General features: G+C 67.9%; 53 protein-coding genes and 4 tRNA genes (1 of these 57 only partly in view). 10 read left to right on the forward strand and 47 right to left on the reverse strand.

All coding sequences use genetic code 11. The annotated features are described in order from the left end of the window. Positions 1-135 precede the first annotated feature (135 nt). The 7 genes from AAG565_RS12710 to surE all read right to left on the reverse strand — a co-directional run bounded on the left by AAG565_RS12710 (position 136) and on the right by surE (position 3,799). Positions 136-212 (reverse strand) — tRNA-Asp (locus AAG565_RS12710). A gap of 59 nt (positions 213-271) precedes the next feature. Then, a tRNA-Val gene (locus AAG565_RS12715) sits at positions 272-347 on the reverse strand. Positions 348-405: 58 nt separating this feature from the next. After that, the gene (locus AAG565_RS12720; RefSeq protein ID WP_348819983.1) at positions 406-678 is read right to left on the reverse strand and encodes an HU family DNA-binding protein; all 273 of its coding nucleotides are present in this window, start codon (positions 676-678) and stop codon (positions 406-408) included. A gap of 349 nt (positions 679-1,027) precedes the next feature. Beyond that, positions 1,028-1,807, reverse strand: a complete 780-nt coding sequence (locus tag AAG565_RS12725; RefSeq protein ID WP_348819984.1) for a peptidoglycan DD-metalloendopeptidase family protein — start codon at positions 1,805-1,807, stop codon at positions 1,028-1,030. Then, positions 1,807-2,385 carry a YqaA family protein gene (locus tag AAG565_RS12730; protein ID WP_348819985.1) on the reverse strand — a complete coding sequence of 193 codons (579 nt, stop codon included), beginning with the start codon at positions 2,383-2,385 and terminating at the stop codon, positions 1,807-1,809. The genes AAG565_RS12725 and AAG565_RS12730 overlap by 1 nt, the downstream gene beginning before the upstream one ends. Continuing rightward, complete coding sequence (locus AAG565_RS12735) at positions 2,385-3,050, reverse strand: protein-L-isoaspartate(D-aspartate) O-methyltransferase (RefSeq protein ID WP_348819986.1); 666 nt, start codon at positions 3,048-3,050, stop codon at positions 2,385-2,387. The genes AAG565_RS12730 and AAG565_RS12735 overlap by 1 nt, the downstream gene beginning before the upstream one ends. Before the next feature lie 2 nt (positions 3,051-3,052). Continuing rightward, positions 3,053-3,799 (reverse strand): 5'/3'-nucleotidase SurE, encoded by a 747-nt coding sequence (gene surE, locus AAG565_RS12740; protein ID WP_348819987.1) that lies wholly within the window; start codon positions 3,797-3,799, stop codon positions 3,053-3,055. A gap of 200 nt (positions 3,800-3,999) precedes the next feature. On the opposite strand from surE, the gene AAG565_RS12745 reads away from it, so the two are divergent. Further along, positions 4,000-4,488, forward strand: coding sequence for a Smr/MutS family protein (locus AAG565_RS12745; RefSeq protein ID WP_348820038.1), 489 nt, complete (start codon positions 4,000-4,002; stop codon positions 4,486-4,488). Positions 4,489-4,491: 3 nt separating this feature from the next. On the opposite strand, the gene AAG565_RS12750 is transcribed toward AAG565_RS12745, so the two are convergent. The 25 genes from AAG565_RS12750 to rpsB all read right to left on the reverse strand — a co-directional run bounded on the left by AAG565_RS12750 (position 4,492) and on the right by rpsB (position 31,252). Beyond that, positions 4,492-5,145, reverse strand: coding sequence for a TetR/AcrR family transcriptional regulator (locus AAG565_RS12750; RefSeq protein WP_348819988.1), 654 nt, complete (start codon positions 5,143-5,145; stop codon positions 4,492-4,494). 32 nt (positions 5,146-5,177) lie between these two features. Further along, positions 5,178-5,663, reverse strand: coding sequence for a 2-C-methyl-D-erythritol 2,4-cyclodiphosphate synthase (gene ispF, locus AAG565_RS12755; protein WP_348819989.1), 486 nt, complete (start codon positions 5,661-5,663; stop codon positions 5,178-5,180). Continuing rightward, on the reverse strand, positions 5,660-6,343 hold the full coding sequence (ispD, locus tag AAG565_RS12760) for a 2-C-methyl-D-erythritol 4-phosphate cytidylyltransferase (protein WP_348819990.1): 684 nt from the start codon (positions 6,341-6,343) through the stop codon (positions 5,660-5,662). Before ispD ends, ispF begins: the two co-directional genes overlap by 4 nt. Positions 6,344-6,577: 234 nt before the next feature. Next, a complete protein-coding gene (locus tag AAG565_RS12765; protein ID WP_348819991.1) occupies positions 6,578-6,856 on the reverse strand; it encodes a septum formation initiator family protein in 279 nt (92 codons plus the stop codon). 4 nt (positions 6,857-6,860) lie between these two features. Beyond that, positions 6,861-8,156, reverse strand: a complete 1,296-nt coding sequence (gene eno / locus AAG565_RS12770; RefSeq protein ID WP_348819992.1) for a phosphopyruvate hydratase — start codon at positions 8,154-8,156, stop codon at positions 6,861-6,863. Between the two features lie 19 nt (positions 8,157-8,175). Continuing rightward, positions 8,176-9,009, reverse strand: coding sequence for a 3-deoxy-8-phosphooctulonate synthase (gene kdsA, locus AAG565_RS12775; RefSeq protein ID WP_348819993.1), 834 nt, complete (start codon positions 9,007-9,009; stop codon positions 8,176-8,178). Positions 9,010-9,109: 100 nt separating this feature from the next. Then, a complete protein-coding gene (locus AAG565_RS12780; protein ID WP_348819994.1) occupies positions 9,110-10,798 on the reverse strand; it encodes a CTP synthase in 1,689 nt (562 codons plus the stop codon). 43 nt (positions 10,799-10,841) lie between these two features. Continuing rightward, the gene (tilS, locus tag AAG565_RS12785; RefSeq protein WP_348819995.1) at positions 10,842-12,155 is read right to left on the reverse strand and encodes a tRNA lysidine(34) synthetase TilS; all 1,314 of its coding nucleotides are present in this window, start codon (positions 12,153-12,155) and stop codon (positions 10,842-10,844) included. A 4-nt stretch (positions 12,156-12,159) separates the two neighbouring features. Further along, the gene (locus tag AAG565_RS12790) at positions 12,160-13,122 is read right to left on the reverse strand and encodes an acetyl-CoA carboxylase carboxyltransferase subunit alpha (RefSeq protein ID WP_348819996.1); all 963 of its coding nucleotides are present in this window, start codon (positions 13,120-13,122) and stop codon (positions 12,160-12,162) included. Between the two features lies 1 nt (position 13,123). Beyond that, positions 13,124-16,744 carry a DNA polymerase III subunit alpha gene (dnaE, locus tag AAG565_RS12795; RefSeq protein WP_348819997.1) on the reverse strand — a complete coding sequence of 1,207 codons (3,621 nt, stop codon included), beginning with the start codon at positions 16,742-16,744 and terminating at the stop codon, positions 13,124-13,126. A 5-nt stretch (positions 16,745-16,749) separates the two neighbouring features. Beyond that, a complete protein-coding gene (locus tag AAG565_RS12800; RefSeq protein WP_348819999.1) occupies positions 16,750-17,406 on the reverse strand; it encodes a ribonuclease HII in 657 nt (218 codons plus the stop codon). Beyond that, positions 17,403-18,599 carry a lipid-A-disaccharide synthase gene (lpxB, locus tag AAG565_RS12805; RefSeq protein WP_348820000.1) on the reverse strand — a complete coding sequence of 399 codons (1,197 nt, stop codon included), beginning with the start codon at positions 18,597-18,599 and terminating at the stop codon, positions 17,403-17,405. Before lpxB ends, AAG565_RS12800 begins: the two co-directional genes overlap by 4 nt. A gap of 95 nt (positions 18,600-18,694) precedes the next feature. Next, complete coding sequence (gene lpxA / locus AAG565_RS12810; protein WP_348820001.1) at positions 18,695-19,471, reverse strand: acyl-ACP--UDP-N-acetylglucosamine O-acyltransferase; 777 nt, start codon at positions 19,469-19,471, stop codon at positions 18,695-18,697. 4 nt (positions 19,472-19,475) lie between these two features. Continuing rightward, the gene (fabZ, locus tag AAG565_RS12815) at positions 19,476-19,937 is read right to left on the reverse strand and encodes a 3-hydroxyacyl-ACP dehydratase FabZ (RefSeq protein WP_348820002.1); all 462 of its coding nucleotides are present in this window, start codon (positions 19,935-19,937) and stop codon (positions 19,476-19,478) included. Beyond that, positions 19,930-20,991 carry a UDP-3-O-(3-hydroxymyristoyl)glucosamine N-acyltransferase gene (lpxD, locus tag AAG565_RS12820; RefSeq protein WP_348820003.1) on the reverse strand — a complete coding sequence of 354 codons (1,062 nt, stop codon included), beginning with the start codon at positions 20,989-20,991 and terminating at the stop codon, positions 19,930-19,932. The genes fabZ and lpxD overlap by 8 nt, the downstream gene beginning before the upstream one ends. A 98-nt stretch (positions 20,992-21,089) precedes the next feature. Next, positions 21,090-21,593: an OmpH family outer membrane protein gene (locus AAG565_RS12825; RefSeq protein ID WP_348820005.1), complete on the reverse strand. Its 504-nt coding sequence runs from the start codon at positions 21,591-21,593 to the stop codon at positions 21,090-21,092. Positions 21,594-21,639: 46 nt separating this feature from the next. Further along, positions 21,640-23,943, reverse strand: a complete 2,304-nt coding sequence (gene bamA, locus AAG565_RS12830; RefSeq protein WP_348820006.1) for an outer membrane protein assembly factor BamA — start codon at positions 23,941-23,943, stop codon at positions 21,640-21,642. Between the two features lie 16 nt (positions 23,944-23,959). After that, entirely contained in the window at positions 23,960-25,315 is a 1,356-nt protein-coding gene (gene rseP / locus AAG565_RS12835) for an RIP metalloprotease RseP (RefSeq protein ID WP_348820007.1), read from the reverse strand. Then, positions 25,308-26,492 carry a 1-deoxy-D-xylulose-5-phosphate reductoisomerase gene (gene dxr, locus AAG565_RS12840; RefSeq protein WP_348820008.1) on the reverse strand — a complete coding sequence of 395 codons (1,185 nt, stop codon included), beginning with the start codon at positions 26,490-26,492 and terminating at the stop codon, positions 25,308-25,310. Before dxr ends, rseP begins: the two co-directional genes overlap by 8 nt. Positions 26,493-26,494: 2 nt before the next feature. Then, a complete protein-coding gene (locus AAG565_RS12845) occupies positions 26,495-27,316 on the reverse strand; it encodes a phosphatidate cytidylyltransferase (RefSeq protein ID WP_348820009.1) in 822 nt (273 codons plus the stop codon). A gap of 43 nt (positions 27,317-27,359) precedes the next feature. Next, entirely contained in the window at positions 27,360-28,079 is a 720-nt protein-coding gene (uppS, locus tag AAG565_RS12850; protein ID WP_348820010.1) for a polyprenyl diphosphate synthase, read from the reverse strand. A gap of 13 nt (positions 28,080-28,092) precedes the next feature. Continuing rightward, positions 28,093-28,656 (reverse strand): ribosome recycling factor, encoded by a 564-nt coding sequence (gene frr / locus AAG565_RS12855; protein ID WP_348820011.1) that lies wholly within the window; start codon positions 28,654-28,656, stop codon positions 28,093-28,095. Between the two features lie 61 nt (positions 28,657-28,717). Beyond that, complete coding sequence (gene pyrH / locus AAG565_RS12860; RefSeq protein ID WP_348820012.1) at positions 28,718-29,440, reverse strand: UMP kinase; 723 nt, start codon at positions 29,438-29,440, stop codon at positions 28,718-28,720. Positions 29,441-29,533: 93 nt separating this feature from the next. After that, on the reverse strand, positions 29,534-30,427 hold the full coding sequence (tsf, locus tag AAG565_RS12865; RefSeq protein WP_348820013.1) for a translation elongation factor Ts: 894 nt from the start codon (positions 30,425-30,427) through the stop codon (positions 29,534-29,536). Positions 30,428-30,430: 3 nt separating this feature from the next. Further along, complete coding sequence (gene rpsB, locus AAG565_RS12870) at positions 30,431-31,252, reverse strand: 30S ribosomal protein S2 (RefSeq protein WP_348820014.1); 822 nt, start codon at positions 31,250-31,252, stop codon at positions 30,431-30,433. Between the two features lie 197 nt (positions 31,253-31,449). Between rpsB and map the strand changes: the two genes are divergently transcribed. From map to AAG565_RS12895, 5 genes are all read left to right on the forward strand, one after another. After that, positions 31,450-32,232, forward strand: coding sequence for a type I methionyl aminopeptidase (map, locus tag AAG565_RS12875; protein ID WP_348820015.1), 783 nt, complete (start codon positions 31,450-31,452; stop codon positions 32,230-32,232). A 112-nt stretch (positions 32,233-32,344) separates the two neighbouring features. Next, on the forward strand, positions 32,345-35,023 hold the full coding sequence (glnD, locus tag AAG565_RS12880; protein WP_348820016.1) for a [protein-PII] uridylyltransferase: 2,679 nt from the start codon (positions 32,345-32,347) through the stop codon (positions 35,021-35,023). Between the two features lie 26 nt (positions 35,024-35,049). Then, positions 35,050-35,871, forward strand: coding sequence for a 2,3,4,5-tetrahydropyridine-2,6-dicarboxylate N-succinyltransferase (dapD, locus tag AAG565_RS12885; RefSeq protein ID WP_348820017.1), 822 nt, complete (start codon positions 35,050-35,052; stop codon positions 35,869-35,871). Continuing rightward, positions 35,868-37,031, forward strand: coding sequence for a succinyl-diaminopimelate desuccinylase (gene dapE / locus AAG565_RS12890; protein WP_348820018.1), 1,164 nt, complete (start codon positions 35,868-35,870; stop codon positions 37,029-37,031). The genes dapD and dapE overlap by 4 nt, the downstream gene beginning before the upstream one ends. Further along, the gene (locus AAG565_RS12895) at positions 37,028-38,020 is read left to right on the forward strand and encodes an alpha/beta fold hydrolase (protein WP_348820020.1); all 993 of its coding nucleotides are present in this window, start codon (positions 37,028-37,030) and stop codon (positions 38,018-38,020) included. The genes dapE and AAG565_RS12895 overlap by 4 nt, the downstream gene beginning before the upstream one ends. Here AAG565_RS12895 and AAG565_RS12900 read toward each other — a convergent pair. Together AAG565_RS12900 and AAG565_RS12905 are read right to left on the reverse strand one after the other, a co-directional pair. Further along, positions 38,017-38,961 (reverse strand): NAD(P)-dependent alcohol dehydrogenase, encoded by a 945-nt coding sequence (locus AAG565_RS12900; RefSeq protein ID WP_348820021.1) that lies wholly within the window; start codon positions 38,959-38,961, stop codon positions 38,017-38,019. The genes AAG565_RS12895 and AAG565_RS12900 overlap by 4 nt on opposite strands. Positions 38,962-39,064: 103 nt before the next feature. Beyond that, positions 39,065-40,078: a class I fructose-bisphosphate aldolase gene (locus AAG565_RS12905; RefSeq protein ID WP_348820022.1), complete on the reverse strand. Its 1,014-nt coding sequence runs from the start codon at positions 40,076-40,078 to the stop codon at positions 39,065-39,067. 126 nt (positions 40,079-40,204) lie between these two features. Here AAG565_RS12905 and AAG565_RS12910 point away from each other — a divergent pair. Together AAG565_RS12910 and AAG565_RS12915 are read left to right on the forward strand one after the other, a co-directional pair. Continuing rightward, positions 40,205-40,292: transfer RNA gene (locus tag AAG565_RS12910), tRNA-Ser, on the forward strand. 45 nt (positions 40,293-40,337) lie between these two features. After that, positions 40,338-40,413: transfer RNA gene (locus tag AAG565_RS12915), tRNA-Thr, on the forward strand. A 161-nt stretch (positions 40,414-40,574) separates the two neighbouring features. Here AAG565_RS12915 and AAG565_RS12920 read toward each other — a convergent pair. The 13 genes from AAG565_RS12920 to murJ form a co-directional block, all read right to left on the reverse strand. Next, entirely contained in the window at positions 40,575-44,402 is a 3,828-nt protein-coding gene (locus AAG565_RS12920; protein ID WP_348820023.1) for a PilC/PilY family type IV pilus protein, read from the reverse strand. Positions 44,403-44,430: 28 nt separating this feature from the next. Further along, positions 44,431-45,039, reverse strand: a complete 609-nt coding sequence (locus AAG565_RS12925; RefSeq protein WP_348820024.1) for a hypothetical protein — start codon at positions 45,037-45,039, stop codon at positions 44,431-44,433. Continuing rightward, positions 45,036-46,178: a PilW family protein gene (locus tag AAG565_RS12930; RefSeq protein ID WP_348820025.1), complete on the reverse strand. Its 1,143-nt coding sequence runs from the start codon at positions 46,176-46,178 to the stop codon at positions 45,036-45,038. Before AAG565_RS12930 ends, AAG565_RS12925 begins: the two co-directional genes overlap by 4 nt. Then, complete coding sequence (locus AAG565_RS12935) at positions 46,160-46,783, reverse strand: prepilin-type N-terminal cleavage/methylation domain-containing protein (RefSeq protein WP_348820026.1); 624 nt, start codon at positions 46,781-46,783, stop codon at positions 46,160-46,162. The genes AAG565_RS12930 and AAG565_RS12935 overlap by 19 nt, the downstream gene beginning before the upstream one ends. 17 nt (positions 46,784-46,800) lie before the next feature. Beyond that, a complete protein-coding gene (locus AAG565_RS12940; protein WP_348820027.1) occupies positions 46,801-47,277 on the reverse strand; it encodes a GspH/FimT family protein in 477 nt (158 codons plus the stop codon). A gap of 11 nt (positions 47,278-47,288) precedes the next feature. Next, complete coding sequence (locus AAG565_RS12945; protein ID WP_348820028.1) at positions 47,289-47,681, reverse strand: type IV pilin protein; 393 nt, start codon at positions 47,679-47,681, stop codon at positions 47,289-47,291. Positions 47,682-47,915: 234 nt separating this feature from the next. Then, positions 47,916-48,449 (reverse strand): GspH/FimT family pseudopilin, encoded by a 534-nt coding sequence (locus tag AAG565_RS12950; RefSeq protein WP_348820029.1) that lies wholly within the window; start codon positions 48,447-48,449, stop codon positions 47,916-47,918. Between the two features lie 84 nt (positions 48,450-48,533). Beyond that, positions 48,534-49,526 (reverse strand): 4-hydroxy-3-methylbut-2-enyl diphosphate reductase, encoded by a 993-nt coding sequence (gene ispH / locus AAG565_RS12955; protein ID WP_348820030.1) that lies wholly within the window; start codon positions 49,524-49,526, stop codon positions 48,534-48,536. Next, the gene (gene lspA, locus AAG565_RS12960; RefSeq protein ID WP_348820031.1) at positions 49,526-50,032 is read right to left on the reverse strand and encodes a signal peptidase II; all 507 of its coding nucleotides are present in this window, start codon (positions 50,030-50,032) and stop codon (positions 49,526-49,528) included. Before lspA ends, ispH begins: the two co-directional genes overlap by 1 nt. Next, positions 50,032-50,427: a hypothetical protein gene (locus AAG565_RS12965; protein WP_348820032.1), complete on the reverse strand. Its 396-nt coding sequence runs from the start codon at positions 50,425-50,427 to the stop codon at positions 50,032-50,034. The genes lspA and AAG565_RS12965 overlap by 1 nt, the downstream gene beginning before the upstream one ends. Further along, positions 50,427-53,240, reverse strand: a complete 2,814-nt coding sequence (gene ileS, locus AAG565_RS12970) for an isoleucine--tRNA ligase (RefSeq protein ID WP_348820033.1) — start codon at positions 53,238-53,240, stop codon at positions 50,427-50,429. Before ileS ends, AAG565_RS12965 begins: the two co-directional genes overlap by 1 nt. A 72-nt stretch (positions 53,241-53,312) precedes the next feature. Further along, on the reverse strand, positions 53,313-54,257 hold the full coding sequence (gene ribF, locus AAG565_RS12975) for a bifunctional riboflavin kinase/FAD synthetase (RefSeq protein WP_348820034.1): 945 nt from the start codon (positions 54,255-54,257) through the stop codon (positions 53,313-53,315). A gap of 5 nt (positions 54,258-54,262) precedes the next feature. Then, on the reverse strand, positions 54,263-55,810 hold the full coding sequence (murJ, locus tag AAG565_RS12980; protein ID WP_348820035.1) for a murein biosynthesis integral membrane protein MurJ: 1,548 nt from the start codon (positions 55,808-55,810) through the stop codon (positions 54,263-54,265). Between the two features lie 201 nt (positions 55,811-56,011). On the opposite strand from murJ, the gene rpsT reads away from it, so the two are divergent. Beyond that, on the forward strand, positions 56,012-56,272 hold the full coding sequence (gene rpsT, locus AAG565_RS12985; RefSeq protein ID WP_348820036.1) for a 30S ribosomal protein S20: 261 nt from the start codon (positions 56,012-56,014) through the stop codon (positions 56,270-56,272). A 273-nt stretch (positions 56,273-56,545) separates the two neighbouring features. Next, positions 56,546-57,132 carry the 5' end (the start) of a TonB-dependent receptor gene (locus AAG565_RS12990; protein ID WP_348820037.1) on the forward strand. Its footprint extends 2,161 nt past the window's final position, so only the first 587 of its 2,748 coding nucleotides appear in the window; the start codon lies at positions 56,546-56,548; its stop codon lies beyond the right edge, outside the window.

The following is a 57,132-nucleotide window of genomic DNA, read 5'->3' on the forward strand; positions in this document are numbered from 1 at the left end:
GTCAGTCACCCTCCCGCAGTTGCGCTTCGCTTGGCTTACTGTGGCCAGCTCACCGGAGGACTTACACCTCCAAGACTGCGCACGTGCCGGGCGCACAAAGCGAAAGGCGCCTTTCGGCGCCTCTCGGTGAAACATTGGCGGAGCGGACGGGACTCGAACCCGCGACCCCATGCGTGACAGGCATGTATTCTAACCGACTGAACTACCGCTCCGACGTTTACATCCGTTGAACAAACGCGGCATCGATGCCGCGGGATTCAAAACGACCAATTGGTGGGTGCTGACGGGCTCGAACCGCCGACATTCGCCTTGTAAGGGCGACGCTCTACCAGCTGAGCTAAGCACCCCGATTCCGGGCTATCGACGGCTTGCCGAGCGACCAGCAACCCCACGCAGCAAAGACCGTTACTTTATCATGTCCTTGAGCGCCTTGCCAGCCTTGAAGGCCGGCGTCTTGCTCGCCTTGATCTTGATGGTGGCACCGGTTTTCGGATTGCGGCCCTGGCGCGCAGCACGCTCGCGCACCATGAAGGTGCCAAATCCCACCAGCGAAACCTTGTCCCGCTTCTTGAGCGCCTTGCCGACGACCTCGAACAGGGCGTCGACCGCACGACCGGCATCGGCCTTGGACAGATCGGCCTTGTCGGCGATCGCATTGATCAGCTCAGTCTTGTTCATCTATTGCATCCCCTCAAAGTAGGTGGCGTGTAGCCGGATGATTCGAACCCTTGGCGCGTATCCCGAGGATGCGTCCGTCTCGGCCAGGCACTGACGGCGCATCGCACTCTGCTCACAACCGCGTGAACGATGGACCCGCATCCGGACAGCGCCACCGATGCACCGTGCTCCTGCGCGAGCGCACGGCCGCATTCGTTCGGAATGTGGGTTGCGGCGCTTTATAACAAGCGGGTTTTGGAGCGTCAACAAAATGCGCGCGCAGGGAAAAAACGAGTGAAACTTTCCACGCCGACTGGGTGTTGATCCTGATTGACGTGCCCGGCGATGCACGACCGGAAGCGTCGAGAACTCAGCGGCTCGATGCCGTTTTCGTCGGCAGCTTGTCGGCCGGATTGATCGGCCGGCCCTTGCGGCGAATCTCGAAATGCAGCAGCGGCCTGTTCTCGGGGCCGCGTCCCATCTCCGCGATCGGCTGTCCGGCGGTGACGACATCGCCTTCCTTCACATGCCGTGTGCGGTTGTAGCCGTAGGCGGAAAGGTAGATGTCGTCGTGCTTGATGATGATGAGCTCGCCGTAGCCCTTGAGTGCGTTGCCGCTGTACACGACGCGCCCCGGCGCCGCGGCCACGACCGGCTGCCCCTCGACGCCGCCGAAGTCCAGGCCGCGTGCCCCGCCGTTGCCATAGGCGCGCACGACACCGCCCGCCGTCGGCCACACCCAGGCGTAGCTCGACGCCGGCTCGACGCCATCGTCGGGCGGCGGCATGTCCGACGGCGGACTGTCCGGGACCACGGCGCGCGGCCTGCCGATATCCACGTCGTCCATGCCGACGGACTCGATTTCGCCGTTGATCCGTTTCGGCTTGGGCGAAGCGGGCGGCGGCTTGAGCCGCAACACCTGCCCGACGCGGATCAGATAATCGGAGCCGATGCCGTTCCAGCGCGCCAGCTCGCGGTAGTCGAGATTGTTGCGAAAGGCAATCGAATACACCGTGTCGCCGCGCACGACCTGATACTCGTCCGCGGCGAGCCGCGGCGGCGGCGGTGCGGCCTGATCTTCCCAGCTCGACCAGCCGGCGCAGCCTGCGGCGAGCACGGCGCTCGCCACCAGCAGACACCGCAGTCCCATCACCCACGCACGAACCATAGACCGACACCCACCAGAACCAGGACACACCATCCGATCACATCGACATACGGCCGCAGCCGGGGTTCCACGCGCGGTCCCAGCGCACGCACCAGCGCGGCGACCAGGAAGAAGCGCGCGCCGCGGCCGATCACCGAGGCAACCACGAACGGCAGCAGCGCCATCTGCGCCGCCCCCGCCGAGATCGTGAAGATCTTGTACGGGATCGGCGTGAAGCCGGCAATGAACACCACCCAGACGCCGTACTGCTCGAACCATTGCGCCGCCGTCCGATACGCCGCCAGATAGCCCCATCGTTCGATCAATGGAAGAACCACGTCGAGCACGAAATATCCGATCGCATAGCCGATCAGTCCGCCGGCGACCGAGGCCAGCGTCGTCAGCAGGGCCAGGAACGCCCAGTCGCGCGGGCGCGCCAGGGTCATCGGCACCAGCATCACGTCCGGCGGCAGCGGGAAAAACGAGGACTCGGCGACGCTCACCGCGCCCAGATACCAGCGCGCATGCGGATGACGCGCAGCGGCGAGCATCCAGTCGTACACGGGTGCAAAGACGCGCATCAGCCCTTGCCCGGCAGCAGCGGGACGAAACTCACGCGGCCCAGGTCCGCCTCGCGGATGCCGGCACCGCGCCGCTCGATCAGGCGCAGCGACTGCGCGCCCTGCAATCCGACGGGGATGACCATGCGGCCGCCGGGCGCGAGCTGCTGGACCAGCGCTGCCGGGACGGCCTCCGTGCCGGCCGTGACGAGGATGCCGTCGTAGGGTGCGTAGGGCAGCCAGCCGTTCATGCCATCGGCGTAGCCGAAATGGATGTTGCGATAATGCAGTGCCGACAGGCGACGGCGCGCCTGCTCGGATAGCGACTTGAGACGCTCGACCGTGAACACGGTCGGCACCAGTTCGGCCAGCACCGCGGTCTGATAGCCGGAGCCGGTGCCGATCTCGAGGACGCGCTGCGGCTTGCGCCCCTTGAGCAGCACCTGGGTCATCAGCGCAACGACGTAGGGCTGCGAAATCGTCTGCGCGTGGCCGATCGGCAGGGCGCTGTTCTCGTAGGCGCGGTTCTTGAGCGCGTCATCGACGAAGTCGTGGCGCGGCACCTTGGCGATCGCGGCGAGCACGCGCTCGTCGTCGATACCGAGCCTGCGCAGCTCATCGACCAGCCGCTGCTGACCGCTGCTGGGCGCGCTCGTCGCGGCCAGCGTGCGTGGATGCCGCGGCATCGTCATAGCGCCTTGGCCCATCCGCTCAACTGTTCGAGCGCGGCGTGGCGCGTCAGATCGACCAGCAGCGGCGTGATCGCCACGCGGTTGTGCGCGATCGCGTGGAAATCCGTGCCCGGCCCGCAATCCGATTCCGGCCCCGCGGCTCCGATCCAGTAGATCGTGCGGCCGCGCGGATCGCGCGCTTCGAAAACCTGCTCCGCGCGATGCCGGTTGCCCAGGCGCGTCACTTCGAAGCCCTTGAGTTCGTCCCAAGGCACGTCGGGCACGTTGACGTTGAGGATCGTGTCGCCCGGCAGCGGCGCCGCCTCGAGGCGCTCGACCAGGCGCATGGCCACGCGCGCCGCCGTTTCGAAGTACCGCGGCGTGATCGAGACGCAGGAAATCGCGATCGCCGAGTAACCCAGGTGGCGCCCCTCCATCGCCGCGGCCACGGTCCCGGAATACAGCGTATCGTCCCCGAGGTTGGCTCCGGCATTGATGCCGGAAACCACCATGTCGGGCTGGTCGCCGAGCAAGCCGGTCAGCGCCAGATGCACGCAGTCGGTGGGCGTTCCATCCACGCACAGCGTGCCGTCGGCGTGCTGCTGCACCCGCAGCGGATTGAGCAGTGTCAGCGAATTGCTGGCGCCGCTGCGGTTGCGGTCGGGCGCCACGACGGTGACCTGGTGTCTCGCGCGCAGATGGTCGCGCAGGCACAGCAGCCCCGGGGCCGTGCAGCCATCGTCGTTGGAAAGCAGGATCTTCATGCGGGAAGCCGATTTGCGTCAGTTTACCGGCTTTTGCGGCTTATCATGGACGCATGAACAGCAGGAAGCGTCCGCCCTTGCGGGACGTCGGCGCCACGGATGGCGCCGGCCCCCGCAGGGCGCACGGCCCTTCCGTGGATGACGTCGGCTCACACGGTACGCACGCCACCGACGAGGATCTTCACCTGTTCCGGCTGGCCATGCACGACGTGCGCCGGCACGTTCCGGCGGCGCGTGCGGACACCAGCGGACCCCGTCCCGACGCACGCCCGCGCAGCCGCGAGGCGGACGACGCCGAAGTGATGCGCGAACTGCTGCTCGATCCCGACCCGGAGCTGCTGGAACACGGCGAAACCTTGCAGTACCGCGCACCCGGCGTGCAGGACGGCGTGTTGCGGCGCCTGCGCCGCGGACACTACCGCATCGAGCGCGACCTCGACCTGCACGGCCACAACCGCGACCAGGCACAGCGCGCGATCCTCCGCTTTCTCGCCGATTGTCGGGATCGCGACCTGCGCTGCGTGCGCATCGTCCATGGCAAGGGCAACCGCTCGCCCAACAGCGGACCGGTGCTCAAGCGCCTGCTCGATGGCTGGCTGCGCAAGCGCAAGGACGTACTGGCCTTCTGCAGCGCGCGCGCAGTGGATGGCGGCAGCGGTGCGATCTACGTGCTTCTGCGCAAGGGCTGAGACTCACGGCAGCGGACCGCGCTCGCGCGCGAACCGCGCCGGATTCAGTTCCAGCGCGAACTGGTCGAGCAGGCGGTGGAAACGGCGCACCCCCAGCAGTCGTGCCAGTTGCAGTCCGCCTTGCAGTGCGGCGCTGAGTTCGACCGCCTTGTCGAGGGCATCGCCGTTGAACTGCACTACGCCGTCGCGGCGGCCCTGATCGAGCGTGTCCGCGAGCCAGCGGTGGATGTCCTGCATCAGCAGGCGCACCTGCAGCCGCATGGCCTCCGGCAATGCGCAGAATTCCGCGGCCAGCGCACCGCCCGGACACAGGCGGCTCTCGCCGTCGTCCGGCGACTGGAGATAGTCGAGGTGCAGCGCGAAGTAGGCCTGCAGCCGCAGCCAGGCATCGCCGGTCGCCGGGAGCGTCTGCGCCCACGCGTGGAAGCGGCTGCGGAACCGCTGAACCAGCGCGGTGCCGAGGTCTTCCTTGCTCGGAAAGTGGTAGTGGATCGCGGCGTTGCGGATCCCGAGCTGGACCGCGATGTGCTGGTAGGCGAACCCGCCGAAGCCCCGTCGCTGCAGCAGCTCCTCGGCGCAGGCCAGAATCGCGTCGCGCGTATCGCGGCGTCCGCCGCCAGCCTTCTGCCGGGACTCTCGTCGATCACTGTGCAGCATGTGCGGAGTCTATACCCCGCACCCCGGCAGGGTCAGCGCGCCTGCAGCAGCACGACCGCGTGGGCGGACAGCCCCTCCTTGCGGCCGACCGCGTCCATGCCTTCGTTGGTGGTCGCCTTGATGTTCACGCAGCACGGCTCGACGCGCAGATCCGCGGCGAGCGCCTCGCGCATCGCCGCGACATGAGAAGCGACTCTGGGCACCTGCGCGATCAGGCTCAGGTCGGCGTTGACCACGGCATAGCCGGCCGCATCGACGCGGCCCATGACCTCGGCGAGCAGGCGCCGGCTGTCGATGCCGCGGTACTGCGGATCGGTGTCCGGGAACAGCCGGCCGATGTCGCCGCCGCCGATCGCACCGAGCAAGGCGTCGCAGAGTGCATGGATCAGCACGTCGCCATCGGAATGGGCGACGATGCGGTACGGACAGGCGATGCGCACACCGCCCAGCGTGACACCGTCACCGGCCTCCAGGCGGTGCGTGTCGAAGCCGTGGCCGATGCGCAGGGGCGCGCTCATGGCTGCAGCTCCTGCTGCGCCAGCCAGAACTCGGCCAGACGCAGGTCTTCGGGGAATGTCACCTTGATGTTCGATTCCAGCCCGCGCACGAGCCGCGGCTTGTAGCCGGCGCGTTCCATCGCGCCCGACTCGTCGGTGATCTCCAGGCCGTGGCTGGAACACTCCCGCAGCGCGTCCATCAGCAGATCGAGACGGAACAGCTGCGGCGTCTGCGCGCGCCAGTAGAACGCGCGGTCCACGGTTTCGGCCACGCGCCCCTGCTTGCCGCGCTTGAGTGTGTCCGTCACCGGCAGGGCCAGCAGACCGCCATGGCGGTCGTCCGCTTCTTCCTGCAGGCGCTCGATCTCCGCGTAGGTCACGCAGGGCCGCGCGGCATCGTGGACCAGCACGTGGACCTCGCGGAATGCCCGGCTGCGCTCGGCGACCCGCTGCAGCCCGGACAGCACCGATTCGGCGCGCGCCGCACCGCCGACCGCGGTGAGGATGCGCGGATGGCGCGCGATCGGCAGCTTGGCGAACTCCGTGTCGTTGCGGGCCAGCACCAGCACGACACCGTCGATCCACGGCAGATCGAGAAACGGCGCGACGCTCCACTCGAGCAGGGCCCGCCCGCGCAACGGCAGGTACTGCTTGGGCTTGTTGAGACCCATGCGCGTGCCGCCACCGGCGGCAGGAATCACGGCCCAGTATCGGGATGTTTGCGCCACGCCGGATTATCCAAGCGGCAGCGCGGCGTTCGTCCCCGGCACCTTGCCGGGGGCCCTGACAGCGGCGGATCGAGCGTTCACGGTGGCCGCTGCAGTAAGCCCAGGCATGGTCCACTGCAGTGTTCCGGCCAGACTGCGCACCGCATCGCAGCGGTCATCCGGCGGGCGGCAGCGCGTCACGGGTCGATGCTTCATGAGGCCGGATCACTACGGATTGACGACCAGATAGAAGGTCTCGTCCTTGCGGATCATGCCCAGCGTCGTGCGTGCGCGTGCTTCGATGGCCGCGACACCCGACCCCAGGTCGCGGACCTCGGCGTCCAGCGCGGCATTGCGCGCACGCAACCGGTCGTTCTCGGCATGGATCGCCGCCGCCGCCTGCTTGAGACGGTGCGTGTGCGACACGCCGCCGTCGGCAATCCACAGGCGCCACTGCAAGCCCAGCAGCAGCACCCCGAGGATGGCGACGGCGGCGCGGGTGGTCACGCCCTCACACGTCCACCGGAAACGCGGATTTGCCCGGATAGCGCGCACGCGCACCCAGCTCGCGTTCGATGCGCAGCAGCTGGTTGTACTTGGCCATGCGGTCGGACCTGCACAGCGAACCGGTCTTGATCTGCGTCGCCGTGGTGCCGACGGCGATGTCGGCGATCGTCGCGTCCTCGGTTTCACCGGAACGGTGCGAGACGACGCTGGTGTAGCCGGCGTCGGTCGCCATCTGGATCGCGTCGAGCGTCTCGGTCAGCGTGCCGATCTGGTTGGGCTTGATCAGGATCGAATTGGCGATGCCCTTGGCGATGCCCTCGGCGAGGATCTTCGTGTTGGTGACGAACAGATCGTCGCCGACCAGCTGCACCTTCTTGCCGAGCTTGTCCGACAACACCTTCCAGCCCTTCCAGTCGTTCTCGGCGCAGCCATCCTCGATCGAGATGATCGGGTACTTCGCGCACAGGCCGGCCAGGAAATCGGCGAATTCCTCCGACGTGAACGAGCGGCCTTCACCATGCAGGTGATACTTGCCCTTCTCGTAGAACTCGCTGGATGCGACGTCCAGGCCCAGGTAAATGTCTCTTCCCGGCTTGTAGCCGGCCTTCTCGATCGCTTCCAGCAGACAATCGAGGGCGGCGGCATTGGATGGCAGGTTCGGCGCAAAGCCGCCCTCGTCGCCGACGGCGGTGTTGAGCTTGCGATCCTTCAATACCTTCTTGAGCGTGTGGAACACCTCGGCACCGTAACGCATCGCATCCGAGAAGCTGTTCGCGCCGACCGGCAGGATCATGAACTCCTGGATATCGACGTTGTTGTCGGCATGCGCGCCACCGTTGATGACATTCATCATCGGCACCGGCAGGGTCACGCTGGAAATGCCGCCGAGGTGGCGGAACAGCGGCAGGAAGTTCTCGTCGGCCGCGGCCTTGGCCGTGGCCAGCGAGACCGCGAGGATCGCGTTCGCGCCGAGCTTCGACTTGTTGTCGGTGCCGTCGAGCTGGATCATCGTGCGATCGACCCGCCCCTGGTCCTGCGCGTCGAGGCCGATCACCGCCTTGGCGATCGCGGTCTCGACGTTCTTCACCGCCTTCTGGACCCCCTTGCCCAGATAGCGGGCGCGCCCCTTGACCGGCGCGCCGTCGCGCAGTTCCACCGCCTCGCGCGTGCCGGTCGAGGCGCCGGATGGTGCCGCGGCGCGGCCGCTGGCGCCGGACTCCAGTTCGACGAGGGCCTCGACGGTCGGGTTGCCGCGCGAGTCGATGATTTCCAGGGCGGTGACTTTGACGATCTTGGACATGCGGGAGGTTTTCGGATTCTTACTTGAGTTGATCTTCGAGCAGGCCGTTGCGCTTGACCAGGCGGTCGAGCTCGACCAGCGTCGTCAGCAGCGACTCGGCGTGTTGCAGCGGCAGGGAATTGGGACCGTCGCAGAGCGCGGAATCCGGGTTCGGATGCGTTTCCATGAACACGCCGGCGACACCGGCGCCGACCGCCGCGCGCGCCAGCACCGGGATCATCTCGCGCATGCCGCCCGAGGCCGTGCCCTGCCCGCCCGGCAGCTGCACCGTATGCGTCGCGTCGAACACCACCGGGGCGTACTTGCGCATGATCGCCAGGCCGCGCATGTCGGCGACGAGATTGTTGTAGCCAAAGGAGAAGCCACGCTCGCACAGCAGGAACTGGTGCGGCGCGACCGCCGTCATCTTGTCGATGACGTTGCCCATCTCCCAGGGCGACATGAACTGGCCCTTCTTGACGTTGATCGGCCGGCCGGTGCGGGCGACGTTCTGCATGAAATTGGTCTGGCGGCACAGGAAGGCCGGCGTCTGGATCACGTCGATCACCGCCGCGACCTCGGCCAGCGGCGTGTCCTCGTGCACGTCGGTCAGCACCGGCACGCCGATCTGCTTCTTGACCTTCTCCATGATCTTCAGGCCGCCTTCCAGGCCCGGACCGCGATAGCTCTTGTGCGAGCTGCGGTTGGCCTTGTCGAACGAACCCTTGAAGATGTAGAGGATGCCGAGCTTCTCGGCGATCGGCTTGATGTGGCCGGCGACGTCCAGTGCCAGCTGCTCGGACTCGAGCGTGTCCGGCCCGGCGATGACGAAGATCGGGTTCAACCCGCCGATGTCTCTTCCAAGGAGTTTCACTGGCACACCTCTTTTGTCCTGCGTCTGTCAGCCCTTCGCCGTGAAACGATGCACGCCTCCCGCACCCATGGTCCTGCGGACCAGCGCCGTGTCGGCGTGCTCATGCCACTTTCGCCGGTGCAGCCTGCGCCTCGATGCCCGGCTGATGCGCCAGGTGGTGTTCGCGCGCCGCTTTGACGAAGCCCTCGAACAGCGGGTGGCCATCACGGGGCGTCGATGTGAACTCCGGATGGAACTGGCAGCCGATGTAGAACGGGTGATTCGGCAATTCGACCATCTCGACCAGCTCGTTGTCGACCGACTCGGCGACCACGTCCAGGCCCGCGGCGATCAGGCGATCCTTGTAGTTGTTGTTGAACTCGAAGCGGTGCCGGTGACGTTCGCTGATCACTTCGGCGTTGTACAGCGCCCGCGACTTCGAACCGGCCTTGAGTCGGCACGCCTGCGAACCCAGGCGCATCGTGCCGCCCTTGTTGGATTCGAGCGTGCGCGTGTGCATGCGTCCGTCGGCATCGCGCCACTCGGTGACCAGCGCGATCACCGGATGCGGCGTCTTCGGATCGAACTCGGTGCTGTGCGCGCGCTCCAGTCCGCAGACATTGCGCGCGTACTCGATCACCGCGACCTGCATGCCCAGGCAGATGCCGAGATAGGGGATGCGGTTCTCACGGGCGAAGCGCGCCGCGAGGATCTTGCCTTCGATGCCACGTTCGCCAAAGCCGCCGGGCACGAGGATCGCGTCCGCGCCCTGCAGCGCGCGCAGGCCCTGGGTCTCCAGCGTCTCCGACTCGACGTAGCGGATCTTCACCCGCGTGCCGGTGTGCAGGCCGGCGTGGTGCAGGGCCTCGTTCAGCGACTTGTAGGCATCGGCCAGATCGACGTACTTGCCGACCATCGCGATCTGCACTTCGGTATCGGCCGAGGTCCGCGCCTCGACCAGACGCTCCCAGGCCGACAGGTCGGGCTGACGGCACTCGAGATGGAAGTGCTGCACGACGAGATCGTCCAGCCCCTGCTGGTGCAACCAGGCCGGGATGCGGTAGATGTCGTCCACGTCCACGGCGGCGATCACCGCCTTGTACGGCACGTTGGTGAACAACGCGATCTTGCGCCGCTCGCCGTCCGGCAACGGCCGCTCGGTGCGGCACACCAGGATGTCCGGCTGGATGCCGATGCCGCGCAGCTCCTTGACCGAATGCTGCGTCGGCTTGGTCTTGAGCTCGCCGGACGCCTTGACGAAGGGCACCAGCGTCAGGTGCATGTACAGCGCGCGCTCGCGGCCCAGTTCGGCCCCCATCTGGCGGATCGCCTCGAGGAAGGGCAGCGATTCGATGTCGCCGACCGTCCCGCCGATCTCGACGATGCAGATGTCGGCGCCGGCTGCGCCCTTGAGGACGTTCGACTGGATCTCGTCGGTGATGTGCGGGATGACCTGCACGGTCTTGCCGAGATAGTCGCCGCGGCGCTCCTTCTCCAGCACGTTGCGATAGACCTGCCCGGTGGTCAGGTTCGAGTAGCGCGTGGTCTTGCCGCGCAGGAAGCGCTCGTAATGACCCAGGTCGAGGTCGGTTTCGGCGCCATCCTCGGTGACGAACACCTCGCCGTGCTGGAACGGGCTCATCGTGCCGGCATCGACGTTGATGTAGGGATCGAGCTTGATCATGCTGACCTTCAAGCCCCGCGACTCGAGGATCGCGCCCAGCGAGGCTGCGGCAATGCCCTTGCCGAGCGAGGACACCACCCCCCCGGTAACGAAGATGAATCGCGTCTGCTGCGGCGCGTCGGGCATGGCGGAGGGGCAAGCGGTGGGTTTGGTGAATTTTACGTGAAGCTCAGGCTGGCGGCACAGTCCCCGCCGGCGCCCAGCCCGGCAGCGCGTGCGTCCACACGAAGCTGAGCCCGAGCCGGGCCGCGGTGGCGCTGCGCCAGCGGTCGCCCACGGCGATCAATTCGCCGCCGCGGTACACCAGCGGCATGCGGCGGCGCACCCAGGTCGGCACGTCGGCTTCCTGCCACAGGTTCTTCAGCGTGCGCCGGTGCGCCGCACCGTCCGGCCGCAGCTGTTCGCCGCCGGCGGCGAAGCGCACCTGGACGTCGGCGCCCGGCACGCGACTGCAGCGCAGTTCACCGCAGCCGGCCGGCAGCACGATGCGCCGCCGCCGTGGCCATCGTTCGACCGTGCCGCGTGCAGGCGCCGGGGGCAGACGGCGCATCAGGAACAGCCGGTCACGATGGCGGCGCGCCTCGCCGTCGCCATGGGCGAGCACCGGCTCCGCGTCCGCGCGGGCACCGAGCACTTCGCGCTCGAGCCGCTCGAACCAGCCCGCGTCGGGCGGCGGCAGCCCGACTGCCCGCCACTGGTGATAGAGCAGATTGCGGCGCCGCTCGGCATCGAGCTGCACCAGGCCGGTGATCGACAGCCCGCCGCGATCGGCGAGGCGCGCCGCGTCTTCGGTGGCCAGCGAGGCCAGCAGGGACTCCGCTGCGCGCGCCTGCCGGCCGAGCCGCACCAGGCTGTCGGCCGCCGCGGGAAAGTGCCGCAGCAGCCGTGGCAGGACTTCCTGGCGCAGGAACCCGCGCGCATAACGCGGGTCACCGTTGTGCGGATCTTCGATCCATGCCAGGCGCTGCGCCTCGGCATAGGCCCGCAGCTCGCTGCGCGGAACGTCGAGCAAGGGCCGCCACAGCCGCCCCGGTCCCAGGGGCTCGACCTCGCGCATGCCGCCGAGGCCGGCGATGCCCGTGCCGCGCAAGGCCCGGAACAGCACCGTCTCGGCCTGGTCGTCGCGCTGATGCGCGGTCACCAGCACGTCACCGGGTTCGAGCAGTCCGGCGAGCGCCGCGTAGCGTGCGGCACGCGCCGCCGCCTCCGGCCCTTCGCCGCACGGCCGGACTTCCACACGCAACACGCGCAACGGCACGCCCAGTTCACGGCACACGCGCCGGCACTGCCGCGCCCAGTCGTCGGCCGCGGCTTGCAGACCGTGGTGGACATGCACGGCGTGCAGCGGGCGCAGCGCGGCGGTCTTGAGCAGGTGCAGCAATGCCACCGAGTCACCGCCACCGCTGAACCCGACCCACAGGCGGCGGGCGTGGACTGCCGCGGCCGCGTCTCTCAGCCGCTCGGCGAGTCCGCGCCCGTTCACAGGCTCAGTGCGCCGTCGTGAACGCGCCGTAGCCCATCAGGCGCTCGTAGCGCGTGGACAGCAGCTTGGCTATCGGCGTGTGGCACAACCGTTCGAGGTTGCCCTTCAGCTTCTGCTTGAGGGTGTTCATCATCGCCGCCGGATCGCGGTGCGCGCCGCCGAGCGGCTCGGGCACGATCTCGTCGATCAGCTTGTGGGCGTAGAGGTCATCGGCGGTGATGCGCATCGCCTCTGCGGCCTCGGCGGCACGGCCGGCGTTCTTGAACAGGATCGACGCGCAGCCTTCCGGCGAGATCACCGAGTAGATGCTGTACTGGAGCATCATGACGTGATCGGCGACGCCGATCGCCAGCGCGCCGCCGGAGCCGCCCTCGCCGATCACCGTCGCCAGCACCGGGGTGCGCAGCCGCGACAGCTCGAACAGATTGCGCGCGATCGCCTCCGACTGGTTGCGTTCCTCCGCACCGATGCCGGGATACGCGCCCGGCGTGTCGATGAAGGTCAGGATCGGCAGATTGAACTTCTCGGCGAGCTTCATCAGCCGCAACGCCTTGCGGTAACCCTCCGGCTTGGGCATGCCGAAGTTGCGGTGCACGCGCTCCTTGGCGTCGCGCCCCTTCTGCTGCCCGATCACCACCACGGCGCGACCGTCGAGGCGCGCGACTCCGCCGACGATGCTCGGATCGTCCGCGAAATGGCGGTCGCCGTGCAGTTCCTCCCATTCGGTGAACAGGGTCTTGACGTAGTCGAGCGCGTAGGGGCGCTGCGGATGCCGGGCCAGCTGCGCGACCTGCCAGGGCGTGAGCTTCTTGAAGATCTGCTCGGTCAGCTCCTGGCTCTTGACCTGCAGGCGCTCGATCTCCTCGGTCAGGTTGACGCCCGAGCCCGAGGTCGAGAAGCGCAGTTCCTCGATCTTTTGCTGCAGTTCCGCGATCGGCTGCTCGAAGTCGAGATAATTCAGATTCATGTCATTCGTCGTCGAAGGCGCCGGCTGCGGCCTGAGCGAAGCGGCGCTCGCTGACCGGAGCCACGTATTTGCGGAAGCTGACTTTAGCGCAGTCGCGGCCGGCCAGCTGCCGCAGCTGCAGCATCAGCTCGTCATCGACCCGCACCCGCCACGCCCCTGGCAGTTCCAGCGCACAGCGCGCCTTGGCGTTGGCGTAGTGGACGACGATGGCCGCGCCGTCCGGCAGGCGCCGCGGCGCCAGCAGTCGGCGCAGCGCCATCACGTCGGACACCGGCTTGCGCCATTCCAGATCGAGGCGCTGCGCGTAGTCGCGCAGCACCTGATCGAGACTGAAAAACTCCGGCACGTACAGGCGCGGCTCGGGGTCCCGGCCATCGCGCGCCGGCGCAAGGCCGATCTCGGCGATCAGAAACACCAGGCTGTCGGCCTTGACGAACGCCTGGTAGCGGGCGAACGCCTCGGCGTCGATCCAGCACGACAGTTCCTGGCCGTGGTCCTCGACGGTGACCTTGTAGCTCGCACGCGCCGAACGCCCCTCGGCGGCGCCGTCGCCCTTGAAGAAGCGCACGTCCTTGACCCAGGCCGCGAACATCAGCTTGCTGCGCGGCTGCCACACCGGCCTGCCGTCCGCGCCGACCGGCGCCGCACCGGCCTGCGTCTGCGCCTTGACCAGATCGGGCAGCCGTCCGCTGCAGACGGCATCGATGAGTTCGCGGTGCGCGTCGATCGGATGCCCCGACTGATAGAACCCCAGCGTTTCGCGCTCGCGCGCGAGGCGCTCGCGCTGCGGCCACTCCGCATCGATCTCGGCTTCGACCTGCGCGGGACCACTGCTTGACGACGACGACGTCGCCAGGCCGAACAGATCCACCTGGCCGGAGCTGGCGCTTTGCGCCGCCGCTTCGGCGAGCTGCAGCGCCCTGGGCAGCGTCTTGTACAGGCTCGCGCGGTTGAGGCCGAAACCGTCGAGCGCGCCGGAGAAGATCAGCGCCTCGAGCACGCGCTTGTTGGCCTTGCGCGTGTCGATGCGCCGGCAGAAATCGAACAGATCACGAAACCGGCCGTGCGCCGCACGCTCGGCGAGGATGCCTTCGAGCGCGCCCTCGCCCACGCCCTTGATCGCGCCCAGTCCATAGCGGATCTGTCCCGGTGACGGCACGGTGAAGCGGATGCTGCTCTCGTTGATGTCCGGTGGCAGCACCGTCAGTCCCATCCGCAGACACTCCTCGCGCATGCCGACGACGGTGTCGGTGTGCGCCATTTCGCAGGACATCACCGCGGCCATGAACTCGGCCGGATAATGCGTCTTGAGCCATGCGGTCTGGTAGGAGACCAGCGCGTACGCGGCGGCATGCGACTTGTTGAAGCCATAGTCGGCGAACTTGGCCATCAGGTCGAAGATCTCGTTGGCCGTGTCGATCCCGACCTGCCGCTGCGTCGCACCCTGCACGAAGATGTCGCGCTGCTTGTCCATCTCCGCCTTGATCTTCTTGCCCATCGCGCGGCGCAGCAGGTCCGCGCCGCCGAGCGTATAGCCGGCGAGCTGCTGCGACATCTGCATCACCTGCTCCTGATAGACGAAGATGCCGTAAGTCGGCGCGAGCACCGGTTCCATGTCCGGATGCAGATACGCGACCTTGGCGTCGCCGCGCTTGCGCGCGCAGTATTCCGGGATCAGCTCCATCGGCCCCGGCCGGTACAGCGACACCAGCGCGATGATGTCCTCGAAGGTGTCCGGCTTGAGGTCCATCGATGCGCGCTGCATGCCCGGCGATTCCATCTGGAACACCGCGGTGGTGCGGCCGCTGGCGTAGAGCGCGTACGTCTGCGCATCGGTCAGCGGCAGCTTGAGCACGTCGAGCGGCCGGCCTTCCTTGCGGCTGATCGTGTCCACCGCTTCCTGGATGATCGTCAGCGTCTTGAGGCCGAGGAAGTCGAACTTGACCAATCCGACCGACTCCAGGTCCTTCATGTCGAACTGCGTGCGCATGCCGCTGCCGCCGGCTTCGCAGTACAGCGGCGCGTAGTCGGTCAGCGGCCGCGGCGCGATGACCACGCCGCCGGCGTGCACGCCGACGCCGCGTGTCACGCCTTCGAGCGCCAGGCCCAGATCGAGCACCGCGCGGGTGTCGTCCTCGGTCTCGTAGCGGCGCTTGAGTTCGGGCACCGAGTCGAGCGCATCGACCAGCGTCGCGCCCGGCGTGCCGGGCACCAGCTTGGCGATCGAGTCGCCGAAGCCGTAGCCGTGGCCGAGCACCCGCGCCACGTCGCGGACCACGCCGCGCGCCGCCATCGTCGCATAGGTGATGATCTGGCCGACGCGGTCACGGCCATACTTGTGCGTGACGTACTCGATCACGCGGTCGCGGTTGTCCATGCAGAAATCGACGTCGAAGTCGGGCATCGACACGCGCTCCGGGTTGAGGAAGCGCTCGAACAGCAGGTTGTACGGCAGCGGATCGAGGTCGGTGATACGGATCGCGTAGGCGACCAGCGAGCCGGCGCCCGAGCCGCGTCCGGGACCGACCGGGCAGCCATGCGTCTTCGCCCACTGGATGAAGTCCGACACCACCAGGAAGTAACCGGCGAAGCCCATCTTCTCGATGATGCCCAGCTCGTAATCGAGCCGTTTGCGATAGTCATCTTCGCTCCCCGACAGGCCGGTGCCTGCTCGCAGTTCCTCGAATCGCTCGCCGAGTCCTGCGTGCGCGCGCGCGCGCAACCAGCTGTCAGCCGTATGTCCCTCGGGCACCGGAAAGTTGGGCAGGTGATACGGCGGCGCGAACTTCAGCGTCAGCGAACAGCGCCGCGCGATCTCCACCGCGTTCGCCAGCGCTTCCGGGATGTCCGCGAACAACGCGGCCATCTCGTCGGCGGTCTTGAGGTACTGCTCCTCGGTGTAATCGCGCGGCCGCTTTTCGTCACCGAGCACGCGCCCCTGCGCAATGCACACGCGCGCCTCGTGTGCCTCGAAATCGGCACGTTCGAGGAAGCGCACATCGTTGGTCGCGACCACCGGCACGCCACTGTGCCGCGACAGTGCGCAGGCCGCGGCGACCCAGTCCTCGTCGCCGGGGCGTTGGCATCGCGTGATCTCCAGGTACAGGCGCTGCGGGAACACGGCGCGCAACGCGGCCAGGCTGTCGAGCGCCGGGGCCACCTGGTCGGCCAGCGCCGCACGGAACACCGCGCCCTCGCGGCCGGTGAGCGCGATCAGGCCGGCCGCGTGCGCCGCCAGCCACTCCCAGCGGATCAGCGGCTGGCCGCGCGACTGGCCTTCGGTATAACCCAGCGAGATCAGGCGCGCGAGATTGCCGTAGCCCTCGTCGTTCTGCACCAGCAGCGTGAGCCGCTCGGGCGGCTCCTGGGGCGTGCGTTCCTCCAGCCACAGGTCGGCGCCGATGATCGGCTTGATGCCGGCCGCTTCGGCCGCCTTGTAGAACTTCACCATCGCGAACAGGTTGTTGCGATCGGTGATCGCCACCGCCGGGAACTTCAGCTCGGCCGCGCGCGAGGTCAGCGTCGCACCGACACCGCCGCCCTTGCGCTTGGGCGGCTCGACGCGAACGATGCCGTCGATGAGCGAGAACTCGGTGTGGACGCGCAGGTGAACGAAGGACATGGAGGCTACGCCTCCGTGGGAATGGGGAAACATGAATCGGGTATCGCAGAAGCCAAAGCAGCTCGATCCTGCGCTTTGACGATGCCCGATTCCCCATTGCCGATTCCCGGCAGTGCGAGCTGCCTGCACGGCGCGAAGCTCATGCGATGCTGCACGCTCGGCCCGCAGCGCCGCAGCGCGGCCAAGTGATCCGGCGTGCCGTAGCCCTTGTGACGGGCGAAGCCGTAGGCGGGGAATTCGGCGTCGAGGCGGATCAGCTCCCGGTCGCGCGCGACCTTGGCGAGGATGCTGGCCGCCATGATCGCCGGTTCCAGCGCGTCGCCGCCGACGATCGTGCGCACCCGGCACGACAGACGCGGCGCCTGGTTGCCGTCGATCCAGACCTCCGTCGGTGCGATCGGCAGGCCGGCGATGGCTCGCTGCATCGCCAGGAAGGTCGCCTGCAGGATGTTGACGCGGTCGATCTCCGCGACGTCGGCGCGCGCGATGCACCAGCCGGCAGCCTGCGCGCAGATCACGTCGAACAAGCGCTCGCGCCGCACCGCTGAGAGTTTCTTCGAGTCGTTCAGACCCTCGGGTACCGCCTCACCGAACATCACCGCGGCGGCATAGACCGGCCCGGCCAGACAGCCCCGCCCCGCCTCATCGACGCCTGCGATCATCGCGTACCCGACTCCGCCACTGCGGCCGTCGATTGTAGTGGCGTTGACAGGACGCCCAGAATCGCCTCGGCGGCACGGCGTCCCGCGTCGCGCCGCAGCCGCGCGCGCACGTCGGCGAACTGCGCCAGCTGGTGCTGCCGGGCCGCGGGATCCTGCAGCAGCCTCAGGACCTGTTCCCCCAAGGCCGCCGGCCGCGCTGCATCCTGGAGCAGCTCCGGCACCACCGGCTCGGCGCACAGCAGATTGGGCAGACTGACGTACCGCGTCTTCAGCAGCCCGAGCGTCAGCATCAGGAACGCCGTCAGCGCCGAGCCCCGGTAGGCGACGACCATCGGCCGGCCGACGAGCAGACACTCCAGCGTCGCCGTGCCGGACGCGAGCAGCACCGCGTCGCCGGCCCGCATCGCCGTGCGCGAGTCGCCATCGATGAGTCGCCAGGGCACGTCCGGGGCGTGGGCGCGGATCGCCGCTTCGATCGGCGCGCGCAGCGCCGGCTTGGCCACCGGCGTGACGAAGCGGATCCCGGGCACGCGTCGGTGCAGCCAGTGCGCTGCCCGGGCGAACGGTTCGGCGAGATAGCGGATCTCGCCGCCGCGGCTGCCGGGCATCACCGTCACCAGTGGTCCTGTCGTATCCAGTGCGAGCTGCTGCCGGGCTTGTTCGAGGCTGACACTGTCGTCCAGCTCGTCGGCCAACGGATGACCGACGTACTCCGCACGCACGTGGTGCTGCGCGTACCAGGCCGGCTCGAAGGGGAACAGACAGAGAATGCGCTCGACGGCTCGCGCGATGGTCTTGACGCGCCCGGCGCGCCAGGCCCAGACCGTCGGGCTGACGACGTGCACGGTGCGCAAGCCGCGCGCGCGCAGGCGCAGTTCGAGACCGAGGTTGAAATCCGGCGCGTCGATGCCGACGACGATGTCGGGGCGGTCGCGCAACAGGCGCTGGACCAGCTCGCGCCGGAAGCGCAGCAGATGCGGCAGCTCGCGCAGCACCTCGGCCAGCCCCATCACCGACAGCGCGTCGATCGACGCGATCGCCTCGCAGCCCGCCGCGACCATGCGCGGACCGGCGACGCCGTAGCAGTGGATGTCAGGTCGCTGCGCCTTCAGTGCCGCGACGATCGCGCCGCCGAGGATGTCACCGGAAATTTCACCGGCAACGAATGCGACAGTGGGCCGCTCAGTTGTCACGGAACCGGCCCGTGACCCCGACCCCCGGCGTTCGCCGGGCAGGAACTGCCACGGGCAGCGTCTGGAATCTCCGCCTCACGCCTCACGCCTCACGTTCAACGCGCCAGCGCGCGCTTCGAGCCTTCGATGAAGGCCAGCATGCGGCCGACGTGCACCGAGTCTTGCGCCATCTCGGCGAGCTTGAGTTTGACCTCGCCCATCAGCAGGCCCGAGGTGTAGATCAGCTTGTACGCATCCTTGACCCGTTCGATCTCCTCCGGCGAGAACCCGCGCCGCTTGAGTCCTTCGCTGTTGATGCCGCGCGGACGGGCCGGATGGCCTTCGGCGATCACGTACGGCGGCAGGTCGCGGAGCACCACCGAGCCGCCGCCGGTGTAGGCCGATGCGCCGATGCGGCAGAACTGGTGCACGAGCGTGTAGCCGCCCAGACCGACGCCGTCCTCGATCGTGACATGCCCGGCGAGCGTCGCACCGTTGGCCAGGATCGTGTGCGATCCGACGATACAGTCGTGCGCGATGTGCGCCTGCGCCATGATCCAGTTGTGATCGCCGACCTTGGTCAGGCCCTGGTCCTTGAGCGTGCCGCGCTGGATCGTCACGTACTCGCGGATCGTGTTGCCGTCGCCGATCTCGACGCGCGTCGCGTCCTCGTGTTTCGCGGTCTTGTCCTGCGAGATCTCGCCGAGCGACGCGAACTGGAAGATCCGGTTGCCGCGACCGATCGTCATCGGTCCGCGCAACACCACGTGCGGACCGATCCAGGTGTCGGCGCCGATGCGCACACCGGCATCGATGATCGAATACGGGCCGACCTCGACGCTGGCATCCAGCTCAGCCTTCGCGTCGATGATCGCAGTGGGATGGATGCGCACGGGATCAGTCCTCCTGGGCCGAGCGCTGCGTGTGCTTGAGCACGCACATCATGTCCGCGCAGCAGGCCAGCTCGCCTTCGACCGTGGCCTGCGCCTTGAACTTCCACAAGTCCCGCTTCTGCTTGTCCAGCTCGACGCGAAAGCGCAGCTGGTCGCCAGGGACGACCGGCCGCTTGAAGCGGCACTCGTCGATGCCCGCGAAGTACAGGATCAGTCCGTCGTTCTTGCTCAGGCCCGACTTCTGGATGGCGAGGATGCCGCAGGCCTGCGCCATCGCTTCGAGCAGGATCACACCCGGCATCGTCGGCAAACCCGGAAAATGGCCGGGAAAATACGGCTCGTTGAAGGTGACGTTCTTGATCGCGTTGAGCACGCGCCCCTCGTCCTCGATCGACAGCACGCGATCGACCAGCAGGAACGGGTAGCGGTGCGGCAGCAGCTGCAGAATTTCCCGGATATCAAGCATCGTCCTGACCTTCGTCCGACTCCGTGGTGGATGCGCCCAGACCCAGGCGGCGCTCGACCGACCTGAGACGCTCCTCGAGCTTGCCGAGCCGGCGGATACGCGCGACGGTCCTGCGCCACTCGCGCGCCTCGTCGAGCGGCAGGCCGGAGCCGTAGACGCCCTTGTGCAGGATCGATCCGGTAACCATCGCCCGCCCCAGGAGGACGACATCATCGGCGATCTCGATGTGCCCGGCGATGCCGGCGGCGCCGCCGATCATACAGCGGCTGCCGATGCGCGTACTGCCGGCGATGCCGGTGCAGGCGGCGATTGCGGTGTGCGCACCGATACGGCAGTTGTGCGCGATCATGATCAGGTTGTCCAGGCGCACGCCGTTCTCGATCACCGTGTCCTCGATCGCGCCGCGGTCGATGCAGGTGTTGGCGCCGATCTCGACGTCGTCGCCGACGATCACCGTGCCGAGCTGCGGCACCTCCTCCCAGCCGTCCGGTCCGCGCGCATTGCCGAAACCTCGGCCGCCGACGACGGCGCCCGGCTGGATCTGGCAGCGCAGGCCGATGCGCACGCGCGGTCCGACATAGACACTGGCGACCAGACGGCTGCCGTCGCCGACCTGCGCATCGCGCCCGACCACGCAGTTGGGCCCGACGAACACGCCCGCGCCCAGACGCGCGCCGCCTTCGATCACCGCACCCGGCCCGACGTGGCAGCCGGCGCCGAGCCGTGCGTCGGCGGCGACACTGGCGCGCGCATCGACACCCGGGGTGAAATCCCGGTCGGGATCGAACAGCCGCGCGATGCGCGCGTAGGCCAGATACGGATCCTTCGCCACCAGCCCGGGCGTCGTCAGTCCGGCCCGGTCGCGCTCACCGACGATCACCGCGCCGGCGCGGGTCTGCGCCAGGCTCGCACGCAGCTTGGGATTGGACAGGAACGACAGGCGGCCGGGCTGTCCGGGCAGCAGGGTGCAGACGCCGTCCACCGTGGCGCCGCCATCGCCGACCGCGTCCAGACCAAAGCGCTCGGCGAGCTCCTGAAGGCTCCAGGCTTTCATGTTGCGGATTTCCATCGCTCACGAAAAAGGCCGGGCGCCAGCATAGCGAGTCCCGGCCTTCGATGGGTGGCATGCGGGCGAGCCTGCCCGCAGCCGGACTACTTGGCCGCCTGCAGGCGCTTGAGCACTTCGTCGGTGATGTCGATGCCCGCTTCGGCATACACCGGATTCTCGATCACCAGCCCGACACCCTTCTCCTTGGCGACCTGCTCGATGACGCCCTTGATCTTGGTCATCATGTCGGCGAACAGCTGACGCTCGCGCGTCGCGCGCTCTTCCTGGAACTGGCGCGTCTTGTACTCCAGGTCGATCTTGCGCGTGTTGAGATCCTTCTCCTTCTTCGCGCGGTCGGCGGCCGACAGCAGCTCGGCTTCCTTCTGGAAGCTCTTCACGTCCTCGCCGAACTTCTTGGCTTCGGCCTCGAGTTCGTTGGCGCGGCGCTCGAACTCCTGCTTCATCTTGTCCTGCCCGGCCTTGAACTGGGGCGACTGCTGCACCAGCTCGTTGGAACGGATCGCAGCGATCTTGGTCTCGGCGTAGGCCGGCACGGCGGCGAACAGGGACGCCGTCAGCGCGGCGGCGGCAAGCGCGGTCTTGAACATCTTTTCGTCTCTCTCTCGATGATGCTTGGTTGAGTTCCGGCTCCGGTCAGAAACCGGAACCGAAGGTGATCTGGAAGCGGTCGGTGCGATCGCTGCTGACCGCGTTCAGCGGATAGGCATAGCTCATCTGCAGCAGACCCAGGAACGGCGTGAACCAGGCGAAGGCCAGGCCGGCCGACTGGCGCAGCTCTGCGAACTCGAAATCGCCCGGCGTGGCGAACACGTTGCCGATGTCGAAGAATGCCGACAGGCGCGTGGACTTGCCGTCGCTCTCGATCGGCAGCGGAATGATCAGCTCCGCCTGCCCGGTGGTGCGCAGGTTGCCGCCGATCGGGTTGCGGAACGGCGTGTCGAGCGGTCCGAGCGAGCCGTCGCGATAGCCGCGCACCGTGCGCGGGCCGCCGGCGTAGAACTTCTCGTAGGGCGGCACCTCGTCGCTGCTGTGGTAGCCATCGACGTAGCCGATCGAGCCGCTGAACTGCATCGTGAAGCTGTACGGCAGCGCCATGTAGTACTGGCCGCGGTACAGCGCGTTGAAGTACTCGAGGTCGCTGCCCGGGATGGCGAGGTCGATGTTGAAGCTGTGCAGCGCGCCCCGGGTGGCGAAGAACGTGCGGTTGCGCGAGTCGTAGCTGATGCCGGTGCGCGCCTGCAGCGTCCCGTAGCGCGTGCCGTTGCGCACGACGAATTCGAGCACTTCGTCGGAGGTCGTGCCCGGGAAGGTCTCCAGCGCCACTTCCTCGTAACCGAAGCCGGCGCGCAGCGACACGAACTCCGACAGCGGAATGCCGTAGGTCAGGTTGGCGCCAACGATGTTCGAATTGAATCCCGACGAGTAGCGGATCACCGACTCCGACTCGCGATAGAACACCGACACCGACTGGCTGATGCCGTCCTCGGTGAAGTACGGATCGGTCCAGCCGAGGTTGATGCTGCGCGAGATCGTGTTGTTCTCGACCGACAGATCGAGCCGGTTGCCGGTGCCGAGGAAGTTGGTGTGCGTCAGGCTGCCGGTGACGAGGAAGCCCTGCGCGCCGGAATAGCCGACGCCGAACTGCACCGAGCCCGGCGGGCGCTCCTTGACCTTGAAGCGGATATCGACGAGGTCGTCGGAGCCGGCGACCGGCTGGGTCTCGACCTCGGCCTCCTCGATGAACGGCAGGCGCGCGAGACGCACGCGCGAACGCTCGACCGCCGACTTCGAGAACGGCGCCGCCTCCAGCTGGCGCATCTCGCGGCGCAGCGTCTCGTCGTTGGTGCCGGTGTTGCCGGAGAAACTGATGCGGCGCACGTAGGCGCGCTTGCCGGGTTCGATGTAGTAATTGATGCCGACGCGGCGGTTCTCCTCGTCGATCTCCGGAATCGGCGTGACCTGGGCGAAGGCGTAGCCGATGTCCGACAGTGCCGCCTCGATGCGGTTGGCCGATTCGGTGGCTTCCTTGCGCGAGAAGGTGTCGCCGGCGCGCGTCGTCGTCAGCGCTTCGAGATAGCGCTCGTTGAGGATCGTCTCCCCGGAGAAGCGGCGGTCCTTGACCTTGTAGATCTCGCCTTCCTCGACATTGACGGTGACGTAGATCGACTCCTTCTCCGGCGTCAGCGCGACCTGCACCGAGCGCACGTTGAACTTCAGATAGCCGCGATCCTGGTAGTACGACTGCAGCTTCTCCAGATCACCGACCAGCTTCTGCTTGGAGTAGCGGTCGGAGCGCTGGAACGGCACCCAGCTGGTCGCCTCGAGCTCGAACTGCTTCTTCAGCTCGTCGTCGCTGAAAACCGTGTTGCCGATGATGTTGATGTCCTTGATCTTCGTCACGCGGCCTTCGGTGACGTCGATCTTAAGGCTCACGCGGTTGTTCGGCTCCTCGGTCACCTTCGGATCGATGGCGACGTCGTAGTAGCCGTTGGCGTAATACTGGCGGCGCAGCTCCTGCTCGACCTGGTCGAGCAGCTCGCGGCGGAACAGCTCGCCTTCGGCCAGACCCAGGTTCTTCAGCGATTGCTTGAGTTCGTCGCCGCCGATCTTGTCGTTGCCCTTGATCTCGAACTTGGAGATCGCCGGGCGTTCCTGCACGCGGATCACCAGCGCATCGCCGTCGCGTTCGAGCTGCACGTCCTGGAACAGGCCGGAGGCGTACAGCGACTGGATCGCCTGACGGGAAGTCGCGGCGTTGAGCTGATCGCCCACCGCCAGCGGCAGGTAGGTCAGCACGGTGCCGATTTCCAGGCGCTGCAGGCCCTCGGCACGGATATCGCTGATCCTGAACGGCTCGAACGCATGCGCCCGGGCGGTCAAGGCGAGGGCAGCGACCGCACAGACCAACGCGGTCTTCGGATACTTGAGTGTGCTCACCGGGATGGATTCTTCTTCAGTTCAGCAGACGCACGATGTCGTTATAGAACGCCAGTCCCATCAGCAGGGCCAGCAGCGTCAGCCCCAGACGCTGCCCCGCCAACTGGGCACGCTCCGAAACCGGCGACCCCGTCAGCGCCTCGACGCCGTAATACAGCAGGTGGCCGCCATCCAGAACCGGCACCGGCAGCAGGTTCAACACACCCAGACTGACGCTGACGACGGCCATGAAACTGAGGAAAGACACCAGACCGATCTGCGCGGACACGCCCGCGACCTGGGCGATCTGGATCGGACCGCTGACGTTCTTCACCGAGATGTCGCCGGTGACCATCCGCCCGAGCATGCGCAGCGTCAGCCACGACATCCTCCAGGTCTGCGCGACGGCCTCCGTCGCCGCATCGACCACCCCCAGGCGGCTGACGGCGCGCAAATCCTGCCACAAGTCCCCGGGCTTCGCCACGGCGGCACCGAAGCGGCCGATGACGCGCTCGCCCTCGATCTGGCGGCCGATGACCACGCGCAGCACCCGCGTCTCGCCGCCGCGGCGGATGCCGAGCTGCGCGACTTCGCCCGGATGCGCACGCACCCACTGCGCCCACTGCTGCCAGGACTCGATCGGCGTGCCGTCGATGCTCAGCAGTTCGTCGCCGACCTGCAGGCCGGCGGCTTCCGCGGCCTCGCCCCGCATCACCTCGTCGATCACCGCGCGCATGCGCGGTTCGTAGGGCCGCAGACCGATGTCCTCGAACAGCAGCTCGGGCTCCATACGCACGCCGGACAGGTCGAGCAGCACTTCCCGGTTCGCCCCTTGGGCGGTGCGCAGGTCCAGCACCAGCTGCGAACGGTCGAGGGCGAGATCGATGAGCATCGCGTGCAGATCGGTCCAGGTCGCCACCGGCCGGCCATTGAGCGACAGCACCTCGTCGCCCTCGCGGATGCCCTGCCGCGCCGCCACGCTCTGCGCGGCCGGTGCCGCGACGATCGGCCGCAAACCCTCGATGCCGATGACGTAGGTGCCCCAGTACAGCAGCACCGCGAGACCGAAGTTGAACGCAGGACCGGCGGCGACGATGGCGATGCGCCGCCAGACGCTGGCGTTGTTGAACGCCAGGTGCCGCTCGGCCGGCGCGACGTCCTGCTCGCGCTCGTCGAGCATCTTGACGTAGCCGCCCAGCGGCAGCGCGGAGACCACCCACTCGACGCCGTCGCGCGTGCGCCGCGTCCACAGTGGCCGGCCGAAGCCGATCGAGAACCGCAGCACCTTGACGCCGCAGCGGCGCGCCACCCAGTAATGGCCGTACTCGTGGAACGCGACCAGCACGCTGATCGCGACCACGAAGCCCGCCATCGACCACAACACGTCAAGCATTCACGAACTCTCCCGCAGCCCTGCGCGCCCAGCCGTCGATCGCCAGGATGGCGTCGAGGTCGTCCCCCGGCCCGGCGCCGCTGCGCTCGGCGGCTTCGAGCGTGCGCTCGATCGCCGCGGCGATCCCGGTGAACGGCAGGCGCTGATCCAGGAAGGCTTGGACAGCGACTTCGTTGGCTGCGTTCAATACGTTCGGCATCGCGCCCCCGGCGCGCAGCGCCGCGCGCGCCAGGCCCAGGCAGGGAAAGCGCTGCAGGTCCGGCGCCTCGAAGCGCAGGCGTGCCAATCCGGCCAGATCCAGCCCGCCGACGCCGGAGGTCCAGCGCTCGGGCCAGGCCAGGGCGTGCGCGATCGGCACGCGCATGTCGGACGCGCCGAGCTGCGCCAGCATCGAACCGTCGATGTACTCGACGATCGAATGCACGACGCTCTCCGGGTGGATGACCACGTCGAGCCGGGCCTCGTCGAGCGCGTACAGCACCGCGGCCTCGATCAGTTCGAGACCCTTGTTCATCATCGTCGCCGAATCGACCGAGATCTTCGGGCCCATGACCCAGTTCGGATGGCGCACCGCCTGCGCCGGCGTGACCGCGGCCAGCGCTTCGATCGGCGTTTCGCGGAAAGGTCCGCCCGACGCGGTGAGAATCAGGCGCCGCACGCCCGCCGGCGCCGTACCGCAGCGGCTGCCGGCCGGCAGGCACTGGAAGATCGCGTTGTGCTCGGAATCGATCGGGATGAGCGTGGCGCCGTGGCGCGCGGCCTCGGCCAGGAGCAGGCCGCCGGCCATCACCAGCGGTTCCTTGTTGGCGATCAGCACCCGCTTGCCGGCGCGCACCGCGGCCAGCGTCGGCAGCAGGCCGACCGCACCGACGATCGCCGACATCACCTGGTCGGCCCGATCGAGCGCGGCGATGCGGGCGACGCCGTCGGCCCCGGCGAGCACCTCGGTCGGCAGGCCGGCGCGGGCCAGTTCGCGCGTCAGCGTGGCGGCCGCCTGCGGCTCCGCCAGTGCGGCGTACTCGGGGCGGAACTCGCGGCACAGCTCGAGCAGCCCGTGGACGTCGCGGTGCGCGCTCAGCGCCAGCACCTGGATGCGCTCGCCGTTGCGGCGGACGACGTCCAGCGTGTTGCGACCGATCGTGCCGGTCGCACCGAGCACCACGAGTTGCTGCGACATGCTCAGAGTCCCAGCAGGGTGAGACCCAGCACCATGACCGGCGCGGCGGCGAGAATGCTGTCCACGCGATCCAGGACCCCGCCATGGCCCGGCAGGATGTGGCCGCTGTCCTTGATGCCGGAAATGCGCTTGAACATCGACTCCACCAGGTCGCCCACGATACTCGCAACGGCGGTCAGCAGCGACAGGGCGAGCAGCCAGGGCAGCTGTCCCCCATCGACGGCGAAGACGTAGGTGCCCGCGGTCAGCGCCCAGGCGGCGCACAGCAGCAACCCGCCGATCGCGCCCTCCACGGTCTTGCCCGGCGAGATCGCCGGTGCCAGCTTGTGCCGGCCGAAATTGCGCCCCGCGAGAAACGCCCCGGTATCGGCGGCGAACACCAGGAACAGCAGGAACAGCAGCTTGAGCGGGCCACCGGCCTGCGCGTGCAGATGCGCCAGCGCCAGGATGGTCGAGGCGATCAGCAGCAGTCCGAGCGCGCCCATCACCGGGGTCCCCAGCGGACGCTGTTTCAGCTTGTCCGGGAATCCGCGGAACAACAGTGGCGCACCCAGCCACCACAGGCAGGCGAGGCCGAGCAGCCACGGCAGCCAGGGGCCGCGCAGCGGCGTCCACCAGGCCGCGACGAGCACGGCCAGGACCCCGGCGGCGTAGGCGATGCGCCCGCCGCGCGCCACGCCCTGCATCAGGCCGGACCACTCCCAGGCGATCAGCGCGCCGGCCGCCGCGAACGCGCCGTACACCGCGGCGGTCGGCGCATACCAGACCAGACCGAGCAGCAGCGGCAGCAGCACCAGCGCGGTGACGACGCGCTGAATCAGCATGACGGGCTCCGCAGGTTCGATCGCCGGTGAACGGACGCCGGCATCACGCCGCTTCCGGCACGCGGCCGAAGCGCCGCTCACGGCTGGCGTACCACGCCAGCGCGGCGGCAAAGGCCGCGTCGTCGAAATCCGGCCACAGCACCGGCGTGAAGTACAGCTCGGTATAGGCGAGCTGCCAGAGCAGAAAGTTGCTGATGCGGCTCTCGCCGCCGGTGCGGATCATCAGGTCCGGATGCGGCACGTCGCCGGTGGCGAGCCGGGCCTCGATCGACTCGGTGCTGATGCCGGCGCCGTCGGCCAGTGCGCGCTGCGCGGCCTGGACGATGTCCCACTGGCCGCCGTAGCCCACCGCGACCAGCAGACGCAGGCCGCCGTTGCCGGCGGTCAGTGCCTCGGCCTGACGCATCTGCTCGCGCAGTTCGGTGGGGAAGTCGCGGTGATCGCCGATGAAGCGCACGCGAAAACCATTCTTGTGCAGCGTGTTCACCTCGCGCGCCAGTGTCGTGACGAACAGCTGCATCAGCAGGCGCACTTCCAGTTCGGGCCGCTGCCAGTTCTCCTGCGAGAACGCGAACAGCGTCAGCGCCTCCACGCCGGCGCGGGCGGCGGCGCGCACCACCTTGCGCACGGCGCGCACCCCGGCGCGATGACCAAAGGCCCGCGCCTTGTGGCGCTGCTGCGCCCAGCGTCCGTTGCCGTCCATGATGATGGCGACGTGACGCGGCACGCCGGGGTCTTTGAGTGTCGGGGCCTGCTTGGTCATCGCACGCGCCGCATCACATCGACAGTAGCTCTTTTTCCTTGGCCGCGGCCGCCTCGTCGATCTTGGCGACGAACTGGTCGGTCAGCTTCTGGATCTCGGTCTCGCCACGCTTGACGTCGTCGGCACCGATGGTCTTGGCCTTCTCCAGGTCCTTGATCGCCTGATTGGCGTCGCGGCGCACGTTGCGCACCGCCACGCGCGCGGTTTCGGCCTCGTGCCTGACCACCTTGGTCAGCTCGCGGCGGCGCTCCTCGGTCAGCGGCGGCATGACGATGCGGATGGTCGTGCCGGCCGTGTTCGGCGTCAGGCCCAGATCCGAGGTCAGGATCGCCTTCTCGATCGCACCGACCATGGACTTGTCCCAGGCCGTGATCGAGATCGTCCGCGAATCCTCGACCGTGACCGACGCGGCCTGCGACACCGGCACTTCCGAGCCGTAGTAATCGACCCGCACGTGATCCAGCAGGGCGGCATTGGCACGCCCGGTGCGCAGCTTCATCAGCTCGGTCTTGAGCGTATCGACGCACTTCTGCATGCGCTTGCTGGCGTCGCTCTTGATGCTGTTCAAGTCACTCATAAAAGCGCTCTGGCTCGTTTTGAAAGTCGCGGCCACGGAGGGCCGCGTCCTGGACAGGACGTCAACTATGCACCTGCGTGCCGATCGTCCGGTCACCCATGACGATCGCCTTGAGCGCGCCGGGACGGTCCATGTCGTACACACGCAGCTGCACCTGGTGATCGCGGCACAGCACCATCGCGGTCTGGTCCATGACGCCGAGTCGGCGGTCGAGCGCCTCGTCGTAGGTCAGCTCGTCGTAGCGGCGCGCATCCGGATTCTTCTTCGGATCGGCGGTGTAGACGCCATCGACCTTGGTGGCCTTGAGCATCAGGTCGGCGTTGATCTCGATCGCGCGCAGGGCGGCGGCGGAATCGGTCGTGAAGAACGGGTTGCCGGTGCCGGCGGCGAACACCACCACGCGCCCCTTCTCCAAGTGGCGCACCGCCTTGCGGCGGATGTAGTCCTCGCAGACCTCGTTGATGCGCAGCGCCGACTGCACACGCACCGGCACGCCGACACGCTCGATGGCGTCCTGCAGCGCCAGGCCATTGATGACCGTCGCCAGCATGCCCATGTGATCGCCGGTGACGCGGTCCATGCCGGCGCGGGCCAGGCCCTCGCCGCGGAAGATGTTGCCGCCGCCGACCACCAGCGCGACCTGCACGCCGGCTTCGACGATCTCCTTGATCTCGTGCGCCAGGAAGCTCATCACTTCCGGCGAGATGCCGAAGTCCATGCGCCCCATCAGCGCCTCGCCGGAGAGCTTGAGCAGAATTCTCTGATAGGCAGGTGTGGCGCTCATGGACAGGCGATTTCCGGGACTGCGCTTAAGAGAAGGCCCCGTCGCCGGGGCCCTCCTACCTCGTAGCTGCGGAATGTTAACGCGGAATCCGCCTCAAGTGGACGCCTTGATGCCCGCCTGTGCCATGACTTCCGCGGCGAAGTCGGTCTGCTGCTTCTCGATGCCCTCGCCGACGGCGTAGCGCACGAAGCGCGCGACCCTGGCGTTCTTCGACTTGAGCAGCTTCTCGACCGTCTCGTCCGGATTCTTGACGAACGGCTGGCCGAGCAGCGTGATCTCGGCGACGAACTTGGCGAGCTTGCCGCTGACCATCTTCTCGACGATCTGCGCCGGCTTGCCGGCCGCCTGCTCGGCGACCTGCGCCTCGATGATGCGGCGCTCGGAGTCGAGCACTTCCGCCGGAACGCTGGCGGCGTCCAGGTAGCGGGGGCTCATCGCCGCGACGTGCATCGCCAGATCCTTGCCCGTGGCCTCGTCGCCGGCGTCCATCGCCAGGATCACGCCGATCTTGTCGCCGGGGTGCATGTAGGTGACCAGCGGACCGCCCGCCTTGGTCACGACCTCGAAACGGCGGATCGTCATGTTCTCGCCGATCCGGCCGACCATCGCACGGCGCGCCTCGTCGAGCGTCTCTGCACCCGCCTTGATGTTGACGAGCGCCTCCAGGCTGGCCGGCCGCTGCTGGACCGCCGCTTCGGCGGCACGCTTGGCCAGACCGCGGAAATCCTCGCCCTTGGCGACGAAGTCGGTCTCGCAGTTGAGCTCGACGATGGCCACCGCGTCGGCGGTGGACGCGAACGCGAGCACGCCTTCGGCAGCGGTGCGACCGGCCTTCTTGTCGGCCTTGGCCGCGCCGTCCATGCGCAGCTTCTCGGCGGCGGCGTCCAGATTGCCGTCGGTGGCTTCCAGCGCCTTCTTGCAGTCGCCCATGCCGGCGCCGGTGCGGTCGCGCAGCTCCTTGACCAGGGCCGCTGTGATCTGCGCCATGACTTACTCCTCCGTCTGTTCGGCGCGACGGCCACGCGACGGACGGCCCTCGCCGCCGCTCTTGCGCGGCGCCGAACGCGGCTTGCGCGGGGCCGGCCGCTCCTCGGCCGCCTCGACGGCTTCCTCGATGCGGCCGGTGGTGTTGCTGCCGCGGCCTTCGATCACCGCGTCGGCGATGCACTGCGTATAGACGCGGATCGCACGCGTGGCATCGTCGTTGCCCGGGATCACCCAGTCGATCAGCGACGGATCGTTGTTGCTATCGACCACGGCGATGACCGGGATGCCGAGCTTCTTGGCCTCGGCGATCGCGTTCTTCTCGTAGCCGGTGTCGATGACGAACAGGCAGTCGGGCAGGGTCGGCATCTCCTTGATGCCGCCCAGCGACTTGCGCAGCTTCTCCAGCTCGCGCTGGAAATTCAGCTGCTCCTTCTTGGTGAGGCGGTTGATGGAGCCGTCCTCGACCTGCTTCTCCATCTCGATCAGGCGCTTGACCGAACCCTTCACGGTCTTGAAGTTGGTCAGCGTGCCGCCCAGCCAGCGCTGGTTGACATACGGCATGCCGCAGCGCTTGGCCTCTTCCTCGATCGCCTCGCGCGCGGCGCGCTTGGTGCCGACGAACAGCACGCGGCCGCCGCTGGCAGCGACCTTGCCGGCGAAGGAACTGGCGTCCTTCAGCATCGGCAGCGTCTGCTCGAGATTGATGATGTGGATGCGGTTACGGTCGCCGAAGATGTACTGGTCCATCTTCGGGTTCCAGTAGCGGGTGCGGTGTCCGAAATGGACGCCCGCCTCCAGCAACTGGCGCATGGTGACATTCGCCATTGACTTCAGAGCTCCTAGGTTGTGGCAGACCGCGCCGAGCCGTCTTCCGCGGAAGACGCACCCTGGATGGGCGCGGATGGATTTTCAAAGTCGCTGCGGGGCCGTTCCGGCCTTGCGCATTGCCTTTGAAGGGCGCGCTTTATACCATAGCGCCCCTTTCAAAACAACGAGTTTGCGGGCGCAGGCGTCCGCCACGCATGACCGTCACCATCAAGACCCCGGACGAGCAGCAGAAGATGCGGGAAGCCGGCGTCGCCGCCGGCCGCGTGCTGACGATGATCGAGCCTCACGTGAAGGCCGGCGTCAGCACCGACGAACTCAACCGCATCTGCCACGACTACATCGTCAAGGACCTCGGCTGCATCCCGGCGCCGCTGAACTACGGCGCCGCGCCCGGTCGCCCCGCCTTCCCCAAGTCGATCTGCACCTCGGTCAACCACGTCGTCTGCCACGGCATCCCCGGCCCCAAGGTGCTCAAGAAGGGCGACGTCATCAACATCGACGTCACCGTGATCAAGGACGGCTTCCACGGCGACACCAGCCGCATGTTCTACGTCGGCGAACCGAGCATCCTCGCGCGGCGGCTCACCGAGGCCACGCGCGAGGCGATGTTCGAGGGCATCCGCGTCGTGCGTCCGGGCACGCGCCTGGGCGACATCGGCCACGCGATCCAGCGTTATGTCGAACAGCGCGGCTTCTCGATCGTGCGCGAGTACTGCGGGCATGGCATCGGCCGCGTCTTCCACGAGGACCCGCAGGTGCTGCACTACGGCCGCCCCGGCACCGGCCTCGAACTGCAGGCCGGCATGACCTTTACCATCGAACCGATGGTCAACGCCGGTCGTCCGGAGGTGAAGCTGCTGCCGGACGGCTGGACCGTGGTCACGAAGGACCACTCGCTGTCGGCACAGTGGGAGCATACGGTCCTGGTCACCGCGACCGGCTACGAAATCCTGACACTGCGCGAAGACGAAATATAATCAGCGGTAATGCGCGCGTGGCCCTCACCCCACCATTTGCTCCGCAAATGGTCCCCCCCTCTCCCGCTGCGCGGGCGAGGGACGCGAGCGTCGCTACGCGACGAGGTTTATCTTGGGCGCTGAATTCGATCTCGCCGAGGAAGAGGCCGCCACCATCTTCAGCGCGCCGCGCATCCGTTCGCGGCTGGCCCAGGGCGGCTATGCGATCGCGGCGTTCCGCGACACGCTGCGCTGGGGCCGCGACCGCCTCTACAGCCTGTTCGGCGAGGGCATGCCGGCCGACTCGCTGGTCCACGCGCGCTCGCATCTGGTCGATGAAGTGCTGCGCGCGGCCTGGCACAAGTTCCTGCCGGATGTCACCGAGGGCCTCGCGCTGGTCGCGGTCGGCGGCTACGGACGCGGCGAACTGCTGCCGCATTCCGACATCGATATCCTGCTCCTGTACAGCGGCGACGCGCTGGAGGCGCATCGCAAGGCGCTGGAGGCCCTGACCGCGTTCTCCTGGGACATCGGCCTGGAAGTCGGCCAGAGCGCGCGCACCGTCACCGACTGCGTCGCCGAAGCCGGCAAGGACATCACCGTGATGACCAACCTGCTCGAGGCGCGCCTGCTCGACGGCGACGAGCGGCTGTTCCGGCAGATGCAGCAGGCGCTGACGCCGGACCGGGTCTGGCCGGTGCGCGAATTCTTCGAGGCGAAGAAGGCCGAGCAGGCCGCGCGCTACCGCAAGTTCGACGACACAGGCTACAAGCTCGAACCCAACGTCAAGGAAAGCCCCGGCGGCCTGCGCGACATCCACACCATCGGCTGGGTCACCAAGCGTCATTTCGGCGCACAGACACTGACCGAGCTGCGCGAGCGCGGCTTCCTGACCAAGCAGGAGTGCGACGAGCTGTTCGCCGGACAGGATTTCCTGTGGCGCGTGCGCTTCGCGCTGCACATGATCAGCGGCCGCCGCGAGGACCGCCTGCTGTTCGACAGCCAGGTGCGCGTCGCGCAGCTGTTCGGCTACGTGGACACCGACACCAACAAGGCGGTCGAGCAGTTCATGCAGCTGTACTACCGCACGATCAAGTCGCTGTCCTGCCTCAACGACATGCTGCTGCAGCTGTTCGAGGAGGCGATCCTCTACCCGGACGCCGGCGCGCCCGAGCCACTCAATCCGCGCTTCCAGGTGCGCCACGGCTACATCGAGGCGCGCGACGACGACGTCTTCCGCAAGCAACCCTGGGCGCTGCTCGAAGTCTTCCTGCTGCTGCAGCAGCACCCGAGGATCGAGGGCATCCGCGCACAGACCCTGCGCATGATCCTGCGCGACGGCCGCCTGCTGACCGACGAGGTGCGCACCTCGGTCAAGGCGCGCGCGCTGTTCATGGAGATGTTCCGCGAGGGCCGCGGGCTGACGCGCAACCTGCGCCGCATGAACCGCTACGGCGTGCTCGGCCGCTACGTGCCGGAGTTCGGCCGCATCGTCGGCCTCATGCAGTACGACCTGTTCCACACGCTCACCGTCGATGAGCACATCCTGTATGTGCTGCGCAACGCGCGCCGCTTCGCGATGCCGCGCTTCCGTCACGAGCTGCCGTACTGCAGCGAGGTCATGGACCGCCTCGCCAAGCCGGAACTGCTGTACCTCGCCGCGTTCTGGCACGACATGGCCAAGGGACGCGGCGGCGATCATTCCGACATCGGCGCGTCGGAAGCCGCGCAGTTCTGCCTGACACACGGCCTGTCGCACGCCGACGCGGACCTCGTCGCCTGGCTGGTGCAGAACCACCTGCTGATGTCGCTGACCGCGCAGAAGCAGGACATCAGCGACGCGCGCGTCGTCACCGAGTTCGCCCGCAAGGTCGGCGACCGCACACGCCTGGACTACCTGTTCCTGCTGACCTGCGCCGACATCCGCGGCACCAATCCGGCGCTGTGGAACTCCTGGCGCGAGTCGCTGCTCAAGGATCTGTACCGGCAGAGCATCCGCATCCTCGAAGGCGGCATCGACCCGTCCTCGCTCGAACAGGAGCGTGCGCGGGAGACGCGCGGCCGCGCGCTGTCGTTGCTGACCGCACGCGGCGTCGATCCGAACGTCGCCGAAGCCGTGTGGACGCGCTTCGACCGCGACTACTTCCTGCGCCACACGCCAGAGGAACTGGCCTGGCAGCTGCCGGCGATCGCCAACGCCACCGAGAACCAGCTGCCCATCGTGCTGGTCGAGAACGTCGATGAGCGCGGCACGACGGTCTTCGTCTACACGCGCGACCGCGACCACCTGTTCGGCCTGTCCACCGGCCTGCTCGCGCGCCTGGGCCTGAACATCCTCGACGCGCGCCTGCACACCACGGACGACGGCTTCGTGCTCGATTCCTACGTGGTCATCGAGAGCGACAATACGCCGATCACCGCGCCGATGCGCACCGGCGAGATCCGCGATGCCCTGCGCAAGGTACTCAGCGATCCGGAAGTCTCGACGATCGACGTCAACCGGCGCCTGCCGCAACGCCTCAGGCATTTCGATACACCGACGCAGCTGTACTTCAGCCAGGACCCGACGCGCAAACGCACGCTGCTGGAGCTGGTGACGGCCGACCAGCCGGGCCTGCTGTCGCTGATCGGCCGCGTGTTCCAGAAGCGCGGCATCCTGCTCAACGCCGCCAAGATCCAGACCATCGGCGAACGCGCCGAGGACGTGTTCTACATCACCGACCGCATGCACCGCCCGCTCACCGACGAGAAGGCCATCGAGGACCTGCGCGAAGTCCTCGTGCGCACGCTCGACCGCCGCGACGCGGGCTGACGCCATCACCCCACCCCCCGACCCCCATGACCACGAACAAGCTGCGAACCACGATCGAGTCGGCCTGGGAAGGCCGCGACACGCTCAACCGTGCCGACGCCGCGCTGCGCACTGCCGTCGCCGAGGCGATCGAACTGCTCGACAGCGGCACGGCGCGCGTCGCCGAGCCGGCTGCGGACGGCTGGACCGTCAACGAATGGCTGAAGAAGGCCGTGCTGCTGTACTTCCGCCTGCACGACAACGCGCCGATCGAAATGGGCGCGCTGTCCGGCTACGACAAGGTGCCGCTCAAGTACGCCGGCTGGACCGAAGCCCGGTTCAAGGCGCAGAGCGCGCGCGTCGTGCCCCCGGCCGCGGTGCGCAAGGGCGCCTACATCGCGCCCGGCGCGATCCTGATGCCGTCCTACGTCAACATCGGCGCGTACGTCGGCAGCGGCACCATGGTCGATACCTGGGCCACGGTCGGCTCCTGCGCGCAGATCGGTGCGAACTGCCACCTCTCCGGCGGCGTCGGCATCGGCGGCGTGCTCGAACCGCTGCAGGCCAGCCCGACCATCATCGAGGACGACTGCTTCATCGGCGCGCGTTCGGAGATCGTCGAGGGCGTCGTCGTCGAGAAGGGCGCGGTGATCTCGATGGGCGTATTCATCGGCCAATCGACGCCGATCTATGACCGCGAATCCGGCCAGATCGGCTACGGCCGGGTGCCCGCTGGCGCGGTCGTCGTCGCCGGTTCTCTACCCAGGGATGGCGGCCGCTACAACCTGAGCTGCGCGGTGATCGTCAAGCGCGTGGACGAGAAGACCCGCAGGAAGGTTGGCATCAACGCGCTGCTGCGGGATTTATGAAGCCGCGAATCGGGAATCGGGAATCGGGAATCGGGGACAGCGATTCCGTTCTCGACCTGACGCAACGACTGATCGAGCGGCGTTCGCTGACGCCGGACGACGCCGGCTGCTGCGAGTTGATCGCGCAGCGCCTGCAGCCTCTGGGTTTCACCATCGAATACCTGAACGCCGGCGGCGTCACCAATCTGTGGGCGACGCTCGGCAGCGGCGGCCCGCTGATGATCCTGGCCGGTCACACCGACGTCGTGCCGCCCGGCCCGCGCGAACAGTGGGCGACCGATCCGTTCGTGCCGACGATCCGCGACGGCGTGCTCTACGGCCGCGGCGCTGCCGACATGAAATCCGGCCTCGCCGCGATGGTCTGCGCCACCGAGCGCCTCGTCGCCCGGCGCCCGCTCAAGGGCACGCTCGCCTACCTGATCACCAGCGACGAGGAAGGCGCCGCGCGCCACGGCACGCGCCACGCCGTCGAGGTGCTCAGGCAGCGCGGCATCCGGCCCGACTACGCCATCGTCGGCGAAGCCACCGCTGCGCACCGACTGGGCGACCGCATCACCATCGGCCGGCGCGGCTCGCTGGGCTGTAACCTCAGGGTGCTCGGCCGGCAGGGGCATGTCGCCTACCCCGACAAGGCCGACAACCCGATCCATCGCCTGGCACCGGCGCTGGCGGAACTGTGCGCGACGCACTGGGACGCGGGCAACGCGCACTTCCCGCCGACCTCGTTCCAGGTGTCCAACCTGCACAGTGGCACCGGCGCCAACAACGTGATCCCGGGCCATGCCGACCTGGTGTTCAATTTCCGCTTCTGCACCGAATCGACCGCGGAGGGACTCAAGGCACGGGTCACGGAGATCCTCGACCGCCACGGCCTGCGCTACGAAGCGGACTGGTGGCTGTCGGGCGAACCCTTCCTCACCGGCAACGGCGCGCTGATCGAGGCCGCGCAGGCCAGCATCCAGGAGGTCACCGGCCTGACGCCGAGCCTGTTCACCGGTGGCGGCACCTCCGATGCGCGCTTCCTCGCGCCGTGGGGCGCGCAGACCGTGGAGATCGGGCCGGTCAACGACAGCATCCACAAGGTCAACGAGCATGTGAACGTCGCCGACCTGCCGCGCCTGTCCGCCATCTACGAGCGCATCCTCGACCGGCTGCTGTGATCACCGCACCCGAATTCCGGCCCCCGCGACTGATCCGCCACGCGCAGATCCAGTCGATCCTGGCGACCAAGTCACCGCGCCGGCGCCGGTGGCTCGCCGCCGGCAGCCGCATGGAGGCGGTCGCGCAGCACCACATGCTCGACGCCGGCGACGGCGTGCGCCTGACCGGATATCACTCGCAGCAGGCAGACCGGACGCCGCGCGGCCTCGCCGTGCTGATCCACGGCTGGGAGGGCTGCCACGACTCGACCTACCTCTACTCGATGGCCTGCGCGCTGTACGGCGCCGGCTACGACGTGTTCCGCCTCAACCTGCGTGACCACGGCGGCACGCATCACCTCAACCGCGAGGTGTTCCACTCGGCGCGGATCGGCGAGGTGCTCGGCGCGATCCGCGCCGTGCAGGCATTCGCTGCGGCGCGTCCCTTGTTCGTCATCGGCTTCTCGCTGGGGGGCAACTTCGCGCTGCGCGTCGGCATCCACGGCCCGGCCGCGGGCGTCGTGCCCCGTCTGACCATCGGTATCTGCCCATCGATCAATCCGCGCGCGACGATCGCCGCGATCGACGACGGCCCAGCGCTGTTCCGCTGGTACTTCATGAACAAGTGGCGCAAGACCGTGCGCGCCAAGGCCGCGGCCTGGCCGGAATACGCGGCGCAGGCCGACCGCTACCTGCAGATGAACCGGCTGCTCGACATCACCGCGCGCTTCGCCGAAGAACAGACCGAGTACGGCGCGATGGAGCCGTATCTGGCCGCATACACGCTGACGCACGAGCAGATCGTCGGGGCGCCGTCGCCGCTGGCGATCATCACCGCCGCCGACGATCCGGTGATCCCGCTGCAGGATTTCCGCGGACTCTCGCCGGGCGGCTCCCTGCGCCATCTCGAAGTCACCGCGCACGGCGGGCACTGCGGCTTCATCGAGAACCTGCGCCTGCAGAGTTGGGCCGAGCGCCGCGTGCTGGCACTGCTGCAGCGCGCGGTCTAAGGGATCGTCAGCACGATCTTGCCGTGCGTGTGCCGGCTCTGCTGCGCGTCCTGTGCTGCGCGGACCTGCGCGAGCGGCAACACCTGCGCGATGACCGGCCGGAGCGCGCCAGCCTCGACCCAGCGCGCGATCTGCTCCAGATCGGCGCGCCGCGTGCGCACCACGACCAGCCGCGCGGTGCGTCCAGGCCAGACTTGCGTGAGCGCGTGGTCGCACAGGTTGGCGACGCTGGGAACCGTCGTGACATACGTGCCACGCGCCTTGAGCCGCGGACGCAGACGCCAGTACGACTGGTTGCCGAAGGCATCAAAGAAGCAGTCGAAGTGCTCCGGCAGCACGGATGGCGGGGTTTGCCGGTAATCATGCACCGCGTCCGCACCGAGGCTGCGCACCAGTTCGAATGAGCCGGCGCCACACAGCGCCGTCACGCGCGCACCGAGCGCCTTGGCAATCTGCACGGCCACCGTGCCGACGCCGCCGGACGCGCCGTGGATCGCCACCGAACTGCCGGGCCCGACTCGCCCCAGGTCGCGCAGCGCCTGCAGCGCGGTCTGTGCCACCAGCGGCAGCGCCGCCGCTTCGGTCGCACGCAAGCCCGCTGGCCGCGGCGCCCACTCGTCGGCGCCGACCGCCACGGACTGCGCCAGCGCACAGCCGCGCCAGCCCGACAGCATGCCGAACACCGGATCGCCGACGCGCACGCCGGCGACGCCCGGACCGAGTGCGGCGACGGCGCCGGCGTAGTCGTAGCCCAGCCCCTTGGGGAAGTGCCGTCCGGCGAGCGATGCGAACTTGCCGGCGCGCGTCAGCACGTCCTTGGGATTGAGCGCCGCCGCCTCGACGCGGACCAGGATCTGGCCCGGCCCGGCGACCGGCGGAGCGACCTCGCGGACTTCGACGACCTCAGGACCACCGTAACGATCGTACTGCACAGCCAGCATCTGCGAGTGCCTGTATCGAAAGTCGGGGCCAGTGAGGCGGATCGGACGAGAGTCCGGTGAACCCTCGTCCCGCCGAACGGCCCCGACTGGCGCAGGATGCGCCTTACGCCGCCTTTTCCAGCTTGGCGTCCCACTGCCCCAGCGCGGCGAGTCCGTTCATCTTCGAACGGTGCAGGTGCGCCTTCTTGCCGGCCTCGACATTCGCACCGCCCCAGGCCTTGAGCGCGGCGGCCTGCAGCGCACGGCCGTAGGAGAAGGTCAGCTTCCACGGATGCGGGCCCATCCGGTTCATCGCGTCCAGATGCGCGGTGGCGTCGAGATCGGACTGTCCGCCCGACAGGAAGGCGATGCCCGGCACCGCCGCCGGCACATGGCGCTTGAGCGTGCGCAGCGTCGCCGTGGCAACGGTGCGGATATCGGCCTGCACCGGGCACTTCTTGCCGGACACGACCATGTTCGGCTTGAGCACCATGCCTTCGAGCAGGACGCGCTGGCGGCCGAGTTCGTCGAACACCGCTGCGAGCGTGCGGTTGGTCACCGCCTCGCAGACTTCGAGCGTGTTGTCGGCATCCATCAGCACCTCCGGCTCGACGATCGGCACGATGTCGGCTTCCTGGCACAGCGCGGCGTAGCGCGCCAGCGCGTGCGCGTTGGTGTGGATGCAGTAATCGCTCGGAATGCCATCACCGATCGTGATCACCGCGCGCCACTTGGCGAAGCGCGCGCCGGCCTCCTTGTACTTGGCCAGGCGGTCACGCAGACCATCGAGACCTTCGGTGATCACCTCGTTCGGCGCGCCGGCCAGCGGCTTGGTGCCCTTGTCCACCTTGATGCCCGGGATGACGCCCTTGGATTCGAGCAGCTTCGGAAACGGCGTGCCGTCCAGACCCGACTGGAACAGCGTCTCCTCGAACAGGATCACGCCGCTGGTGTGCTGCTCGAAGCCCGGCGTCGTGAACAGCATGTCGCGGTACGCACGGCGGTTGGCCTCGGAGTTCTCGACACCGATGGTCTTGAAGCGCTTCTCGATCGTGCCCGTGCTCTCGTCGGCGGCCAGAAGGCCGCGCCCGTCGGCCACCATGGCCCTGGCGGTTGCGTTCAACACCTGCTCGTTCATGGGTATCTGACTCCGCTGATCTCGTCTTGAGCGCCGGCCCATGCCGGCGGAGGGAGCTGAATTTTAACGGAAAGGCGCCGCCTGGTCAGCCACGCCGCAGCGACTCGGATAGAATCGTACGCCCGCGGAGAGGTGGCAGAGCGGTCGATTGCAGCGGTCTTGAAAACCGCCGAACCGCGAGGTTCCGGGGGTTCGAATCCCTCCCTCTCCGCCATCGAATTGTCGCGCCCGTGGATGCCCCCTATAATTCGCGCCCCTTGCCGGGATAGCTCAGTCGGTAGAGCGACTGATTCGTAATCAGTAGGTCGCAGGTTCGATTCCTGTTCCCGGCACCATCACGTGGTGTGACGACAGCGCGTCAGTCGCAGGAGCGACCGACTCGTTTCGTCAATCTCGGGGGAGGTCGCAGCTTCGATTCCTGTTCCCGGCACCAGGCCCGTACGAATAAACCCGCAGTGATGCGGGTTTATTCGTTGACGTGGGGCTCGACGACGGATCACTCCGTGTCGCCGCTGGTGTACCAGTAGATCGGCCGGCGGATCGACGGGATGTTGGTCTTGATTTCGCCGGTGTCCAGCGGCGAATCGCGGCCGCCGCAGCCGATGCAGACGGTCTGCACGCCATGGCCCTCCACCGGCACCGTCGCGATCACCGGGCTGGGCGGCAGGCCGCCGCCGGCGAAGGCCGACGAGCGTTCGCCGCAGGCCCCTTGCGGACCGAGCCGGCCCAGGCCCGAGACGATGTCGAGCACATAGCCGCGCGCTTCGCCGAGCGAGCTGGTGCAGGCGGCGACTTCCTCGTTGGGCGGCTCGGCGCGGTTGGTGCTGAAGAACACCTGGCCGCCGGCGATGGCCGCCGAGGTCACGGTCTGCTCGCCGCGGCCGTAGTCCACCAGGTCGATGTACCAGCCGCGCTTGTCGGTGTCCGGCAGGACCTTGGTGCTGTCGCACTGGTCCGCGCCGTCGGGCGTGCTCTTGTCCAGCATATCGTTGCCGTCGAGGTCCAGCAGCGACAGGCTCTGCGCCGGATAGTCCTTGAACACGTAGAAGCGGTTGACGATCGGATCGGCGTAGGGGTAGTCGCTGCGCAGCGGGTGCTCGCGGTCGCCGCTGCCCACGGCGACGTAAATCACCGGCTCGCCATCCTCGGTGCGCGTCTGCAGCAGCGCCGGCGCGAACAGGAACTTGCGGCCGTCGCCGGTCGTCGAGGCGACCTTGGTCATCGACCACGGCAACAGCGTGAAGTCGATGCGATAGACCGCGCCGCCGGTATCGACGGCATAGCCGTAATCGACCTTGCTGTCGAAGTTGATATCCACGAGAGCGATGTCGGCGGCGACGCTGCGCTCGGTGGTGAAGCTCTGGATCAACTTGCCGTCGTCGGCATCGACGACATAGACCCGCCGGCCCTTGGCCGCGGTGCAGGCGGTGGCGAGATTGGCCTGATCGAGATCCTCGCAGCCGTCGTAGCCGCCGCCGAAGACCACCAGCGGCGACTGGCCGGCGTTGTCGGTGCCGGGGTCACCGTCCCTGTCGTAGTTGGCGACGAAGGCCGGCGCCGGCTGCGACCAGGTCTGGCCGATGCCGCTGAAATCGCCGCCGCTGCCGGTGTCGCAGCCGGTGTCGTTGTCGAGATTCGGGCAACCCTTGCTCCACTTGTAGATCGGGCTGGCGGGATTGGTCACGTCCAGCGCGTACACCTTGCGGCCGCCGCGGCGCATGCTGGGGAAGATCCACACGGCCGAGTTGTCGAGCTTCTGCAGCAGGCCGAAGGAGCCGTCGAAGAAATACTCCTTGCGCGCACCGCCGGTGTCGCCGGGGTACTTGATCAGCGGCGTGTTGTCCTTCAGGCGCGCGAGCTTGCCGAAATGCTCGGGGGCGATGAAGGACCACAGTTCCTCGCCGGTCTCGGCCTTGACCGCACGCAGCGCGCCGTCGTTGGCGCCGTAATAGACGACGACGCCGGTGCTGCCGCCGTAGTTCACCGGCAGCGGCCGCGAGTGGACCACGTCGCCGTGGATGGTCGAACGCGGCTCGGTGAGATTGCCGTCGCCGTCGTCGTCGCCGACGTCCTTGCCGAGCGTGTAGTCGAGCGTGATGCTGTCCACCGACGCGGCGTTGGTGCTGTTGAAGGCCACCAGCGCGGACCCGGCGGAACTCGTGCGCGTCTTGACGCTGCGGTTGAGCAGGAAATTGCCGCTGCCGTCGCTGGCCGGCGTCCGGTTGTTGCCGCGCCGCAGCACTTCGGCGACCGCGCCCTTCTCGACGAAGGGCCCGTCCGGCAGGTCGGAGTGGGCGCTGGTGCCGCTGGTCGTGCACAGGCCGACGGCGGGGGGGTCGTCGGTGCCGACCGTCAGCCAGTAATTGCCGGAATCGGTGGTCCAGTAGCTGGCCGAGCAGTCGGACAGGAAGCCGGTCAGGTTGTTGATCGCCGGCCGGCCGTCCTTGTCGCCGAGCAGCAGCTCGTTGCCGCTGGCGACGATCTGGAAGCGCTTGAGATTTCCGAACCAGCGCGGCTTCTTCACCCGGTCCGGACGGAACAGGCCGATGAACACCTGATTCTCGTTCTGCGCGCGATTGGTCGCGCTCACCGGCAGGCTCGCCGACGCGAAGGCCGTGTTCACCGCCTGCACCTCGGCGAAGATCTCGCCCAGGGCCGTCTGGATCTGGTTCTCGTTCTTGGCCTGGTAGTAGCGTCCGCCACCGACGTTGGGCTGGGCGGCCGTGAACAGCAGAGACGACGAGTCCGCGTCCTGCTGGGCGTTGAACACGTCGATGGTGTAGGTCGTCACCTGCGCGCGCACCACCGGGTTCGTGCCCGGCAGCGGCACGCCGACCTGACGCAGGAACTTCGCCCACTCGTCCATCATGAAGTTCTTGCCGGCCTGCGTCGGCGGCGTGCGGCTGCTGCCCGGCACCGCAGTGGCCACGGTCTGCGTGTAATTGCCCTGCACCTTGTACTTGTTGCCGGTGCTGGCGGCCGAGCAGCCACTGGTGTTGGTGGGTACGTCGCAGACGCAGCCGCCGTTGTAGGCCGCGCAGTTGAAACCGGCGGTGGAGCAGGTCGAGGCGCTGGTGTAACAGGCACCGGTCTCGCCCAGATTGGTGCGCGTCGTCGTCGTCGTCACGTTCTCGACCAGGGTCTGCGTGGTCTTGGTGCCACGCGGCTCGTAGTTGGACTTGCCACCCTGGCAACCGCTGGAGCCGATGTTGACGTAGCCGCAGTTCGAGTAGCTGGTCGTCGTCGTCGTGCGCGTCGAGCCGCTCTGCGTGACGCTGCTGCTGCTCGCCGGGCAGCTCACCGCCGGCAGGTTGCCGGCCTGCTGGGCGTTCTTGCACGACTGGACCGGGCCCAGGCTGACAGTCTCACTGGAACTGGTGTTCGACACCGTGGTGACGGTTTCGGTGGTGTTGACCCCGAATACGGTGAACTTGCTGGTCGCCTCGCCGCCGCAGCTGATCGGGCTGGTGGAACTGCACGAGCAGCTGGTATAGCCCTTGTCGCGACAGGCCGCGGTGTCCTCCGCGCTGCTGCACGCGGCCACGGAGTTGTAGCAGGCCGTGCTGTAGCCGAGATCATCCGTCGCTGGCGTGGACTGCACCGTGTAGTTCGGCCAGGGGATCTGCGCGGTGTTGCCGCCGGCCGTGGACAGTGCGCTGACGTTGGCCGCGCTGTCGCCGTATGGCCCGTTCTGGCGGTTGTTGCCGATGAAGATGATGATGGTGCGCCGGCAGCCGTCGAGCGCGGTCAGCGGCGATCGGAAGCGGCTGTACTGGGTGCTGTAGGCGGCGCTGTCGGCGCGCGACGCCGGCGTGCCAGCGCCGTTGTGCGACTGGAAGCCGCCGGACAGGTAGTTGTAGGCGTCCCAGAATAGATCACCAAACGGATTGCTTGAATCGCGCTTCTCGTCGGTACTGTTGATGTTGTTGAAGATCGTGTCGAGGTGACTGGCCAGGGTCGCCTTGTTGGTGCCATTCATCGTGCGGATGTGGAAGCGCACGTAACCGCCGTCGCGGTCGGCGGAAGCGCCGCCGGTTGAGTACATCATCAGGCCGACGTTGACCTTGCCGTCGGGCAGCTGGTTGATCACGTTCTTGATCGCACGCACCTCGGACTGACCCTGGGTCAGGCCGCCGGGCCATTGCTGCGCCTGCCGGGACCAGTTGGCGCTGTTGTCGAGAATGATCAGGACATTGGGATTGTCGACGGTGTTGTCCTCATCGACCGAGAAGATGTCGATGTCCTCGCTGACCGCGTTGAAGGTGGCCAGCGCGAGCACGCAGCTCAGGGCAAACGTGACGAAACGGGTCTTGTTGCTGGACATGATGACTGCTCCTGGCTCGTGCTCCGCACTACGGCGCCGACGTTCCGGCGCAGAACGCCACCGCGACTCCGGTCTTGACCTGCACACCAACGCCCTGCACCACCGTCATCCGCGCACCGGTCGCCTGCGACGCACCCGCGTCGCTGGCGGTGGCGCGGACCTCCCAGAGCGTGTTCGCGCACAGGGAATTGCCGGCAACGGCCCCTTCCATGCCGAAGGTCTGGGCCACGCCGACCGCGCAGTCGGCCTCGTTCGGACGCGACAGGTTGAGGCTGGCATTGGGGATGATATCGACCTGCACGCAGCTCGGCGGTGCGACGTCCACCTGGACGTCGTCCTGCTGATCGCCGTTGAGGTCGAAGCAGCGCCGGTTGAAGCTGCCGCCACAGTCCTGCAGGAACAGCAGGTTGGGCGTCTCGAACATGCGCGTCGTGCTCAGCACTTCCTGGATCGCGGCGTCGGCGCTGGCCAGCGCCTCGTTGCGGAACTGCATGTTGCCGACGATCTGCGTGCCGGTGTTGCTCATGCGGAACAGCATGAGCGCCGTCACCGTCATCATCAGCAGCATGATCAGCGCGACCACCAGCGACATGCCGCGCTCGCGGGCCGACGAGGTTAGGTTTGCGGACTGTTTCACTGGCGTCGCCCCGTGATGTTGTGCAGTTGCACGACCGTCTGGAAGACCTGGCGCGTGTGGTGGTCCCCCGGCGCGGCGATGGTCTTGGTGCCGAGCGTGTAGCTGTTGGCGTCCACGTAGTCCCTGCGCTCCTCGGTGCTGCGCGACAGCAGGTGCGTGCGCACGGCCGTCACATTGGCCCAGGCGGCCTGCACGCTCGGCGACACGGTGTCGTCGGCCGGGTCGTCGAGATAGACGTCCGGCGTGCCGTCCGGATTGCCGCCGGTGCCGGTGTTGTCGATGCCGTATTCGAACTGCAGGTCCTCGATGCCTTCGACCAGCGCGGTGGTCGTGAAACCGGTGCTGGTCAGTTCGCGCCGCTTGAGGGTCGGGACGCCATCGTTGGCGAGGTTGTTGTTGGCGACGAAATAGATGTGCGTCACGTAGCGACGGATCGGTGTGACCGTGCCGGACACGCAGTTGATGTCCATCAGGTTGAACGCCGTGGTATTGGCGTTGGCGCGCAGCCGCATCGGCATCTGGCCGGCGGCGACCATCTGGTTGATCTGGTCGTTGCACTGCGAGGCCTGCAGATACGGCGCGTTCGCCGTGAAGCCGCAGTTGGGATCGATGCCGGCGCGGCAGGTCAGCACGCGCCGCACGACGATGATGTCGGTGCCCGCGCGCACGTCGGCGCCGCTCAGGCAGACCGGCAGGCTGGACGGATCGACGTCGTCGAAGCCCTGCACCTGCAGCGCCATCACCGCGGTCAGGTAGTCGAGGCCGTTGATCGCCGTGTCGCCGTTGAGGTCGGCCGTCGCCACGTTGTCGGCGGGCAGGGTCGTGGTCAGGTGCGTCACGCAGACATCCGGCAGCGCCGCCGGCACGCCGGGGCTGCGGTCGCGCATGTTGTACTCGCCGAAGAAGCCGGCGAGCTGGATATCGTCGCGCAGTAGCTGGATCGCGTAACGGCCGTTCTCGGTCTGGCGGTTGATGCGCTCGATCTGGTTGCGCGCCTTGATGCTCGACCCATACATCGCCGCCAGCGCGGCGAGCAGCACCAGCGCGACGGTGATCGCGATCATCAGCTCGATCAGCGTCAGGCCGGTCGAGCGGTGGCGGTTCAGGCGCAGCAGCGGGGTCACGACGGCGGCAGGCATGCGGGTGTCCCGATCTGGACCAGCGTGGAGATGACGCGGCGATAGCCCTCCTTGGCGCCGTACAGGCCCTCGCCGCAGCTCAGTTCCGGCACCGCACTTTCCTGCAGGCCCTGCCAGGCCAGCGACACCCGGTACAGCGCCGGCTCGCAGGAACCGTTGGCCGGATTGCCGGGCGCGAGCTGCTCGATGCAGCCGCGTGCGCCGGTCATCGCACCCAGGCCGGTGCCGGACTGCTGGATCGCCGCACCCTTGAGCAGGGCATCCCAGCTGCTGCAGTCGCCGGAGACCTGCGCGTCGTCGATGCCGCCGCAATTCACGGTGCTGCCGACGCCGAGGTAAGCGGAGCCGGTGCCGTAGAGGGCCAGCCGGTTGACCTCGACCGTGCAGTCGGCGCCCTGACAGCGCAGCGAGTGGACCCGCATCCGGCTCGCCATGTCTTCGAGCAGCACCAGCGCCTGGCCGCGCTGGTAGGACTCCACCTCGTTGAGCTGCAGCTTGATCTGCAGGTTGATCAGGCCGAGCAGGCCGAACGACAGGATCACCAGGGTGATCAGCACTTCCAGCATCGAAAAGCCGCGACAGCGCGCGAAACGTCGGCATCTCATATCCAGGCTCTCCGCGCTCAGCACTCGCCCGCCTTGGGCATGCCGGACAGGTCGATGCGCACGCAGCGATCCGCGGTCTTGCCGCCGGCGTCCTCGATGCGCATGTCCAGCGCGGCCGTTGCCCGGCCCGAGCTCAGGTACTGGACGCTGTTCAGGCCATTGGCTTCAGTGAGCGTCACCCGCCGCGCCGGGCCGCCGCGCTCGAGGACGAGATCGGGATCCGGCGCCTCGTCCACGATCTCCCAGCCGGCGGACCAGGTGCCGACCCGGCGCAGCGTGATCGTCGTGTTGCGCTTGAGCGCCTCGGCGCGGGCTTTCAACAGCGCCGAATAGAGATCCTGGGCCGAACCGCGGACACGGTTGGCGGCGATCATCTGCGTAAACGACGGCACGGCGATCACCGTCAACACCGCGACGACGGCGATGACGACCAGCAGCTCGATCAGCGTGAACCCGCAAACTCGCCGGCGCAACGCGGACAGACGTCGTTGCACGTCCGGCCTCCTCACCACTTGTCCGCGGGCGTCTTGTTGCCGGCGCTGTCCATCGTCAGGCTGCCGTCCGGCACCTGCCGGCCCTTGGGCGTCGCGGTGATCGTGAACGCGGGCGGCGGCCCGGCGACCGCGACCGTGAAGTCGTAATAGGTGGACAGGCGCTGCGGCACCGTCATGTTGATCGTGCCGAAATCGCCGTTACCGGTCACCGCCCGGTAGGCGCGGGCGTCGGTGTAGATCTGCTGCTCGCGCTGGGCGATGTCGAGCATGAACGCCTGTGCGTCACCGCGGTTGCCCTTGCGGACGGCGTACTGGTACGACGGCAGCGCGATCGCCGCGAGGATGCCGATCACCGCCACCACGATCATCAACTCGATCAGCGTGAATCCCTTCGCGCGCTCCATGGCCGAAGGTTGGGCGAGCGGCGGCGTCGGAAACCGCCGCAAACCGACGAGCGGCTCCGTGGTCCGGACCGACGGCCCGGCCTCCTCACGCAACGGCGACAGCCCCACATCCATGTGATTCCCCCGAATCGCTGCGACGATGTTGACGGCGTTTCGAGGCTATCACATCTACTTCATTGTTTGCGCACCCGAATGTGTGTCAGCAGCGCGACCGGGATAGGGACTTTGTGGCGGTTACGGGCAGACGCCGCTGGCGCGCTGCGTGCGGATGCGCCCGGCACTCGACAGGACGATCTGGCGCTTGTCCGCCCGGCCCCGTGTGCAGACGGTGAAGGTGCCGTTGTTGAAGCCCGAGGGCGCGCCGGTCGGCAGATAGGCGATGCGGTTCACCAGCGAGCCATTGCCGGTCAGGCGCAGGCCATGGCCGAACGCTGGATGGACGCTGACCAGGGTTTCACCGGCGCCGATCCGGTTGTCGTTGTCGGTGTCCACCCAGATCGCCCAACCAGCGTCCCAGCCACGGCCGGCAGACGTGTCGCACTGCGGCGCCCGCGGATTCGAGATCCGGCACATCTTGACGATGCGGTTGCGCTTGGCGGCCTCGCTGCGCAGCAGGTACAGCGAGGTCAGCAGTTCGTTGTGCGCCGCCGTCAGCCGGTGCTGGCGCAGCATGCCGGTCACCGACGGCACCGCGACCCCCGTCAGCACGGCGCCGATGGCCAGCACGATCAGCAGCTCGATCAACGTGAAACCCTTCGTCGCAACCATCGCCCCCTCCCCGTTCCCTTAGTCCGCGCAGCGCGGCGAGAACACGGTAGCGAGCGACCGGCGCCGTGTAACTTGGCCGGATGGCTAGGTTTCCGTCGCTCCGGGATCAGCCGATCGGCCAGGGTGGCGCGCCTGGTGCATCGCCCGCCGCAGCGCCGGCGGCAGCGAGAACACGATGTTCTCCGGGCGACCCGGCAGCTCGGTTGCGAGCCTGCCCCCCAATTGCCGCAGACGCTCGACGACGTCGTGGACCAGCACTTCGGGCGCGGAAGCGCCGGCGGTCACGCCGACACGGTGGGCGCCCTGCACCCACTCGGCGCAGATGTCGCCGGCACCGTCGATCAGGTGAGCGGCGACACCGCGCTGCTCGGCGAGCTCGCGCAGACGGTTGGAATTGGAACTGTTGCGCGAACCGACGACGAGCACGACGTCGCAGCGGCCCGCGAGATCCTTCACCGCGTCCTGCCGGTTCTGCGTGGCGTAGCAGATGTCGTCCTTGCGCGGTCCGTGGATCTGCGGAAAACGCGCGCGCAGCGCGTCGATCACGCGCGCGGTGTCGTCCATCGACAGCGTGGTCTGCGTGACATAGGCCATGCGCGCCGGATCGCGGATCGGCAGGCGCTCGACATCCTCGGGGGTCTCGACCAGGAAGATCCGCCCGCCGTGGCGCCCGTCGAACTGACCCATGGTTCCCTCGACTTCGGGATGCCCCTGATGCCCGATCAGCACGACTTCCCGCCCCTCCCGTGAATAGCGCTGCACCTCGATGTGCACCTTGGTCACCAGCGGACAGGTCGCGTCGAACACCGTCAGGCCGCGGGCAGCCGCCTTTTCGCGCACCGCCTGCGACACACCGTGCGCGGAAAAGATGCAGGTGGCGCCGTCCGGAATCTCGTCCACTTCCTCGACGAACACCGCGCCCTGCGCACGCAGCCGATCGACGACGAAGCGGTTGTGCACCACCTCGTGGCGCACGTAGATCGGCGCGCCGAGTGCTTCGAGCGCGCGCTCGACGATCTCGATCGCGCGATCGACGCCGGCGCAGAAGCCACGCGGATTGGCGAGCAGGATGTCCATCAGCGCTTGCCGCCCAGGTTCGCCGCAGCGCCTCGCATGCGCCGCCAGTCGAGGATCATGTCCAGCAGCAGCAGGCCGGTGCCCAGCGAGATGGCCATGTCGGCGACGTTGAACGCGGCGAAGTGCCAGTTGCCGACGTAGAAATCGATGAAATCGACGACGTGGCCGCGCGCGACGCGGTCGATCACGTTGCCCAGCGCGCCACCCATGATCAGCGTCAGCGCCGCGGCGACCAGCGTCTGACCCTGCGGATTGCGTCGCAGCCACCAGAGGATGCCGATGCTCACCGACGTGCCGAGCAGCACGAAGAACGCCGGAGGCGCCTCCGACAGCATCGAGAATGCCGCGCCGGTGTTCTTCATGTGCACCAGGTTCAGGTTCGGGATCACCGGGATCACGTCGAACCAGTCGAGGTGACGCACGACCAGCTGCTTGGTGATCTGATCGACGAGGATCACGAGCACCGAGAGCCACAGCAGATAGACGTTCTTGTAGTGAAAGGACATCACCGCCCCGTCAGGTGCAGCCAGGCCAGCGTGCTCCAGGCCCAGACCAGATTGAACATCCAGACCAGGACCGGTGTCAGCAGCCCGAGTTCCAGGCCCAGCCAGCCGTACCCGGAGTGGAACGGAAACATCCACAGCAGCTGGAACAAGGTGGGCGCGACGCTCAGCACGATGCCCAGCATGACCGCAGGCCCGCGCAGCGGCAGCAGCAACTGCAATCCCCACAGTCCGCCCCAGACCAGACGCGGGTACAGCCACGCCGGGATCAGCGCCGGTGCGATACCCACCCCCAGCGCCGCGGTCAACCCGTAGCGCCCCGCAGCCCAGACCGCGAGGCTGTTGATCAGCGCGCCGAACACCCCGGCGGCGAACGCGAGCGACAGCGACCTAGGCATCAGAGATAGCGCCGGATCTCGCCGTCACCGGCAACGTTGTCCACGCAACGCCCGCACAGCGTCGGGTGTGCGGCGTGGCTGCCGACGTCCGCGCGCTGATGCCAGCAGCGCTCGCACCTGGCGTGCGCGAGCGGCCGCGCCGCGACCCAGACCGTCTCGCCGCCCGGCAGCTCCGCCGCGACGGCATCGGCCGGCCGGCGATCTGCGGCGAGCACTTCGGCTGCGGAAGTGATGAACCAGAAGCGCAGCTCGTCGCCGACCTTGCGAAAAACCGCCGCCACATCGCCGTCGGCGTAGAGGCTCACTTCGGCATTGAGGCCGGAGCCGATCTGCCCGGCGACGCGCAGATCCTCCAGCACTTTCTTGACCGTTTCGCGCACCGCGCACAGCCGCGTCCAGTCCAGGGCGTCGGCAACGACCGCCGGGAACGCATGCCAGCGCTGCGAGAACACGGACTCGCTGCGCTCGCCCGGCAGCATGCGCCAGATCTCGTCGGCGGTGTACGACAGGACCGGCGCGATCCAGCGCACCAGACCCTCGGCGAGGTGATACAGCGCGGTCTGCGCCGAACGGCGCCCGAGCGAGGCGCGCGGCATCGTGTACAGACGGTCCTTGATCAAGTCCAGATAGCGCCCGCCCAGATCGACCACGCAGTAGTTGTGCAATTTGTGATAGACGACGTGGAACTCGCGCCGTGCATAGGCCTCGCGCAGCTCGTCCTGCAGCTTCGCGGCCTGCGCGATCGCCCAGGCATCGACCGCGACCAGTTGCTCGGGGCCGACGCGATCGCGCAGCGGGTCGAAGCCGTCGAGGTTGCCGAGCAGGAAGCGCGCGGTGTTGCGGATGCGCCGGTAGGCATCGGCCATGCGCGCCAGCAGCTTGTCGGAGATCGCGATCTCGCCCGAATAGTCACTGGCCGCGACCCACAGGCGCAGCACGTCCGCGCCCAGCGTCTTGAGCACCTGCTGCGGCGCGACGACGTTGCCGAGCGACTTCGACATCTTGCGGCCCTGCTCGTCCACGGTGAAACCGTGCGTCAGCACCGCCTTGTACGGTGCCCGGCCGTACATGGCCACGCTGGTCAGCAGCGACGACTGGAACCAGCCGCGATGTTGGTCCGAGCCCTCCAGATAGATATCGGCCTGCGGGGCAAAGCCGTCCTTCAGCGCCTCCGGCGCCGCCGACTTGAACGAACACTGGTGCACGACACCGGAGTCGAACCACACGTCCAGCGTGTCGGTGCACTTCTCGTAATGCTGGCCATCGACGCCCCAGTCCTCGGGCTTCGAGCCGAACCAGGCTTCCAGCCCTTCCGCCTCGACCCGGTCCGCAATCTTGCGCAGCAGCGCGGCGGTCTGCGGGTGCATTTCCTGGGTCTGCCGATCGACGAACAGCGCCAGCGGCACGCCCCAGTGGCGCTGCCGCGAGATGCACCAGTCGGGACGGCCGGCGACCATCTCGCGGATGCGGTTCTCGCCCCAGTCCGGAATCCACTGGGTCTGCGCGATCGCCTCGAGCGCCTGCTGGCGCAGGCCGTTCTTGTCCATCGACACGAACCACTGCGGCGTCGCGCGGAAGATCAGCGGCGTCTTGTGCCGCCAGCAGTGCGGATAGCTGTGCGTGATCTGCCCGTGCTGCAGCAGCGCGCCACGCGCGATCAGCGCGTCGATGATCAGCGCATCGGCCTTGCGCACGTGATGGCCTTCGACGACCGGCGTGCCGTCGAAGAACACACCGGTGCTCGCCACCGGATTGTCCACCGGCAGGCCGTACTGCTGGCCGACTGCGTAGTCCTCCTGGCCGTGCGCCGGTGCGGTGTGCACCAGGCCGGTACCGGCGTCGAGCGTGACGTGGCTGCCGAGAATCAGCGGCACTTCGCGGCCCGCGAACGGGTGCTGCGCCTTCAATCCCTCCAGCTTCGCACCGGGAATCGTCCCGAGCACCTTCGGCGCCTCCTTCAGCAATGCCGCAAGGCCGTCGAGCAGCTGCGCCGCGACGACGATGCGGCCTGCATTGGGGAACGCGGCCAGCACGTAGTCGATGTCCGGACCGGCCGCGATCGCCTGATTGGCCGGCAGCGTCCATGGCGTCGTCGTCCAGATCACGAACGCGGTCTGCTCGGCATCGCGCAGGCCGAAGCGCTGCGCCAGTTCGACGATATCCGTCGCCGCGAACTTGACGTAGATTGACTGCGACTGCTTGTCCTGGTATTCGACCTCGGCCTCGGCCAGCGACGAGCCGCAGTCCAGGCACCAGTGCACCGGCTTGAAACCGCGCACGACGTGGCCGTTGTCGACGATCCGCGCCAGCGCGCGCAACTGCTCGGCCTCGAAGGCCGGCTGCATCGTCAGATAAGGGTTGTCCCACTCGGCGAGCACGCCCAGGCGCTGGAAGTCCTCGCGCTGGCGCGCGATCTGCTCCTGCGCATACTCGCGGCACTTCGCCCGGAACGTCTTCGCATCGAGCTTCTCGCCGACCTTGCCGAACTTCTTCTCGACCTGCAGTTCGATCGGCAGGCCGTGGCAGTCCCAGCCCGGGATGAAACGCGCGCGGCGGCCGTCGAGGCGCGCGGCCTTGACGACGATGTCCTTCAGCACCTTGTTGACCGCATGCCCGATGTGAATATCGCCGTTGGCATACGGCGGACCATCGACGAACCAGAAGGCTTCACGGTCGGCACTCGCCGCCTGCACCGCGGCATAGACGTCCTCGCGGTGCCAGCGCGCGAGCATCTCCGGCTCCCGCTTGGCCAGATTGGCCTGCATCGGGAACTCGGTCTGCGGCAGATTGATGGTGGCTTTGTAGTCGGTCACGGGTGTGCGGAGACAGGTCACGGGACCGCCGGACGGCGATCCGCGCCCGACGGGGCGCAAAAAACCCGCGGATTATGCGGTTTGACCGCCGAAAAAGGCCACCGCTTCGGCCTTGTCGCGCTGCATCTGCGCGGCGAGCGCGGCCAGCGATTCGAAGCGCAGCTCCGGGCGCAGGTAACGGCGGAACACCACCGACACGGTTTCGCCGTACAGGTCCGGGCAGTCGCCGATCACGTGGGTTTCCAGCAGGCAGCGACGCAGGCCCAGCGTCGGCCGCACGCCCAGGTTGGCGACACCGCGCAGCGGCGGCGCCTCTGGCTGCGCGACACGCTGCAGCTCGACCGCGTACACGCCCAGACGCAGCGCCGGCGGACGCACCAGGCCGACATTGGCGGTCGGCATGCCCAGCGCGCGGCCCAGGCGCAGGCCGCCGCGCACGCGTCCGACCAGCCGGTACGGACGCCCGAGCAGCTCGGCAGCGCGTTCGAGATCCGGCCTGGCCAGAGCCTCGCGCACTGCGGTCGAGCTGCAGCGCATACCCGCGCTGACGACGCTGTGGACCGCATCGACGGTGAATCCGTGTGCGAGACCTTCGCGGCGCAGCAACTCGGCGTCACCCGATCGGCGCGCGCCGAAACGGAAGTCGTCGCCGATCACCAGCGCACGCACCCCCAGACGCTGCACCAGCAGCTCGCGGATGAACACCGGCGCCTCGATCGCCGCGAACGCGCGGTCGAACCGCTGCACGATCAGCCGATCGACGCCCAGTTGCTCCAGATCGAGCAACTTGCCGCGCAGCGTGCCGATGCGGCCGGGGGCCCGATCGCGGGCAAAAAACTCGCGTGGCGTCGGCTCGAAGCTGAGAATGGTCGCGGGCACACCGAGCCGCCGCGCATGCTCGACCGTGCGCTGGATCAAGCGCTGATGGCCCAGGTGCACGCCATCGAAGTTGCCGATGGTCAGCGCGCAGCCGCCGGCATCGGGCTTCAGGTTGTGCAGGCCGCGGACCAGTTCCATGACGCCTATCTTATGCGGCGGAAATGCGCGGGCCGCAGACCGGCGATCCACAGGCAGCCGAAGTACAACAGCGCTGCCGCGCCGACGACGAGGGTCGCGCGCAAGCCGCGCTCGTGCGCCGACAGCGCCAGCCAGGTCTCGAGCGTGCCGCCGAATCCGAGCAGCAGTGCGGACATCAGCAGGTTGGCGAAACCCAGCCGCAGCGCAAAACCGGCCCAGCCCGGCGCGGGGCGGTAGGCGCCGTCGCGGCGCAGGCGGCGCAGCAGGAGCAGCGCATTGATCCACGCCGAAGCCGAAGTCGCCGCGGCCAGGCCGGCATGCGCCGCCGGCAGCTCGAACAGGCGTGCCGCACCGAACACGCTCAGGCTGATCGCCATGCCGCAGCACAGCGCGATGATGCCGTAGCGCACCGGCACGCGCGTTTCCTGGCGCGCATAGAAACCCGGCACCAGCACCTTGACCAGCGAAAATCCCATGAAGCCGGCGCCGTAGGCCCACAGTGCGTAGGTCGTCATGCGCACGTCGCGGGCATCGAAGGCGCCGTAGCCGAACAGCGTCGTCACCAGCGGCCCGCTGAACAGCACCAGCCCGAGCGCCGCCGGCACGCCGATGACCAGGATCGTGCGCAGGCCCCAGTCGAGGGTGTGCGAGAAGTCATCGACCGAGCGCGTCGCGTGGTGTACGGACAGCGCCGGCAGGATCACCGTGCCCACGGCGATGCTGAAGATGCCCAGCGGGAACTCCATCAGCCGGTCCGCGTAGTAGAGCCAGCTGACCGCGCCGTCGCCGAGGAAACTGGCCAGCGCCGAATCCAGCAGCAGGCTGACCTGGGCCACCGAGGAACCGATCAGCACCGGGATCATCAGGCCGATGATGCGCCGCACGCGGGCATCGCCCCAGGCCCAGCGCGGCCGCGGCAGCAGGCCCAGGCCGCGCAGGGACGGCAGCTGGAAGGCGAACTGCAGGATGCCGGCGACGAACACCGCGTAGGCCAGCACGTGCACCGAGCCGGCGTCGATGAACGCGGAGGCGATCAGGCACAGGTTGAGGATCACCGGCGTGAACGCCGGCACCGCGAAGCGGCCGTAGCTGTTGAGCACGCCGGAGACGAGCGCGGTCAGCGAGATGAACATCAGATACGGAAAGGTCCAGCGCAACAGCTCGGCGCCGAGCGCGTGCTTGGCCGGATCAGCACCGAAGCCCGGCGCGAACACCCAGATCAGCAGCGGCGCGGCCAGACAGCCCACGAGCGTGATCATCGCGAGCACGCCGGCCAGCGTACCCATCACGACGGCGGCCAGGTCGCGCGCCTGCTCATGTGTGCCGGTGGTCTTGGTCTCCGTGAACACTGGCACGAAGGCCTGCGAAAAGGCGCCTTCGGCGAACATGCGCCGACCAAAGTTCGGGATCTTGAGCGCAATCAGGAAGGCATCCATCGCCGCGCCGGCGCCGAAGGCGCTCGCGAACAGCACGTCACGCACGAAACCGAGCACGCGCGACAGCAGCGTCATCGAGCCGACGACGCCCGACGATTTCAGCAGGGATGCGGACATAGGGCGCGGAGTTTACAAGGAAGGTCGGCGCTCGGGCGCGCCGACGCCGGCGCGCACGACGGACCGGAGGACGCGCCAAAAGACATGCGATATCAGCCGCTTCGCGGCCGGCCGCGATTGACAAACCGGAGGTCGCTGCCCATACTCCGCGCCCTTTTTATGAATTCACCCGGCGGTCACGCCGGCAGCAGGAGTTGCACCTTGGCCAACATCGCCAGCGCGAAGAAGCGCGCCCGTCAAGCCGAAAAGCGCCGCGCCCGCAACGTGGCTCAGCGTTCCATGGTCCGCACCACGATCAAGAAGGTCGTCAAGGCGCTCGACGCCAAGGACAAGACTGCCGCCGTCGCCGCCTACCAGGAAATGGTGCCGGTCATCGACCGCTACGCGACCAAGGGCCTGATCCACAAGAACAAGGCCGCGCGCCACAAATCGCGCCTCGCGGCACGCATCGCCGCACTGTAACGGCTCTTGCGTTGAAGGTCGCGGCCGCTGGCGGTCGCGTCTCCATCAGGATGGCAAACGAGCGGGCTCCGGCCCGCTTTTTTGCTGCCCGCGAGGCGGGCATGCGCCGGATGGATGAGGATTTCCCCCTGTCGGCGGACACGCACTGCGGCTACCATGCCGCCCGCCTGCGCACTGGGTTGGGGTGCTTGTGCGGCAGGCCGACCGCGCCGTCGGGCGCACCAGACACTTCAGGGGACATTCGCAATGCTATTCGATCGGCAGCATCTGCCCGTGGGCGGCTTACGCCTCACGGCTCTCGCCATCGCCTTGACGGCCGGCACCGGATTCCAGGCCCACGCCCAGCCGGTTCCCATCAACCCGGACGGCACCCCGGCACGGACCGACCAGGAGGTCCTCGACGGCCTGTTCGCCGAGCCGGCGACCACCGAGACGGTGCCGGTCGATCCGCTGCGCAAGCCGGCCAAGAACGAGGGCAAGGACAAGGCCGACACCGCCCAGCTCGACGCGATCGAGGTGACCGGCTCGCGCCTGAGCCGCGTGGCGATGGAAGGCGCGCTGCCGGTCACGGTCATCAGCCGCGACGACATCGCCGCCACCGGCAAGATCTCGGTCGCCGACGCGCTGCGCGCCTCGACCTTCAACAGCTTCGGCTCCTACACCTCGATCTCGGGCAGCAGCGGCCAGGGCCAGACCGTCGCTTCGCTGCGCGGCCTGGGCTCGAACCGCACGCTGGTCCTGGTGGACGGACGGCGCGTCGCCACCTCGCCGTCGCTGCAGGGCAATGGCGTGGACCTCAACACCATTCCGCTCGCCGCGGTGGAACGCATCGAGGTGCTGTCGGACGGTGCCTCGGCCGT

Origin of the sequence: Fontimonas sp. SYSU GA230001 (genome assembly GCF_040066175.1) — a bacterium.
Taxonomy (GTDB): domain Bacteria; phylum Pseudomonadota; class Gammaproteobacteria; order Nevskiales; family Nevskiaceae; genus Solimonas.

Excerpts from the sequence above, each read along its gene's own strand:
- murJ (WP_348820035.1), bottom strand. The coding sequence starts at position 55,810 with ATGTCCGCATCCCTGCTGAAATCGTCGGGCGTCGTCGGCTCGATGACG.
- AAG565_RS12750 (WP_348819988.1), bottom strand. The coding sequence starts at position 5,145 with ATGCTGCACAGTGATCGACGAGAGTCCCGGCAGAAGGCTGGCGGCGGA.
- AAG565_RS12905 (WP_348820022.1), bottom strand. The coding sequence starts at position 40,078 with ATGAACGAGCAGGTGTTGAACGCAACCGCCAGGGCCATGGTGGCCGAC.
- AAG565_RS12725 (WP_348819984.1), bottom strand. The coding sequence starts at position 1,807 with ATGGGACTGCGGTGTCTGCTGGTGGCGAGCGCCGTGCTCGCCGCAGGC.
- tsf (WP_348820013.1), bottom strand. The coding sequence starts at position 30,427 with ATGGCGCAGATCACAGCGGCCCTGGTCAAGGAGCTGCGCGACCGCACC.
- dxr (WP_348820008.1), bottom strand. The coding sequence starts at position 26,492 with ATGTCGCAGCAACTCGTGGTGCTCGGTGCGACCGGCACGATCGGTCGC.
- lspA (WP_348820031.1), bottom strand. The coding sequence starts at position 50,032 with ATGTCCTTTCACTACAAGAACGTCTATCTGCTGTGGCTCTCGGTGCTC.
- AAG565_RS12965 (WP_348820032.1), bottom strand. The coding sequence starts at position 50,427 with ATGCCTAGGTCGCTGTCGCTCGCGTTCGCCGCCGGGGTGTTCGGCGCG.
- map (WP_348820015.1), top strand. The coding sequence starts at position 31,450 with ATGACCGTCACCATCAAGACCCCGGACGAGCAGCAGAAGATGCGGGAA.
- AAG565_RS12790 (WP_348819996.1), bottom strand. The coding sequence starts at position 13,122 with ATGAATCTGAATTATCTCGACTTCGAGCAGCCGATCGCGGAACTGCAG.
- dnaE (WP_348819997.1), bottom strand. The coding sequence starts at position 16,744 with ATGTCCTTCGTTCACCTGCGCGTCCACACCGAGTTCTCGCTCATCGAC.
- dapE (WP_348820018.1), top strand. The coding sequence starts at position 35,868 with ATGAAGCCGCGAATCGGGAATCGGGAATCGGGAATCGGGGACAGCGAT.
- uppS (WP_348820010.1), bottom strand. The coding sequence starts at position 28,079 with ATGACCAAGCAGGCCCCGACACTCAAAGACCCCGGCGTGCCGCGTCAC.
- pyrH (WP_348820012.1), bottom strand. The coding sequence starts at position 29,440 with ATGAGCGCCACACCTGCCTATCAGAGAATTCTGCTCAAGCTCTCCGGC.
- ribF (WP_348820034.1), bottom strand. The coding sequence starts at position 54,257 with ATGGAACTGGTCCGCGGCCTGCACAACCTGAAGCCCGATGCCGGCGGC.
- AAG565_RS12800 (WP_348819999.1), bottom strand. The coding sequence starts at position 17,406 with ATGATCGCAGGCGTCGATGAGGCGGGGCGGGGCTGTCTGGCCGGGCCG.
- AAG565_RS12900 (WP_348820021.1), bottom strand. The coding sequence starts at position 38,961 with ATGCTGGCTGTGCAGTACGATCGTTACGGTGGTCCTGAGGTCGTCGAA.
- dapD (WP_348820017.1), top strand. The coding sequence starts at position 35,050 with ATGACCACGAACAAGCTGCGAACCACGATCGAGTCGGCCTGGGAAGGC.
- AAG565_RS12825 (WP_348820005.1), bottom strand. The coding sequence starts at position 21,593 with ATGTTCAAGACCGCGCTTGCCGCCGCCGCGCTGACGGCGTCCCTGTTC.
- lpxD (WP_348820003.1), bottom strand. The coding sequence starts at position 20,991 with ATGAAAGCCTGGAGCCTTCAGGAGCTCGCCGAGCGCTTTGGTCTGGAC.
- surE (WP_348819987.1), bottom strand. The coding sequence starts at position 3,799 with ATGAAGATCCTGCTTTCCAACGACGATGGCTGCACGGCCCCGGGGCTG.
- AAG565_RS12950 (WP_348820029.1), bottom strand. The coding sequence starts at position 48,449 with ATGGTTGCGACGAAGGGTTTCACGTTGATCGAGCTGCTGATCGTGCTG.
- eno (WP_348819992.1), bottom strand. The coding sequence starts at position 8,156 with ATGTCCAAGATCGTCAAAGTCACCGCCCTGGAAATCATCGACTCGCGC.
- ispH (WP_348820030.1), bottom strand. The coding sequence starts at position 49,526 with ATGGACATCCTGCTCGCCAATCCGCGTGGCTTCTGCGCCGGCGTCGAT.
- fabZ (WP_348820002.1), bottom strand. The coding sequence starts at position 19,937 with ATGCTTGATATCCGGGAAATTCTGCAGCTGCTGCCGCACCGCTACCCG.
- AAG565_RS12930 (WP_348820025.1), bottom strand. The coding sequence starts at position 46,178 with ATGCCTGCCGCCGTCGTGACCCCGCTGCTGCGCCTGAACCGCCACCGC.
- AAG565_RS12920 (WP_348820023.1), bottom strand. The coding sequence starts at position 44,402 with ATGTCCAGCAACAAGACCCGTTTCGTCACGTTTGCCCTGAGCTGCGTG.
- rpsB (WP_348820014.1), bottom strand. The coding sequence starts at position 31,252 with ATGGCGAATGTCACCATGCGCCAGTTGCTGGAGGCGGGCGTCCATTTC.
- AAG565_RS12945 (WP_348820028.1), bottom strand. The coding sequence starts at position 47,681 with ATGGAGCGCGCGAAGGGATTCACGCTGATCGAGTTGATGATCGTGGTG.
- frr (WP_348820011.1), bottom strand. The coding sequence starts at position 28,656 with ATGAGTGACTTGAACAGCATCAAGAGCGACGCCAGCAAGCGCATGCAG.
- rseP (WP_348820007.1), bottom strand. The coding sequence starts at position 25,315 with ATGCTTGACGTGTTGTGGTCGATGGCGGGCTTCGTGGTCGCGATCAGC.
- AAG565_RS12845 (WP_348820009.1), bottom strand. The coding sequence starts at position 27,316 with ATGCTGATTCAGCGCGTCGTCACCGCGCTGGTGCTGCTGCCGCTGCTG.
- AAG565_RS12730 (WP_348819985.1), bottom strand. The coding sequence starts at position 2,385 with ATGCGCGTCTTTGCACCCGTGTACGACTGGATGCTCGCCGCTGCGCGT.
- AAG565_RS12720 (WP_348819983.1), bottom strand. The coding sequence starts at position 678 with ATGAACAAGACTGAGCTGATCAATGCGATCGCCGACAAGGCCGATCTG.
- AAG565_RS12745 (WP_348820038.1), top strand. The coding sequence starts at position 4,000 with ATGCACGACGTGCGCCGGCACGTTCCGGCGGCGCGTGCGGACACCAGC.
- AAG565_RS12935 (WP_348820026.1), bottom strand. The coding sequence starts at position 46,783 with ATGAGATGCCGACGTTTCGCGCGCTGTCGCGGCTTTTCGATGCTGGAA.
- ispF (WP_348819989.1), bottom strand. The coding sequence starts at position 5,663 with ATGAGCGCGCCCCTGCGCATCGGCCACGGCTTCGACACGCACCGCCTG.
- AAG565_RS12735 (WP_348819986.1), bottom strand. The coding sequence starts at position 3,050 with ATGCCGCGGCATCCACGCACGCTGGCCGCGACGAGCGCGCCCAGCAGC.
- AAG565_RS12780 (WP_348819994.1), bottom strand. The coding sequence starts at position 10,798 with ATGCCCGACGCGCCGCAGCAGACGCGATTCATCTTCGTTACCGGGGGG.